Genomic DNA, 57,671 nt, shown 5'->3' with positions numbered 1-57,671 from the left:
CGTGGTCCCTTCGGCTATAGCGACATCAGCGACTATGGATACGAGGTCGTGGTGGTCTTCGAGCGGGAGCGTGGTCTATGGGCGGCGTCGTGTTTCCCAGAGCGATGGTAGGTGACGTTCCCGGCGCGCGTTGTCGTCGTCGAGCGCGCCGGGACTGCTGTCAGCGGCCTTCGATGATGGCCCTGAGGGGTTCGTAGTGTGCGTCGACGGCTGCGGCGTACGCCTCCACGTCCCCGGCCTCGCACGCGCGCAGGATCGCGGCGTGCGCCTCGGCGGTGTCCTCCATCTCCTGGCGCGAGGCACTGGCCAGTTGAGGGGTCACGCTCTGGTGGACCAGCCACATGGCAGCGACGAGCTGGTGCATGAGCGGGTTCTTCAGGTAGGCGAGCAGCCCCGAGTGGAACGCGATGTCCTGGTCCAGGTAGGTGCCACCGGCGTGCGCGTGGTCGGTCATCGTGTTGACGAGTTCCCACAGCTGCGGGTTGCTCGTGCCCTTCATGGCGCGGGTGAGCGGCAGGGCGATGCCAAGGTCGAGGGCGTGGCGGGTTTCGACGATCGAGTGCAGCGATTGCACGCCGTTGATGTCGTCAAGGGCCGCTCGTAGAATCAGGGTCTCGACCAGTGGCTGCAGGGACATGTCTCCGACGTAGGATCCCGATCCTTGGCGCACTGTGACGATGTCGAGGGCTTGCAGTTTACGCAGGGCTTCGCGCACGGAGGAGCGCGAGACTCCGAGGTCGGCGCACAGTGCTGACTCGGTGGGCAGGCGGTCTCCGGGGTGCAGGCCGTGGCGCAGAATGTAGGATTTGATAGCGTCCATCGTTACTGAGGATCGCGTATCGATTTGCGCTGGTCCAGTGCGGTTTGAGTCTGTGGATCCGGGTACTTGTGCTGTAATCTCTTGCACAGATTTGTCTGACAACATAAACTAAGTATAGCGAGCGGAACACAAAAGGTCCGCACGTTCCATTTCTCGAAGATGAGGAGCGAGAGCATGCGAATGCGTAAACACTTCGCGACCGGCGCGGCGCTGGCCGCAGCGGCTGCACTGGTCCTGACCGCGTGCGGCGGTGGCGGATCGACCGGCAGCGCTGGGGGCACAAACGATACTCTGACCGCTGGCGTTGCCTACGAGACCACCGACTACGGGCCGATCACTACCTCGGCGCTCGGCATGGGCACGAACTGGCAGGTCCTCGAGGGCCTGTACCGGTTCAATATGGCCGACTACTCCGTCAGCCCCGCACTGGCCGCCGGTGACCCCGTGAAGGTTTCCGACACCGAGTACGAGGTCAGCCTGCGTGACGGAGCGAAGTTCTCCGACGGCACCGACGTGACGGCCGCGGACTTCGTCGCCTCCTACGAACGCGCGACGTCCGAGAAGTCCATCTACCGTCAGTTCTTCACCTTCGTCGACTCCGTCGAAGCCAAGGACGATAAGACCATCACGATCACGCTGAAGCACCCCTTCACGAACCTGAAGGAGCGTTTCGTCAACGTTCGCGTTGTTCCCGCATCCATGGGTGAGGACGCGCTGAAGGCCAAGCCTGTCGGTACCGGTCCTTACAAGTATGAGAACATCACGGCGACCGAGGTCACCGCGGTTCCCAACGAGTACTACAACGGTAACGAACCTGCCAAGGCCCCGACCCTCAAGTGGCAGTCCCTCAAGGATGACTCTGCCCGTCTGGCCGCCGCCGTTGGCGGTACCGTCGACATCATGGAGGCCGTCCCCGCGTCCGCCCAGGATCAGCTCAAGGCTGCCGGCTGGAACGTCGAGTCCAAGCCCGGCTACGGCAACCCCTTCCTGATGTTCAACACGCAGAAAGCGCCCTTCGACAAGCCCGAGGTGCGCCGCGCCTTCGTGAAGGCCGTCGACAAGCAGAAGCTGATCAGCTCCGCACTGGAAGGACAGGCCGTTGAGGCGACCTCCTTCCTGCCGGAGGCCAACCCGGCGTACAAGAAGCCCGCGACCGATCTGTCCTACGACAAGGACGCCGCCACCAAGCTCCTGAGCGATGCTGGCGTCACCGACCTCGAGATCAACCTGGTGACGACGGATCACCCGTGGATCCTTGCCTTGGTTCCCCAGATCAAGTCGGACTTCGAAGCCCTCGGCGTGAAGGTCAACCACACGCAGATGGCCTCCTCCGACATGTACGCCAACGTCACCGACGTTGACGACCCATCCTACGACATCGTCCTGGCCCCCGGCGACCCCTCGGTCTTCGGCACCGACCCCGGCATCATCATCTCCTGGTGGAACGGTGACAACGTCTGGACGAAGAGGCGTGACGGCTGGCAGACCTCTGACCCCGAGTCCTTCAACCAGCTGCAGACGCTCATCTCGGAAGCTGGCGAACTCGACGGCGACGCTGCAAAGGCCAAGTGGGGCGAAGCCCAGGATCTGCTTGCCGAGAAGACCGTCATCTTCCCGCTCGTGTTCCGCAACATGATCACCGGCTCCAACCCCGCCAGGGTGGAGGGATTCCAGGCGATCTCCTCCACCGGCCTGCAGCTGCTCGGTGTGAGTGCAAAGTAAGTCCCGCTGGGACTGATGAGGAAGGAGGGGTGGAGCGCCCTCCCTGAGGCAGACGCCACAGTTGGGCGCCACCCCTCCTTTCCTATTGTCAAAATCCGTTGAAAATGGAGGTCTAGCAGTGAATAACCTTCTGCGACTCATCGGACGACGACTAGTGGCCCTGCCGATCATGGTGGTCGGCGTGTCCTTCCTCGTCTTCTTCATCATGTCGCTGTCTCCTATCGACCCGGCCTACTCGGCACTGGGTGAGACGGCGACTCCCGAAGCCCTCGAAGAGTACCGTGTTCAGCACGGTCTCAACGACCCCTTCCTCGTTCAGTACGGCCGCTACCTGTGGAATATGCTCCACGGCGACCTCGGCACCTACGGCGTGGGCACGTCTAACCACGTGACTGATCTGGTCGCGAAGGCGCTCCCGATCACCCTGCAGCTGACCTTCCTCGGTCTGCTCTTCGCCGTCCTTATCTCCTTCCCCCTCGGTGTCCTCGCCGCCCTGTACCGCGACCGTTGGCCCGACCAGGTCATTCGTATCTTCTCGGTGATCGGCATTGGCACCCCCTCCTTCTGGCTGGCAGCGCTGCTGGTCCTCGGCTTCGTCGGCAAGCTCCCCGTGTCCGGCCCTCTGCCCGCGTTCACTGTTGATCCGGGTGGCTGGTTCCTGCGCATGCTACTTCCCGCCATCGCCCTCGCCGTCCCCGTCATCGGTCAGATGACCCGCGTTGTGCGTACCTCGATGGTGGAGGAACTGGACCGCGATTACGTCCGTACCGCCATCGGCGCGGGCATCCCCAAGCGCATCGTCGTGGCCCGCAACGTCCTGCGCAACGCGCTCATCACCCCCGTGACCGTCCTCGGCCTGCGCATCGGCTACCTGATGGGTGGTGCCGTCGTCATCGAAATCATCTTCTCCGTCGATGGCATGGGTAAGGCGGTCCTGCTCAAGGGCATCCAGGAAAACTGGGTGACGCTGGTGCAGGGTGGCGCGCTTGTCGTCGCGATCGCGTTCATCGTTGTCAACATCATCGTCGACATGCTCTACCTGCTCATCAATCCGCGTATTAGGTCGGTGTGAGGCATGAATCAGAAAGAAAAGCTCAACAAGGTCACCGCGACGAGCGCGCGCTTCTCGCGCATCGGCGCGATGTCCCTGGGATCGAAGATCGCGATGGGTATCCTTGCCCTCGTCGTGCTCATGTCGGTCCTCGCGCCCTTCGTTTCCCCCTATGGCCCCGACCAGATCTTCGACAAGTGGAGTGCCCCGTCCGGCGAGCACCTGTTCGGAACTGATCACGTCGGCCGTGACATCTTCGCTCGCGTCCTGTACGGCGGTCGCTTCTCCCTGCTGATCGGCCTGTGCTCGACCCTGATCGCCCTGTTCTTCGGCGCGATCATCGGCTCGGTTGCGGCGGTTGTCCGCAAGAGCTTCTCCGAAGCCATCATGCGTCTCATGGACATCATCATGGCGGTGCCCGGTATCGCCATGGCGGCCGTCTCCGTCCTGGTCTTCGGCCGCACGCTGTCCAAGTCGGGTAACACGTGGGGCCTGGTGGTCGTCATCATCTGCTCGATCGCCTTCGTCTACATTCCGCAGCTGTCGCGCATCGTCCGCGCGAACGTCATGGCCGCCTACGGCGAGGACTACGTCCGTGCCGTGATCGTCTCGGGTGCCCGCGCCCCGTGGATCCTGGTCAAGCACGTCATGCGCAACACGGCAGCTCCGGTCCTGGTCTTCGCGACCGTCCTTGTCGCCGACGCGATCATTCTCGAGGCCTCCCTGACCTTCATCGGGTCGGGCCTCCAGGCGACCACGGTGGCCACGTGGGGCAACGTCCTGTCCGAGGCCTCGTCGAACCTGTCGGTCCTCCTGGGTAAGTGGTGGACGGCCTTCTTCCCCGGCCTGTTCATCATGATCACGGTCCTGTGCCTGAACATCCTCTCCGAGGGCATCACTGACGCCATGGTCGCCGCGCCCGCTTCTGCTGCGGTCGCCCAGGTCGATAAGGATTCCGACCGCGAGGCTGACAAGCTCCTGCTCGACCCGCGCCGCGCCTACGCCGAGCAGGCCGAGTCCCTCCAGGCTCGCCTGGACGACCTTGAGGTCGTTGAAGAAAAGCGCACCGACCGCTTCGAGGCCTCCTTCGAGGCGACGCCGCTGCTGGAAGTCAAGGACCTGTGCATCAAGTTCGAGCGCCACGGCGACGTCAACGTCGTTGACCATGTCTCCTTCAAGGTGCGCTCGGGCGAGACCATGGGCCTCGTCGGCGAGTCCGGCTGTGGCAAGTCGATCACGGCCCTGACCATCATGGGCCTCATCGATCCCAAGGCTGAGATTACGGGCGAAATCCTCTACGAGGGCGAGAACCTGCTGGAGAAGTCCGCCGAAGAGCGCCGCGCGCTCCTCGGTCACGAGATGGCGATGATCTACCAGGACGCCCTGTCGTCGCTCAACCCCGCCATGCTGATCAAGGCTCAGATGAAGCAGCTGACCAGCCGCGGTGGCACGCGCAGCGCCGAGGATCTCCTCGAGCTGGTGGGCCTGGATCCCAAGCGCACGCTTGAGTCCTACCCGCACGAACTGTCGGGCGGCCAGCGTCAGCGCGTCCTGATCGCCATGGCCCTGACGCGCGACCCGAAGCTCATCATCGCCGACGAGCCGACCACCGCCCTGGACGTCACCGTCCAGAAGCAGGTCATCGCACTGCTCAACGAGCTGCGCGAGAAGCTCGGCTTCGCCATGATTTTCGTGTCCCACGACCTGGCGCTCGTCGCCGAGGTGGCCCACCACATTACGGTCATGTACGCCGGTCAGGTCATCGAGCAGGCCCCCACGAAGGAACTGCTCACGCACCCGACCCACGAGTACACGCGCGGCCTGCTGGGCGCGGTCCTGTCCATCGAGGCCGGCTCCGGGCGACTGCACCAGGTCCCCGGAACGGTGCCCTCGCCTCGTGACTTCCCGGTCGGCGACCGCTTCGCCCCCAGGTCCTCGCACCCCGATTACGGCCTGGACATCCGCCCGGTCCTCACCGAGGTCGGTCCCGAGCACGTGTACGCGGCTTTGCCGCCCCGCGAGGAGGTTCTCGTGGCGAGCGAGATCATCATCGAAGAAGGTCAGGAGGAGCAGCGATGAGCCCCGAAACTCTGATTGTCGAAACCGAGACGATGATAGCCACATCCGAAGCTCCGATCATCGAGCTGAAGGACGTCGAGGTGACCTTCACCTCGCGTACCGGCTCCCTGTTCAAGCCCAATAAGGTCCACGCGGTGCGTGGCGTCAACATGCGCATTGAGCGCGGACAGACGCTCGGCATCGTCGGCGAGTCCGGCTGTGGCAAGTCCACGACCGCGAACGTCATGTGTGGCCTGCAGATGCCGACGAAGGGCCAGGTGTTCTTCAACGGCGAGGAAGTCACGAAGCGCGGTGCCGACGCGCGTCGCCGCATCGGACGCGTCGTCTCCGTGGTCTTCCAGGACCCGGCGACCGCCCTCAACCCCCGTATGCACGTCGCGGATCAGCTCGCTGACCCGCTGCGGGTGCACGGCATTGGGGATGAGGCCTCGCGAGCCAAGCGCGTGAAAGAGCTGATCTCGCTGGTCGGCCTGCCCTCCAGCGCCCTCGACGCGCTCCCCGGACAGCTCTCGGGCGGCCAGCGCCAGCGCGTCGCCATCGCCCGCGCCCTGTCCATTGGCCCCGACGCGATCATCGCGGACGAGCCCACTTCCGCGCTCGACGTGTCGGTGCGCGCACAGATCCTGAACCTGCTCACGGACCTCAAGAGGGACCTGGGCCTGGCGATGGTCTTCATCTCGCACGACATCCAGACCGTGCGATACGTCTCTGACCGGATCGCCGTGATGAACGGCGGCAAGGTCGTCGAAGAAGGGCCGGCAGCGCAGCTGCTCGCCGACCCCAAGGACCCCTACACCCGCAAGCTCCTGGGCGCCGCGCCCTCGCTCCTGCACCCCACCCTCGAAGGAGAAAAGTAAGTATGTCTTCGAAGATCCGTGGCGTTGTCCCGCCCCTGGCTATCCCGCTCAAGGACGGCGAGCTCGACGTCCCTTCGCTCGAGCGTCACATCAACCGCATGATCGAGGCGGGCCTCGACGGTCTGTTCGTCTCCGGCTCTACCGGTGAGGTCGCCTTCTCGACGACCGAGCGTCGTGCACAGATCCAGCGCGAAGCCGTGCGCATCGTCGACGGCCGCATCCCGCTCCTGGTCGGCGTCATCGACACCGAGACCGAGCGCGTCCTGGAAAATATCAAGGTCGTGGAAGAGATCGGCGGTGCCACCGGCGTCGTCGCAACCGCCCCGTTCTATGCCCTCGGCGGCGAAACCGAGGTCGAGAAGCACTTCCGCATCCTCAAGGAGAACACCGACCTGGAGATCTGGGCCTACGACATCCCCGTGTGCGTGCACACGAAGCTGTCGCCCGACCTGCTCATGCGCCTGGGCCGTGACGGCATCATCGACGGTGTCAAGGACTCTTCCGGAGATGACGTGTCCTTCCGCTGGCTGTGCCGCGCGAACGAGGCCGCCGGTCATCCGCTCCAGCTCCTCACCGGCCACGAGGTCGTCGTCGACGGTGCCTACATGTCTGGCGCGGACGGATCCGTGCCCGGCCTGGCCAACGTGGACCCCGAGGGCTACGTGCGTCAGTGGCAGGCCTACGAGCGCCGCGACTGGGAGGCTGTGCGCACCGAGCAGGACCGCCTCGCGGACCTCATGCGCATCGTCCAGGTGAAGGGTGTTCAGGGCTTCGGTGCCGGCGTCGGTGCCTTCAAGGCCGCCCTGTACCTGCTCGGCGTCTTCGAATCGCCCGAGATGCCGCGCCCTGTCGCCGCCATCGAGGGTGACAATATGGAGCACGTTGCGTCCGTGCTGCGCTCGGTCGATCTGCTCTCCTGATACGTCGACGAGGCCGGGGTCTTCCCTTCCGTACATGCCGCACCCTCGGGTGTGGCCCTCCCCGGCCTCGTCGATTCTTTCTACCCACTGACCGTAAGGATCCTCATGACTACGCTCCTTGCCCTCGACATCGGTGGCACCAAGGTCGGGTGGGGCATCGTCGAAGCCGGTGACACCTACGAGGTCACCGAACGCGGATCGATCCCCACTGACGCGATGCGCGGCGGAGCGGACGTGGCGGCGCGCATCTGCGAGCTCGCTTCGTCCCTGGTCGCCTCGCACCCGTCCGTGAGCGGTGTCGCCGTCGCCAGCGCCGGCGTCGTCAACCCCGCAACCGGCGACATCGTCTCCGCGACGGGCACCATGCCCGGCTGGGGAGGCACCCGCCTCGGCAGCCTCCTGGAGGCCGCGACCGGGCTGCGCGTGCGCGTCCTCAACGACGTGCACGCCCACGGTCTGGGCGAAGCCACGCTCGGTGCGGGCCAGCCGTACCGCACCGTCCTGTCCATCGCCGTGGGTACCGGCATCGGTGGTGCCCTCGTCGAAGACCGCCAGGTCTCCTTCGGGGCGCGCGGCATCGCCGGACACGTCGGCCATATCCACCACCACTTCGCCCCCGACATGACGTGCTCGTGCGGCCGTAAGGGCCACATCGAGTCCTTCTGCTCGGGATCGGGCATCACGGCCTGGTACGACTCGCTGCGCGGCGAGTCCGACCCCGAGGTGGACGGCGGGCGCGCCCTGCAAGAGTTAGCCAAATCCGGTAACACCCTCGCGGCCGACTGCTTCTCCCGCTCCGCGTACGCGCTCGGCGAGGCCACGGCCTCGTTAGTCAACTGCGTAGACCCGGCCGTCGTCATCCTCTCCGGATCCATGACCCGCTCCGGGGACATCTGGTGGGACGCCCTGCGCGAAGGCTTCGCTGCCAGCGCGATGACACCCGTCGCGGATACCCCCATCCTCGTTGGTTCCCTCGGCGGCGACGCGCCGCTGCTCGGAGCCGTTTCCTTCTTCCTGCACGCTTAGGAGTTCACATGCACCCGCTCATTGCACACCTGAAGGGCAAGCTCATCGTTTCCGTCCAGGCGTACCCGGGCGAACCCATGCGCCATCCCGAGACGATGGCACAGATCGCGCGCGCCGCCGAGATCGGCGGTGCCGCCGCTATTCGCTGCCAGGGCCTGTCCGACATCTCCGCAATCAAGGGCCGCGTCGACGTGCCCGTCATCGGTCTGTGGAAGGAAGGTCACGAGGGCGTGTACATCACGCCGTCGCTGCGCCACGCGCGCGCCTGCGTCATGGCTGGTTCCGACATCGTCGCCCTGGACGCGACGGGCCGACCGCGCCTCGACGGCCTGAGCTTCGCCGAGACCGTGAAGGCCCTGCGCGAGGACGGCACCCTCGTCATGGCCGACTGCGGTTCCTTCGAGGACGCCCAGCGTGCCGTCGACGCTGGAGTGGATATCGTGTCCACGACCCTGGCCGGATACACGGGCGACCGCGTCAAGACCGACGGACCCGACCTGGAACTGCTGCGCGAGGTCGTCGCCGCGTTCCCGGACGTCCCCGTGATCTGCGAGGGCCGCGTTCACACGCCCGAGCAGGCCGCCGCCGCCATCGAGGCGGGTGCCTTCGCCGTCATCGTCGGCACCGCCATCACGCACCCCACGTCCATCACGACGTGGTTCAAGGCGGCTGTGGAAGGCTGACCTGTTGTCGTCGCGACGCAGCGCGCGGGCGGGTGATGAACATCCGCCCGCGCGCAGTTTTATGCGCCGTGACGTGAGCGTATATTACCCAGCATGTCTGTTCCCCACGCCCGCTCTCACGCTGCCCTTCGTGCCACCGGTTTCGTCTGCGCATGCCTCGGTTTTGGCACCTCCGCCTGGCTCTCACGCCTGCCTGACGTCCGCGACGCCCTCAGCCTGACCCCTGCGATGATTGGCACGATGTTGCTCATCGCCTCGCTCGGTTCCCTCCTGACCCTGCCGTCTTCCGGTCCGCTCGTGACGGCAATCGGCGCTCGAGCCTCGGGACGCATCGGCGTGTCAATCTGGGCGCTCGGCGTCTCGTGCGCGGGTGTGGGAGCGCTTCACGCGTCGATCCCGCTGGCGACCCTCGGCCTTGTCCTGCTCGCCGCGGGCAACGGCCTGTGGGGCGCGACGATGAATATCGAGGCTGGCCTCGTTCAGGCGGCCGTGCGCCGCACGGTCGTCCCCATCATCCAGGCGATGTACGCCGTCGGCATGCTCAGTGGCGCCCTCCTCGGTGCGCTCGCCTCGCAGCTGGGCCTGCCCCTAGGCGTTCACCTCTTCGGCCTAGCCGCCCTCGAACTGATCGCCTGCGGTACCGCCGTCGGCTTCTACCTGACCAAGGAGGAAGTCGCCTCCATCGCCCCCGTGAAGGACACGGACAGCGGCGAGGGGGAGGAGGCCTCGTCGAAGAAAACGAAGGGACTCACCCGCGTCGCCTGGCGCGAAAAGCAGACCGTCCTCATTGCCCTCATGGTCATGAGCGCCGGCCTCGTGGAGGGCGCGGCGAACGACTGGCTCAACCTATCCATGGTCGACGGCTACGGCTTCTCGACGGCTGCGGCGTCCGCGGCCTTTGCATTTTTTCTCCTCATGATGACGATCATGCGCTTCGCGTCCCCGCGCCTCGAAGCGCGCCTGGGGGCACCCGCGCTGCTGCGCATCACCTTCTTCGGAGCGGTTGTCGGCCTGCTGCTCGTCGCGTTCGCCCCCCACTACACGCTGGCGGTTGCGGGCGTCGCCCTGTGGGGCATCGGGGCATCTCTCGGTTTCCCGCTGGGCATCTCCGCACTGTCCACCGACCCTGTTATGACGCCCGCGCGCGTCTCCGTCCTGTCCACCGTCAACTACGGCGCGGCCCTCATCGGCCCGCCCCTCCTGGGCATCATCGCCGACCACATCGGCTACCACAGGGCGCTCGCGTTCGTGGCTCTGCCCGTCCTCCTCGCGATCGTGCTGGCCGGGCAGGTGCCGGACCAGCGCGGCAGGACGCGTACGGATATCGCGTTGGACGACTGAGCTGCGTGCGCTTATACGAGGCCATATCACGGCCTGTCGGTGATGCGATGATCGGCGTATCCTGGATGCAGGAACGCCTGTGATGTGGCGCTCATTATTGCTGTGAGGAGAGAAGAATCATGGCGCGAATGATCGGATACCGCCATTTCGGAGGCGTCGACGTCCTTGAGGAAGGCTCAGTGTCGCTCCCCGCACCCGCTGAGGGACAGGTGCTCGTGAGCGTGCGGGCCGCCGGCATCAACCCCGTCGACTACAAGCTCTTTGGCGGATTGACGAGGCCCCTCGAAGTCATCCGCACCATCGTTCACCCCAGCCGATGGTTCGCTCGCGGCAAGGAACGCCCGTTGCGAGGCGTCGGACAGGACTTCGCCGGTGTCGTGACCGCCGTCGGCCCATCAGTGAACAACGTGTGCGTGGGCGACGAGGTTATCGGCCTCCTGCGCGCCGCTCCCTGGTCCGCTCGGGAATACGGGGCACTCGCGACGGACATACTCACCTCGGCGACGAACGTCGTCCCCAAACCCGCCTCCGTCAGCTTCGACGTCGCCGGAGGCCTAGGCGTTGCCGCGCAGACCGCGATGGGAGCCATGCGCAGCGTGAAGGCGGACGCCGACGACATCATCGTGGTCGCCGCAGCCGCCGGGGGAGTGGGAGGCCTCGTCACGCAGCTCGCGCTCGCCCGTGGCGCGACCGTCATCGGTATTGCGAGTCCCTCGAACGCCGACTACCTGCGTTCCCTCGGCGCGATCCCCGTGTCCTACGGTGAGAGCCTCGAACAGCAGATCCGGGACGCAGCCCCCTCACCCGTCACAGCCTTCATCGACTGCTTCGGTGGCTACGCGTCGCTGGCCCACCGCCTCGGCGTCCCGGGAGAGCGCGTGGGCACTCTCGTTCCAACTCCCGCGATCGCCCTGCGTCGCGCGCGCTTTACCGGCGGGCGCGACGGAAAGATCGCCGACATTGCAACAGTCGCGGGACTCATTGACCGCGGCACGGTGAACCTGACTATCGCGGGCACCTATCCGTTCGACGTGGAACAGGTGCGCGCCGCCTACACCGAGCTGATGGGCGGCCACGTGCGCGGCAAGATCGTTATCACCATTCCCTGAACTCGTCACCGTGCCCTCCGGCGAACGCCCGGAGGGAGATGAGCCTGCCACGGCCTCGCGCCTTCGCCCGCCCACCTCTGCGTGCACCGGTCCACAGGACCCGCCACGGCCTCGTGCATCAGCCCGCCCACCTCTGCGTGCACCGGTCCACAGGACCCGCCACGGCCTCGTGCCGTCGTCTGGAACCCGGCGCTCGCGGGGCCGAGGCCGGGCGGGGTTAGGCCGAACGCGCGCCGTGCGACTAGGCTTAGGGGCATGACGACCCTTGCTGATCTGACGACCCTGCGCGTGGGTGGCCCCATCGCCGAGTACGTGCGCGTTTCTACGACCGACTCCCTGCTGGAGGCCGTTCGCGCGGCCGACGCCTCGGGCGGCCCGCTGCTCGTCGTGGGCGGCGGGTCGAACCTGCTGGCCTCCGACGCGCCCTTCGAAGGCACGGTCGTGGACGTGCAGCCGTTCGGGGAGATCGCCTCCACCATTGATGAGGGTCCTTCCGGGTCGGTGCTCGTGCGCGCCGGTGCGGGCACGGTCTGGGACCAGTTCGTCTCCTGGACGCTGTCTCACGGGCTGTCCGGCGTCGAGGCGCTTTCCGGCATCCCCGGGACCGTCGGCGCATCCCCCGTGCAGAACGTGGGTGCCTACGGCCACGAGGTCGCCGAGACCATCTCCTCGGTAGAGGCCTACGACCGCCTGACGGGTAACGTCATGCGCCTGGCACCCGCGGAGCTGGGCTTCGCGTACCGGTCCTCCGCGATCAAGCGCAGCGTTGGTCAGCCTGGCTTGGGTGACCGCCCGTGGGGTCCGACCGGCCGCTGGGTGGTCCTCTCCGTGGACTTCCGCTTGGAGCGCTCGCCCCTGAGTGCCCCCGTCATGTATTCCGAGCTGGCGCGCCGCCTCGGCGTCGAGGCCGGGTCGCGTGCCGACGCCTCCCTGGTCCGCTCGACCGTCCTGGATCTGCGCCGCGGCAAGGGCATGGTCCTCGACCCGGGTGATCACGATACGTGGAGCGCCGGTTCCTTCTTCACGAACCCGATCCTGCCCGAGGCCGCTGCCGCCACCCTGCCCGAGGGCGCGCCTCGCTTTGGTGCGGGGGAGGGCCTCGTGAAGACCAGCGCTGCCTGGCTCATCGACCACGCGGGCTGTGGTAAGGGCTTCCACCTGCCCGAGGCCGGGGACCCGCCGTGCGCATCCCTGTCCACCAAGCACGTGCTGGCCCTGACGAACCGCGGGAACGCGACGGGTGCCGACATCGAGGCCCTGGCCCGCGCCGTGCGCGAGCGCGTCTTCGATGCGTTCGGCGTCACCCTGGTCCCCGAGCCGGTCACGGTCGGTATCGCCTGGTAGCGGGCGCGCCTTGCGCTGAGCGGGTGGAGGAGGCGACCGTGAAGGAGTACGTGGAGGGCCTGGAACGAGAGTTTTCGGCCATCGAGCGAGGGTTCTTGCGCGAGCAGCGGCGTGCTCGCTCCGACTACGCTTCCTTTGACCCTGAACAGGCTCGGCGCGTGGCGTTCCTTGCGTACCGCTCCGAGGCCTACCAGGTACGCATGTACGCGGTTTTCCTGCTGGGGCACCTATCGCAGGAGTCGGATGTTCTCTCTTTCCTTCGGGACGATGTTTCCGCGGATTCCAATTGGAGAGTGCAAGAGGTCCTCGCGAAGGCCTTCGATGATTTCTGTGCTGTCAGGGGCTATGAGGCGGCGCTTCCCGTCATCGACGAGTGGTTGAGCGACTCGCGCCCCAACGTGCGCAGGGCTGTCACGGAAGGCCTGAGGATCTGGACGAGTCGGCCCTACTTCCGGGACCACCCGGGCGATGCTATTGCGAGGTTGTCGAAGCTTCGTAGCGATGCAAGCGAATATGTCCGCAAGTCTGTGGGAAACGCGTTGCGGGACATCAGCAAGAAGCACCCGGAGCTGGTCGCGGCCGAGCTGAGGACCTGGAGCCTGGAGACCACAGAGGTTGCGCAGGTCTACCGCCTGGCCTCCACACTCATTTCATGCGCCACAGCTGAGCGGTGATAGCAGCTCAGCACACAGGTGCAGGCGGCGGTTGGGGACGACGGAGCGGTGGAGTGCGTGAGGGTGACGGTGTATGAGGGCAGTTGGTACCTAGAATTCATCGATGTCCCAAAGTGCAGACCATGGTGCGCATTGATGCGGTGAGTGGATCTGTGCGCGTTGCGTGGCCTGTCCTGGAGTAGCACGTGACCTCGTCGTCGCCTGTGCAGGTTCTGCTGCCTGCGCTCGCGGATAGGTTGCCACCACGCGGATAGGTTATTCGCTTACGGATAGCTTAATAACCTATCCGAGTGTTCATAACCTATCCGTGAGCGCGGTTCCTATCCGTGTGAGGCCGCGGCGCGCAGGCGCGCGATCATGTCGGGCACGTTGCGAGTGACGGCCGTCCACAGGAGCTGGTCGTCCATGCTCTGATACCCCGAATGCGCCGCTATGTTGCGAGTCGTACGCAGGGCACGCTTCTCAGAGGAGGTCAGGGCATCCATGTAAGGTGCATACTCGTCTCTCTCCAGGAACGCGGCCAGACGGATGATCACCATGCAGGCGGAGTCATACTCCGGGCAATCGGCGCTGAAGGCCTCGACGGGGACAGCAGCAACTCGCTCGACGCGGTGGGTGATGACGTTGAGTTCATGCAGGAAGTTATCGACGTCGAAGCTGGGCGCGTGCCTCCGCGCTGCTCGTGGCCGAGGAGCGAAGGGAACCGATTCGCTCATAGCGCCACGGCCTCGTCAATGGCTGCTCGCAGCGCCTCGGGCACGTGATTGTCCGCGTGTACTTCGGTCGGGAAGCCGGTGAGCTCGCTCGCGAACGAGGCAATGTCCGCCAACTCGAACAGTGACAGGTCTCGAGTGGGCGTGCCAATCAGGTCAATGTCCGACTCGAATCCGTCCGTGCCCCGGGCAACCGAGCCGAAGACGCGGAGGGAACCCAGGCCTCGTTCCTGGGCGTAGCTGCTGATCGAGGTCGCGTAGCGGGCGAGCGGCACGGAAGGGCGGTAGTCGGCGGCGCGGAGGATGCGTTCGAGCAGTTCGGCGGAGATTGCGCGCCTGCCGGACTCGATCTGCGCGAGCGTCGACTGGCTCATCCCGGTCATCGCCGCCAGCTCGGCCTGCGTGAGGGACGCGTCCTGACGTGCAGCGCGCACGAGGGACGGCGCATCGTCACGACGAAACCGGCTCATGCTATCCATGATAGTGCACGCGTGCACTATTGGTTCGCGATTAGGGCCGTCGTGTGCAGGTACGAGGCCGGGGTCAACAGTCGTCCCGAGGTGGTTGCTCCTGGCGGCCGGAAGGGGAAGAAACAACCGGGTCAAAAGGGGGCTTTTGTCATCGAAGAAATTCAGCACCTCTTTGGTTACGAGCGTTTGTGTGGCTGTCACTTATGGAGGGGTCTGGAATCTATCAATCTCGCACGTAATTCCCCGGAGGGAGTCCCGAGGGACGCTCTGAAAACCGCGGAATATCAATGTTCCGATTTCAATGTTTGAAAGAGTTGTGGGGAATTATGCGCGAGGCTGTGGGGGAACTATGGTAAGAACCTCGCGGTGTTGAGAAGAATCCGCGCGTGTTGATGTGGTGCCCGGATCTGCGTGTTGCTTGGCCCATCCTGGATTGCCATGCGGTCTTGATGTTGCCTGCGCTGGCTCTGCGGCTTGCACTCGCGGAACCGTTCCGTGGGTTGGTCGCCGCTATATGGATAGGTTGCCACCATGCGGATAGGTTATTCGCTTGCGGATAGCTTAATAACCTATCCGCGTGTTCATAACCTATCCGTGTGCGAGCCGTCGGCCGCTGAGGTGGTGTCGGTAGTCGATGCTGCGTGTGGGTGAGGATGGTCCACGTCGACAATCTGCCCAAAGTGCAGACCACCTCGGTCACAACGGCTGTTTTTCGGCGGTTTTTGTCGAGGTGGTCTGCGTTTTGAGCGCATGCTGCTGTAGACGACCGACCGCGACCGCGTTGGCGTCCTCCTGTCGATCCCGCAGATACCGCTGAGGTGCCTCCCTGTATGTCACAGGCAATTCCCTGGAGGGAGTCCCGAGGGGCACCCTGAAAACGGCAGAATATCAACGTTCTAGTTTCAAGGTTTGAATGAGTTGTGGGGAAATTGCGTGCGAGATTGTGGAGGAACTGTGTGTTTGTGGTGCCGAGGGGATCGAGGGGACGAGCTGACGTCCGCGGACACGGATCCGGTTGGTGCATCGCGTTGATGAGGATGGTCCTCATCGACAATCTGCCCAAAGTGCAGACCACCTCGGTCACAACGGCTGTTTTTCTGCGGTTTTTGTCGAGGTGGTCTGCACTTTGAGCGCTGCTGTGCATGCAGGCTGTGGGAGGTGTCCGCTCAACTACTGCGTTGGCGTCCTCCTGTCGATCCTGCAGATACCGCTGAGGTGCCTCCCTGCATGTCGCGTGCAATTCCTCGAAGCATGTTCTGGGGCGTCTCTGAAAACGGCGGAATATGAACGTTTTAGTTTCAAGGTTTGAATGAGTTGTGGGGAAATTGCATGCGAGATTGTGGAGGAACTGTGTGTTTGTGATGCCGAGGGGACGAGCTGGCGGCTGCGGACACGGATCCGGTTGGTGCATTGCGTTGATGAGGATGGTCCTCGTCGACAATCTGCCCAAAGTGCAGACCACCTCGGTCACAATGGCTGTTTTTCGGCGGTTTTTGTCGAGGTGGTCTGCGTTTTGAGCGCAGGACCCCTACGACAGCGCTACGCCGCTGGCTCCGCCGCCAACCACGCGTCGATGTCGGCCTTCCATGCCGCCTTGCGCGAGGGCGATGCCAGCGACGCGTCGATAGAGGACCGCGCCAACGATGCCAGGGCTTCGTCGGACAGACCGAACACGTAGCGGGCGACCTCGTACTGGGCGACCAGGCGCGAACGGAAGAGCAGCGGGTCGTCGGCAGCCAGGGCAATGCGAGCCCCGGCCGACAGCAGCGTCGGCAGCGGCACCTGCGAAAAATCCGTGTACACGCCCAGGTGCACGTTCGACGTGGGGCAGACCTCCAGGGCAATGCCCGCGTCCACGACGGCGCGCAGCAACGCAGGGTCCTCGCTGGTGCGCACCCCGTGCCCGAGGCGCGCGGGTGCCAACGTGGACACGACCTCGCGCACGGAGGCCGGTCCCAGGAGCTCGCCGCCGTGCGGGACACCCACGAGACCGGCGCGGCGCGCGATGCGGAACGCGGGAGCAAAAGAAGCCGTCGACCCCACGCGCTCGTCGTTCGACAGGCCAAAACCCACGACCTCGCCGGGGCCGTCGCCCGCGAATGACGCTGCTAGGCGTGCGAGAGTGCGCGCGTCCAGCGGGTGCTTCATGCGTGACGCGGCGACGATGACGCCGATATCGACGCCGGTGTCGCGCGAGGCCGAGCGGGCCTCGTCGATGATGATCTCCAAGGCCGGGGTGATGCCGCCAACGTAGGGCGCGTAGCTGGTCGGGTCGGCCTGGATTTCCATGCGCACGGATCCTTCGGCGGCGTCGTCCTCGGCGGCCTCGCGAATGAGGCGGCGCATTGCGGCTTCGGAGCGCACGAGGTGGCGCGCGGAGTCGTAGGCTCGCTGGAAACGGAACCACCCGCGCCCGTCGGCTGGCATAGATGCGGCATCGATGTGCAGCAGGTGCGGGGGCAGGCGCACGCCCTGGGCACGCGCCATGTCGACCATGGTGGCGGGGCGCATGGCTCCCGTGAAGTGCAGGTGCAGGTGAGCTTTGGGCAGGGTCGTGAGATTTCGCCTGCCCGCAGGCGTGGGGCGCGGTGCCGTCAGGTTGGGGACAGCGGGTGCGTCCACGGCCTAGTGCTCCCCGAGCCAGATGATGATGTCGCGGATCAGGCCCGGACCTTCGGGTTCGTTGAGCAGCTCGTGGTATGCGCCGTCCACGATGCGCAGATGCACGTCCGCGTCGGGGTGGGCACCGCGCGCGGCCCGCACGAAGTCGCGTGATCCGCGCAGGTCTGCCAGGAGGTCGCCGGAGCCGTGCATGACCAGGGTTGGCGTGGTGAGGCGGTCGGCGCGCCGCAGTACTTCGTCGCCCTGCAGGATCATGGTTGCGCCCGTCAGGATCGGCACGCCGCCCTTGTATGTGAGCGGATCCGCGTCGAAGTCGCGCTGGACCTGCGGGTCGCGTGACAGGGGAGAGACCTTCATCTCGGAGGCTCCCTTTGTCACGACGAGGCCGGGGCTGATTCGCGCGACCGGCAGGAGTTTGCGGGCGCGGGAGGGGGAGACGTGGGGGAGGGGACGCAGCGCTGGCGCGGAGAGGACGGTGCCGCGCAGCAGCGTCGGGTCCAGGATCGTCGACGCGGCTGCGATGATGCCGCCCATTGAGTGTCCGAACAGGAACAGGTCGGGGGTGCGTGCGTGGGCGAGGGTCGCCCGGCGCGCATCACCAAAGTCGCGGATGAGGGCACCCACGTCCACGCGGGCGCGGGGACCCTCGGAGGTCCCGTGGCCCGCGTGGTCGTAGAATGCGACGTCGTATCCGGCGCGGGTGAGAGCGGAACGCAGGTGGACGTAGCGCCCGGAGTGCTCCGCGTACCCGTGAGAGAGGAGGACGGTCCCGAGGGGCGTCTCCTCATCTGTCCGTTCGAACGAGATATGCATCAGGCGAAGAGCTCCTGTACGCGGGTGATACCTTCGACGAGGTCGTCGTCGGACAGGGCGTAGGAGAAGCGCAGGAAGCCGGAGGGGCCGAAGGCCTCGCCGGGAACCGCCGCGACCTCGACCTCGTCGAGGATCAGGTCGGCAAGTTCGCCCGACGTGTTAGCGACGCGTCCGCGGATCTCGCGACCCAGTAGGCGCTCGACGGAGGGGTAAACGTAGAACGCGCCCTTGGGCGTGGGAACGTCGAAGCCGTCGATCTGGCGCAGCATGTCGACAATCGTGCGGCGGCGGCGATCGAAGGCGACGCGCATCTCGTTCACCGCATCCAGGGAACCCGACACGGCGGCGCGCGCGGCCTCCTGGGCGATGTTGTTGACGTTGGAGGTCAGGTGCGACTGGAAGGACAGGGCGGCCTTGATGACGTCGGAGGGGCCGATCATCCAGCCCACTCGCCAGCCGGTCATTGCGTAGGTCTTCGCCACGCCGTTGAGGATGACGGCCTGATTCGCGAGTTCGGGCACCAGCTTGACGATGTGCGCGCTCTGCGCGTTCTCATACAGCAGGTGCTCGTAGATTTCGTCGGAAATGACCCAGATGCCGTGCTCGAGCGCCCACTGGCCGATGGCGGTCAGCTCCTCGGGCGTGTAGACGCTGCCCGTCGGGTTCGACGGCGAGCACATGAGCAGCACCTTCGTGCGAGGGGTGCGCGCGGCCTCGAGCTGCTCGACGGTCACCTTGTAGTCCTGGTCGGCGCCCGCGAATACCTCGACGGGGGTCGCGCCGGCGAGCTTGACGACCTCGGGGTAGGTGGTCCAGTAGGGGGTCGGCAGGATGGCTTCGTCGCCGGGACCCAGCAGTGCGGCGAAGGCCTGGAACACGGCCTGCTTGCCGCCGTTGGTGACGACGATGTCGGCGGGGGAGACCTCGTAACCGGAGTCACGCAGAGTCTTGGCGGCGATGGCTTCGCGCAGCGCGGGCAGACCTGCTGCCGGCGTGTAGCGGTGCATCGCGGGGTTGCGCGCGGCCTTGACGGCCGCCTCGACAATGTAGTCGGGCGTGGCGAAATCGGGTTCGCCGGCGCCGAAGCCGATCACCGGGCGGCCGGCGGCCTTGAGGGCCTTGGCCTTCGCGTCCACGGCCAGGGTCGCGGACGGCGTGATGGCGTTGAAACGATCAGAGACACGGGTGCGAGGTGTATTGGTCACCCCTCCATGGTCCCACGTCATGCGCCTGAGCGGGTTGACACCCCTGTAAAGCGCGCGTGGGCTACCTCTCATTTACGAGGCCTGGGGCGGAATTTCGGGGATTGTGCGGACTGTGGGTGAAACTCGGTTGGACAAAGTCGCATCACATCCACTAATGTTTCTCAGGCAGGTTTTCCTGCGTAGGGCAGTGGCGCAATTGGTAGCGCACCGGTCTCCAAAACCGGCGGTTGTGGGTTCGAGTCCCGCCTGCCCTGCGGATAAGGCTTTCATTTTCGCAGGAGGATTCCCATGGCCACAGAAAAAGCCTCGGACGTCGAATCCTTGCGCCGAGACCGTACGAAGACGAGCGCCACTCGCAAGCGCGATGCCGCCGTTAGGGATAAGGCTAAGAAACCCGGTTTCTTCGCGGGCATCTTCCTTTTCTTCAAGCAAGTCATCGACGAAATGAAGAAGGTGACCTACCCGACCGGATCGGAAACCTGGACATACTTCGTTGTTGTCGTTGTGTTTGTCGCCGCAATCATGCTTTTCGCTGGTCTCCTTGACTTCGGATTCGGTAAGCTAAGTGCATTGATCTTCGGCTGAGACCGACGAACCCGCCCGCAGAAACCTGCAGGCGGGTTTCTTTCACGGTCCGGCCCCATTCGCAGGAGGAGAAGTCGTGAGCGACGAACAGTACAGCGAGGACCGGGTCCTCGTGGAAGCCCAGGAAAAGGTCGAGCGGGAGACCGCCGAAGCCCTGGCCGACGGAGCTGCTCAGGAAGTCGTCGACGAGGTGATCGAGGAGGTTGCCTCCGAGGAAGTCGCGTCCGAGGAAGTGGAAGAGGACGAGGCTGCACCGGCCTCGCCCGAAGAGGAAGCGATCGCCAAGCTGCGCCGCAAGCTCTACATGTCCCCCGGTGACTGGTACGTCATTCACACGTACTCCGGCCACGAGCGCAAGGTGAAGGCGAACCTCGAGCAGCGCATCACCACGCAGAACATGGAAGACTACATCTTCGCCGTCGAGGTCCCGGATGAGTACGTCATGGAATACCGTGGCACCACGAAGAAGCGCGTGCGCCACGTGCGCATCCCCGGCTACGCGATCGTCTGCATGGACTTCAACGAGGCCTCGTACCGTGTCGTCAAGGAAACCCCCGCCGTCACCGGCTTCGTGGGCGACCAGCACAACCCCGTGCCGCTCTCGATTGACGAGGTTGTCATGCTCCTGACGCCCAATGTCCTCGAGGAAGCCGCCGAGGCCGCCAAGGACCAGCCCGCGCCCGTGCAGGCCGTCCAGACCCAGTTCGAGGTCGGCGAGATCGTCACCGTCACCGACGGCCCCTTCGAGACTATGTCGGCCACGATCTCCGAGATCATGCCCGAAACCCAGAAGCTCAAGGTGCTCGTCACCATCTTCGAGCGCGAAACCCCGCTCGAGCTCGGCTTCGACCAGGTGGAGAAGCTCGAGCAGTGATGTCACCCACCCGGACTTGGGGACAGGCCCGGGTTGGAGTTATCATGCATATTTGTGTGCGTTGGGTGCACTGTGCCCACTGAGACCCAGTAGGCCCGCCTCTGACGCGCCGCCCTGGTCGGCACCCGTCGGCCAGAACTTCAGTAGAAAGACCCGCATTCATGGCAAAGAAGAAGAAGGTCACCGGCCTGATCAAGCTTCAGATCGCAGCCGGTGCAGCCACCCCCGCACCTCCCGTCGGCCCCGCACTGGGCCAGCACGGCGTGAACATCATCGAGTTTACCAAGGCGTACAACGCGGCCACCGAATCGCAGCGCGGAAGCATCATCCCCGTTGAGATCACCGTCTACGAGGACCGTACCTTCACGTTCGTCCTCAAGACCCCGCCCGCCGCTGAGCTCATCAAGAAGGCTGCTGGCGTCCAGAAGGGTTCCGGCACCCCGAACACCGCCAAGGTTGGTTCGATCACCATGGCTCAGGCTCGTGAGATCGGCGAGGCCAAGATGGCCGACCTGAACGCCAACGACGCTGATGCCGCCGCCAAGATCATCGCCGGTACCGCCCGCTCCATGGGCATCACCGTCGAGGACTGACACCAACCAACCCCCGTGGTAGGGCAGGCGCTGCCCGACACCCACGACTGCAAGGAGAAGAAGCAGAATGACCAAGCGCTCCAAGAGCTACCGCGCAGCGGCCGAGAAGGTCCACGCGGACGTGCTGTACACCCCCTTCGAGGCCATGAAGCTGGCCAAGGAGACCACCGTCACCAAGTTCGATTCGACCGTTGAGGTCGTCTTCCGACTCGGTGTCGACCCCCGCAAGGCGGACCAGATGGTCCGTGGCACCGTTTCCCTGCCGCACGGCACCGGCAAGACCGCCCGGGTCTTGGTCTTCGCCGTTGGTCCGCGCGCTCAGGAAGCGATCGACGCAGGTGCCGACGAGGTCGGTGGCGACGAGCTCATCGAGAAGGTTGCCAAGGGCTACACCGACTTCGATGTCGCCGTTGCGACCCCCGACCTCATGGGCAAGGTTGGCCGCCTCGGCCGCGTCCTCGGCCCCCGTGGCCTCATGCCGAACCCCAAGACGGGCACCGTGACCATGGATGTCGCGAAGGCCATCAAGGAGATCAAGGGCGGTCGTATCGAGTTCCGCGTCGACAAGCACGCCAACCTGGCGTTCATCGTCGGCAAGGCCTCCTTCACTGCCGAGCAGCTGACCGAGAACTACGCCGCCGTCCTGGATGAGGTGCTGCGTCTCAAGCCGACCTCCGCCAAGGGCCGCTACCTGATCAAGGGTTCCGTCGCGACGACGATGGGTCCCGGCATCCCGCTGGATGTCACCAAGGTCAAGGACCTGCTCGAGAAGTGAGCCTCGCTCGCTGATTAAGCGTCCGGGTCCCCGCGCAGCACACGCTGCGCGGGGACCCGCTTTTTGTGGCGGGGGCTGGCGTTCGGTGCGCTGGCACATGCATGCGCAGATTAAGGGACGTAGGTCACATAGTGTAAGTGAAAAGTAGGGTACCCTTAATTCGCTTCTATAAACCTACATTCGTAAAGGGTTACAAAATGCCTCAGGCTGCAGGGTCGGGCGTCACAAAAGCACGCTCGGCCGTCACGATCGGTGCTTTTACCGCCGTCTACTTCGTCCTCATGTGGTGCTCGGGGATGCTGGGCTTCTTCGGGCCGGCGTTCATGTTCGCCGGTTGGATCGTCGGACTGCTGCTCAACGGATCGGTCGTCATGCTGATGCTGGTGCGTTCGCGTATGTTCGGCACGCTCACGATCATGGGAGGCATCGTCGCTTTCCTGATGGTGGTGACCGGGCACGCGTGGGTGACCATTCCGGTTACCCTGATCCTCGGTTTCCTGGGTGATCTCATCGCCCGGGGTGGCGGTTACGTCAGTGCCCCTCGAAACATCGCCGCATACATGCTGTTCTCCTTGTGGATGATCGTTCCGCTTGCCCCCATTTTCTTCGCTCCGGATCCCTATTACGAGGACGTTGCGTCCCAGATGGGCCAGGACTACGCGGATGCTATGCGTGCGCTCTTTAGCCCCGCCGTTATCGGCGGTTGGGTTGTCGTCGCAATGATCGTCGCGTGCATCGGTGGACTCATCGGACGCTTCCTGCTGCGCAAGCACTTCGCGAAGGCCGGCGTTGCCTGAGATCTCGCTCGCCGAGGCCGCCCCAGACGAGGCGACGAGCAAGCTTGATCCGCGCACGAAGCTCCTCGCGCTCCTCGTCCTCAACGCACTCGTCATGCGCGCGAGCCCCACGTCCACGCTGCTGGCTGTGCAGCTGCTCGCGGTGGTCGCCCTCGCGTGGGAGGCTGGCGGTCGGGCGGCGGTACGTACCGGGCTCGGGTGCCTCGTCTGCGACGCGTTGAGCCTCGGCTCGCCCCTCCTCGTCGCGTGGCTCGAGGGCATGGGGTTGCCGCGAGGCGTGGTCCTTGTGATTGGCACGTGCAGTGCGATCGCATTCTGGTTCGCGCGGTTCTTCGCGGGATTCGGCATCGCCCTCTACGTGTACCGCACGACGAGAATTGGCCAGATGAAGGCAGCCCTGTGTGCCGTTCACTTGCCGCGTGTTTTCGTCGATGCCCTCGTTGTCGCGTTTCGTGTCCTCCCGACGGTGGGTGCCGAGGCGGTCGCCATCCGCGAGGCGATGGAGATGCGTGGCGTTGACCTCGGGATTCGCGGCATCATACGGCACCCCCTCGTGATCGCCGAGCGTTTCCTGGTCCCGCTGCTGTCGTCTATCGCGCGCGTGGCCGACGACCTGGCTGCCTCGAGCGTTGTCCGAGGCCTGGGTGGCCCCACACGCCCCACCTCGCTCGTGCGGCTGCGCGCCAGCGCCTGGGATGCGGTCGCCCTTGCGTGCGTGGCCGGCGTCATCGTTATCGAGATCTGTGCGCACCTGGGAGTCCTGCCGTGATTGATGTTGAATCCCTGTCGTTCTCCTACGTCAGTGAGCTGACGGGAGATCGCGTCGAGGCCCTACGCGGGGTCGATGTATCCGCCCAGCCGGGCAGCCTCACCCTCGTATGCGGGTCCTCCGGCTGTGGGAAGTCGACGCTCATGCGGGCGCTGACCGGCCTCGTGCCCCAGATGACGCCGGGGGAGATCGAGGGGGCGGTGCGGATTGATGGTCGCGACCTCGCCGAGGTCCCCCTGACCGAGATCGGTCACCTGTGCTCATCTGTCTTCCAGAATCCGCGCACCCAATTCTTCTGCGACACCGTCGCCGAGGAGCTGGCCTTTTGCGGGGAAAACTACGGTCGCGACCGAGAAACCCTGATCGAGAGCAGTGAGCGCGCCGCCGAACTCATGGGCATCACCCATCTCATGGACCGCAAGCTGTCGACTTTATCGGGCGGGCAGCTCCAGAAGGTGGCGCTCGCTTGTGCACTGTCATCGGGTGCCCCGGTCCTCCTCGCCGACGAACCGACCTCGAACCTGGACCCCGACGCCATCGCAGAGGTGCGACGCGCCCTTGCGCTCCTAAAAGAACAGGGAATGACGATCATCGTCGTCGAGCACCGCCTTCACTTCCTGCGAGGACTCGCCGACCAGGTCCTCCTCATGGAAGACGGATCGGTCACGCGTCGGTGGAGCGGCGAGGAGTTCTACTCGATGAGCGAGGCGGAACGCAGGTCGCTTGGCTTGCGCACGCTCGTTGACCCTGGTTCGCCCGAGGCCTGGGTGTGCTCACGGGACTCCCAGGACGAGGCCTCGGCCCGTGGGAGCGTGGGCCTGTCCTGTCGGGATCTGAGCTTCTCCTACGGGAACACTCCCGTGTTTGAGAGTTTCGACGCAGACTTCCCGGGCGGGCAGATCACGTGTATTGCGGGAGAGAACGGCGTCGGGAAGACGACCCTCGTGCGCGTTTTGTGCGGGCTGGCCGCTCCCAGTTCCGGAACGATCACCCTGGACGGACAGACGACGAGCCGACGGCAGCGGCGGGCCGCGTGCGCGCTCGTCATGCAGGACACCGGGCGACAGCTGTTCTCCGACACGCTAGCGGGCGAGCTGACGATCGGGGCGTCGCAGGCCAGCGGCGAGGCCGGGGAGAAGCTTTTGGCTGACTTCGACCTCGCTCACCTGGGGGACCGCCATCCCCTCAGCCTGTCGGGAGGACAGAAGCAACGCCTCGTCATCGCAGCTGCGCGAGCCACTGGGCGCCGAATCGTCATCCTCGACGAACCCACGTCGGGAATCGATGCCCGGCACCTTGACTCAATTACCGCGACCCTGCGCCGCATTGCGAACGAAGGAGCGGCCGTCATCGTCGTCACCCACGATGGCGAGTTCGCTTCTGCCTGCGCGGACCAACTCATCACACTGATGCCGACGGGCACCAAGCGTGCTCGCGAAGGAGAACCCCAATGACCGACACCGACGAGCGCGAGGACGCCACGGCCTCGGCCCCGAGTGCCCCACTCACTGACGACAATCGAGCTGACGACCCGCGTGCCGCTCACCTGGCGGGCCAACGCGCCTTCAAGGAGCTGACCGCCCCCATCCGTGGGTCCATGATGGTTGCCCGAGTGCTCGGGTTCCTTTACGGTGCGCTCGCGGTTGCCCCCTACGTCGTCCTCGTCCAGCTCGGTGAGGTGCTGCTGGCTGCGGCTCGCTCGGGTGTCCTGCCCGACCGAGGGGAGGTGATGACCCTGCTCATGTGGCTCACCGGAGCGTTCGGCGTGCGCTATGGGATCTACTTTGTTGCGCTCGCCGTCACCCACTTCGCGGACGTGCGCTTTGGGCACATCGTGCGCTCTCGCATGGTGAAGGTTCTGGCCGGTGCGCCCCTCGCCTGGTTTACCTCCACGAACTCGGGGGCCGTGCGCAAGGCTATCCAGGACGATACGCACGACGTACACACAGTCATCGCACACGCGCCCGTCGAATCCGCAGCCGCCGTCAGCGCACCGGTGTCCCTGCTCATCTACTCCTTTGTCGTCGACTGGCGGCTCGGGCTCCTCTCGATTGCCACGCTGCCCATCTATGGGTTCCTCAACGCGTGGATGATGCGAGACATGGGGGAGAAGACCGCGCAGATGGACCGGCACCTGACGCGCGTCTCGTCCACGATGGTCGAGTTTGTCTCCGGCATCAGCGTCGTCAAGGCGTTCGGAACCGTCGGGCGCTCACACCAGCGTTTTACCCAGGCTGCCGAGGACTTCTCGCGCTTCTATCGCGATTGGTGTGGTCCGCTGCTGAAAGGCTCCGCGCTCGGGCAGGCCAGCGTGTCTCCCTCGTTGATCCTGCTCATCTCGACCGCGGGAGGCGCAGCGTTCGCGGCCGCCGGGATCGTGAGCCCGGTCCAGGTCATCACCTGCGCGCTCATTGCCCTCGTCATCCCGGCTGCCATCGAGGTGCTGGGGACGACGGCCTGGTCCTACCAGATCGCGGGGGCGGCCGCGCTGCGGATCGTCGATCTGCTCTCCGTCGATCCCCTGCCCGCCGAGGGGCATTCCGTGCCAGAAGGATCGGATATTGAGATTGACGGTGTGTCCTTCTCCTACGGGACGACCCTCGCGCTTGACGATGTGAGCCTGACGATCCCCGAGGGCACGGTGACCGCACTCGTTGGTTCCTCCGGCTCGGGTAAGTCGACGCTCGCGACGCTGGTCGCTCGTTTCGCCGACCCGGACCGTGGGGCTGTCCGCATCGGAGGGGTCGACGTGCGCGATATCGCCCCCGACGTCCTCTACCGGCACGTCTCCTTCGTCCTCCAAGATCCGCAGCTCCTCGATATTTCCGTGAGAGATAACATCGCGCTCGGAGTCCTGGGCGCCAGCGACGAAGCGGTGTGGGCTGCCGCTGGGGCCGCTCGTATCGACGACTACCTGCGTTCCCTGCCCCGAGGCCTCGACAGCGTCATCGGGGAGGATGCGCATCCCTCGGGTGGCCAGGCGCAGCGCATCGCGATTGCGCGCGCCCTCCTCGTCGATGCACCCATCCTCGTCCTCGACGAGGCCACCGCCTTCACCGACCCGGAAGCCGAGGCCGATATTCAGGCGGCGCTCACCCGCCTCGTGCAGGGAAAGACGGTCCTGGTGATCGCACACCGCGCCGCGTCGATCACGGGTGTCGACCAGATCGCCATCCTTGACGCGGGACGCCTCATCGCCCTGGGCACGCCCGACCAGCTCGCCGATCACCCGTACATGCGTCGCTTGACCGCGCCCGCGAAAGGATACTGATTATGTTCGGCCTCATCTTCCGTCTGCGCGAACCCCTCTCCGAGCAGGGGCGAGCCGACTTCGCCCGGGCGACCGTCCTGTCCTGCATCGTCGGTGTCGTGCGCGGAATCTCGCTCATCGCGTTCATTCCGGCCGCGCTCGCCCTGACCTCGGGTCACAGCGCCTGGGGGATGCCTCTGAGCGCGTGGCTCGTGGTGCTGGCTGGGTGCGCGCTCACCTCATTTGTCGTCGAGTATCTCCTCGCTATGCGTTCATACTCGGTGGCCTTTGACTTCCTGTCGAACATGCACCGCGCGATCGGCGACAAGGTGGCGTCCCTGCCGCTCGGATCGTTCCGCGCAGACACCGCCGGAAAGACGTCGCGCCTCGTCTCGCGTGAGCTCATGGTTCTGGGTGAGATCTTCGCGCACATGTACTCGCCCCTCATTGCCGCCATCGTCACCTCGGCGACGATGCTCGTCGGCATCACCGTGTTTTCGCCGGTCCTCGGGCTGGTGTGCGTGGTCGCGATCCCGGTCGTCGGCGGGGGAGTGTGGGTGGCGCGCCGGTGCCTGCAGTCCGGGGCCGCCCTGAAAGAGCCTCCCGCCCGCGAGCTGTCACACCGCATTGTCGAATACGCGACCAAGCAGGGCGCGCTGCGGGCCTGCGGGCGCTCCGCCTCCTACGAGCCTCTCCTGCGAGCCGAGGACGCGTACGGGGTGGCGGCGCGGCGTTCTCTCATGCGTGAAACCGTCGGCCAGATCGTCAACGGCATGGCTGCCCAGGTCGTCGTCGTGACGCTCATCTGCGCGATCGGGTGGCTCGCGGTCGGGGAACAGGTCGGCCCCGTGGCTGCGATCGTTGCGATCGGCCTGCTTCTGCGTTTCACGCAGATCCTCGTCGACATCGGGACGCTCGCCTCCGCCTTCGAGACGCGTCGCCCGGTCCTCGACCTCAGCCACGAGATCCTCTCCGCCTCAGAACTGCCCGCCCCCAAGGGCGTGCGACGCGCGGACGAGGCCCCGGCCTCGTCAGGCGCATCCGTGACCCTCGAGGACGTGTCCTTCTCCTACGAGGCCGACCACCCGGTCCTGCAAGGCCTATCCTTCCGCGTCGAACCCGGAACCATGACGGCGATCGTCGGTCCCTCGGGCTGTGGTAAAACCACCATCGCGCGCCTCGTCGCACGCTTCTACGACGTGGACGCGGGAAGCATTCGAGTGGGTGACGCAGACGTACGCGACTGGGATACCACCGACCTCATGGCGCAGCTCTCCCTCGTCTTCCAAGACGTCTACCTCTTCGACGACACACTTGAGGCCAACGTGCGCATCGGAAACCCCGACGCAAGCCGCGCCGACATCGAGGAAGCGGCTCGCCTGAGCGGAGTCGACGAGATCATCGAACGCCTGCCGCACGGCTGGGACACCCCCGTCGGCGAGGGCGGGCGCGCGCTCTCGGGAGGCGAGCGCCAGCGCGTCTCCATCGCACGCGCGCTCCTCAAGGCCGCGCCCATCGTCCTCTTCGACGAGGCCACGAGCGCCCTCGACCCCGAAAACGAATCGCGCATCACCGACGCCATGGCCGCCCTGCGGCGCGACGCGACCCTCATCGTCATCGCCCACAAGCTCGACACAATCACGGCAGCCGACCAGATCATCGTCCTCGACGAGGGCGGCCGCGTCGCCCAGATCGGCACGCACGCTGAACTCTACTCGCAGGCGGACGGCCAATACCGGGCCTTCTGGGACGCGCGCTCGCGGGCAGCGGGGTGGAGGCTCGTCTGACGGCTATCACGTCACGAGGCCGGGACCCAATGCGCATCACCGGACACCGAACACCGCTTCGCGTGTCGGATACCAGGCGCTCCACCCTGAGCCAAGCCGCACACATCCTTCCCGGATACCCCGCACACCAGCCCCGGCCTCGCGCATCCTCTGACGCACCCATCGCAGGTGTGCGCGCGACCGACCCCGGCCTCGTCTGTGAAACGCGCCGCCATGCTTGCACGCAGGTAACCACCCTGTTAAGCTGATCCGTGCCGAAGACCGTTGGTGTCCACACTAGTGGAGAAAAATCCAACGCAGGTGAGTGAGCCGCCCCGCGCGGCATTCGAGCATGCGCCCGACACGAACCTGCGTGTCGGGTTTTTTCTTACCTGCGGTCACGTATCTGGAAGGAGGACCATGGCGAAGTCCGACAAGGTGGCAGCAGTTGCCGAGCTCGTGGAGCGCTTCCGCGCAGCCGACGCTGTCCTGCTGACCGAGTACCGCGGCCTGACCGTCGGCCAGCTGAAGCAGCTGCGTCGCGGCCTGGGCGAGAACGCGACCTACGCCGTGGCAAAGAACACGCTGGCGCGCCTGGCAGCCACGGAGGTCGGCCTCGACTTCCTGGCTGAGGACCTCAAGGGTCCCACGGCCATCGCTTTCGTCTCCGGCGAGCCCGTTGAGGCCGCCAAGACCCTGCGTGATTTTGCTAAGGAAAACCCCGCCCTCGTGCTGAAGTCCGGCGCGATGGACGGCGCTCCCCTGAGCGCCGAGGGTGTCAAGAAGCTCGCCGATCTCGAGTCCCGCGAGGTCCTGCTGGCCAAGGCCGCAGGCGTCCTCAAGGCGAAGATCGGTCAGGCGGCGTTCGCATTCAACGCTCTGCCCGTCAAGGCAGTGCGCACCATCGATGCTCTGCGCGAAAAGCAGCAGGGCGAGGCGGCCTGACGAGACAGGCCATGTTTCACACCGCCACCCGGGCTGCGTGAAACACCCCAACAATCTGCACTCGTGCAGGCCAATTAGGAAGGATGCCACTCATGGCTAAGCTCTCCAATGACGAGCTCATCGCAGCTTTCAAGGAAATGACCCTCATCGAGCTCTCCGACTTCGTGAAGCTCTTCGAGGAGACCTTCGACGTTGAGGCCGCTGCCCCCGCAGCCGTCGCCGTTGCCGCCCCGGCCGCCGACGCCCCCGCCGAGGAAGAGAAGGACGAGTTCGAGGTCGTCCTCGAGTCCGCCGGTGAGAAGAAGATCGCCGTCGTCAAGGTCGTCAAGAACCTGGCCGGCCTGGGCCTCAAGGAAGCCAAGGACCTGGTTGACTCCGCGCCCTCCACCATCTTCCCCTCCGCGAAGAAGGAAGACGCCGAGAAGGCCAAGGCTGAGATCGAAGAGGCCGGCGGCAAGGTCACCCTTAAGTGACTTTCCCCGTCTGACTCGTTCAGACTTTTCCACCCGACTGGGTGGGCTGACCCCGTCCCGCATCTGCGGGGCGGGGTTTCCGCGTGTCTGGCGCTCGTTGCTTGTGGCGCCGCTGGTGTTCTGGGCGCCGTCGGGTCCGGCCGCCCGCGTGGTGTGCCTTGCTAGGCCGGGCTGCTTGGTGTGCCCGTGGGCGGCGGCCCGCCCGCGAGCCGTCCGCGCTGCGAGCTTCGCTCGGCGCGTCGTCTCGAAGCCCGGCCAGGCCCCGCCGCCGCCCACGGGCTCCGCAGCCGTGCCTTCCGGACCCTCCGGCGCCCTCCGCACCGGCGGCGCTTGTGTCGCTGTGTGTGGTGGAGCTTCCCCTCGAAGCCCGGCCAAGCCCTGCCGCCGCCCATGGGTGCCGCAGCTAGGTTATCCGGACCCTCCGGCACCCTCCATGCCGGCGGTGCTGCCGGGATTTGCAATTGATCGCATCGCTCGCGGGTATTGCACTGGATAGGTGGGTATCGCACTATGTGGGGTGGCATTGCACTGCTCAGCTGCTAGTGCATCGCATGCGGAACTAGTGCAACGGTTTCCTCGCATAGTGTCTACGCGGATAGGTTGTTGCTTCATGGATAGGTTATGAGCATACGGATAGCTTATTTACCTATCCGTGTGGCGATAACCTATCCGTATCGTCATAACCTATCCGCATAGGTAATCGCCAGGCCACTCCGTCGCTTACGAGCGCAGCAGCCTGGCCCTCATGTTTCGCTGCATCGCTAAATTTTCGGACACCGTTGTGACGTGCACGCGGGCCTCCTATCCGTGGCTTGTGCTTCTCTTCCGCACGTGGGCCTCCTACCTAGAGCCTGGGACCTCTCTTCCGCACGTTAACCCGCTGATCGGAGCCTTGGCGAGGCTGCCCACGTGCGGAACAGCGGGTTTACGTGCGGAACAGCGGGTTTGCGTGCGGATCAGCGATGCTAGCGTGCACGCCAGACCGTAGGGATGCTAGGGCTACTTGAGGTTGCGCAGCGCTGCTGGTTGAGCCAATACCGGGAGTGTTTCGAGTCGGCCAACAAAGCGTGACGCGGTGCATATTGTAGGTCGGGCTTTCTGGCTTGCCAGTTTCGAAGGTGCCCTGCTAATATCTTCTCTTGTCGCAATCCTGCGTAGCTCAACGGCAGAGCATCCGACTGTTAATCGGACGGTTACTGGTTCGAATCCAGTCGCAGGAGCAGACGCCCCGGGTCCTTGAGGACTCGGGGCTTTTTGTTCATATGCGGGCGCATGCGGGGATGGGGGTTGGTGACCGTGCCAGAATCGTGGAATGCTGTCGTCGTGGTTCTGTTGATCACCGCGTGCATCTTCGCCTACGGCGTCCACGTCCTGGTTCACCCGGATGCGGGAACGAACCCGAGCGCGAAGCCTCGCGGCATTCAACCTCCGGACGCGGAGCGAACGGCTGCCTTGCGGGAGCGCTACAGTGAGCTCGCCGACGCGTGGCAGCGCTGGCAGGAGACGCCGCGCGGCCCGGGCGACCGGGATCGTCTGGTGACGGTGGAGGATGTGTGGGGCGGCCCCGACCCCGGCGAATCTTTCCCGCCGCGTTACACGGCGAGCCATCTCGGTAAGGTCACGCTTGAGCGGCGTCGCTACCTCAGCCTCGAAGAGGAGATGAAAAACGGCCCGGAGGTCGTCTGGGCGGCGTCCCCGCGCGCGTGGGCATCGCGCCGCCTCGACGTGTGGGCGGTTCATTCGCGCGGCTGGAGACGGCCTCGGCTCATGCGCGTCTGGTTCAATCGCGAGCGTGCTCTCGTGGAGATTCACACCAACCGTTCCGTCAAGGTTGATGAGATCCTTCCGAGTGAGATCGTTGGCTTTGTTCGCGGCTACACGCGCCTGGGGCCGCGCACGGGTGTTATTGACGGGCTGCGCTGGCTTCCAGAGGACGCGATGCTGATGGGGCACCGACCTTTGACGCGCACTTTCCGTACGCTCACGGATCTGTCGGTCGTCTCCCCGGTCGGCTCACCGGTGGGGGATGCGCTGCGTGCGGGTGATTTCCACGCGCTGACGTTCTCGTGTTCACGTGAGAGTGCCGGCTGGGACAGCGTGGACAGTGAGCTGCGCGTCCTCGACGTCGCGGGCGTGACCTATCAGGTCGGCAACGCGCTCGGGGTGCCTACGGTGGGGGAGCCTGCCGCTCCCCGGGACGAGGCCGTGGCCGACTTCTCGGGATCTGATTCCTCGGCCGAGGGGTCGGACGCTGGCTTTGATCGGATTGAGCCCACGGACCTGGCGGTTGTGCCGGTGGATCCGAAGGCTGTCCTGCGGGCGGTGGCGAAGATGATTGAACTGCCGGACGATCCGCGCGCCTGATCGCCCGACCCGGGTGCGCCTCGGCAATGAGGCGAGATGGCGCGCACCTGTCAGGACGCAATCGGCATCAGGCTGGGACCTGACAAACGACTCGTGCCTATAATTCACTGTCGTTTCCAGGTGCGTTGATGCTCCGGCGGTCCGGGTGTTCGCTTCGGTCAAGGCCGTGCGAGCCGCTAGCTGGGACCGGCCTGGCAGATGCGCCAACAATTTGAAAGGCAAGCACGCATGGCACACGAATCAGTCAGCGACGTCACGATGGGGACTGAGACGGCGGTGGATCAGGAGGTGGACGCCCTCGGCCCGCACTATGTCAAAAGGCTCCTGGCCGGTCGCCCGTTCTACATTGCCCACAGAATGGGTGGGACGGAGTTTCCCGAGTTCACGCGCCAGGGGCTGGATGCGTCGTTGCGCGCGGGTTTCAAGGCGTTGGAGGTCTCGGTGCGCCGCTGCGCCTCCGGCGAGTTCGTGGCGATCCACGATTGGAAGACGACACGCAACGTGCCGGGGACGGATTATCAGATTTGGAACACTCCGTGGTCGACGCTCAGTAAGCTGCGTCAGGCCTCGGGCCCGTTCCTGCGCCTGAGCGACATCGTCGAGCGAATTCCCTCCAACGTGGTGCTCGCGATCGACCATAAGACGACGTCGTCCCAGGATCAGAAGAACAAGGGGGACTTGGCCGCGGAGGCCGAGCTCTTCGAGTACCTGCACCGGGCGTTCGGCGGTCACCCTGAGCGTCGCGTCCTGTGGAAGACGTTCGCGAAGGGTACGAGTTCGGCTCGCGCGAAGGCCCGCGGGTATATGACGATGGCGATGCTCTACCCCAACGAGCTGGCGTCGGTGAAGCTCTCGCAGTGGGATGTGCTGGGGATGGAGTGGAACGCGCGCCCGGAGGCATGGAGCGCGCTCAAGGCGGCCAAGCGCCCGACGATCGCGCACATCATCACGAACCCTGGGCAGGCCAAGCAGGCGCTCGCGGCCGGTGCGACCGGCCTGATGGTGTCCTCGCCGTCGAAGGTTCACCCCTAGGTGCGTGCTCCGGGCGCGCCTGCCGTGGGTGCGCCCGGCCCTGGGGGACGAGGCTGTGGTTGCGTTGTCGGGATCGGCGAGAGAGGAGAGGGGCTGTGCGCGAGGAACTGGTTGAGGCGGTGTTGCGCGTTGTGGAGGAGATTCCGCCGGGGCGGGTGGCGACCTACGGGATGATCGCGCGCGCGGTGGGGACCGGTCCGCGCGTTGTTGGGCGGATCATGCATGATTGGGGTGGTGGTGTCCCGTGGTGGCGCGTCGTGAACGTTCACGGAACTTTTCCGACAACCGTACGAGGTCGGGGCGTGTTTGAGTGGGAGAGGGAGGGGATTCCTCACGATCCGACACGCGGGAAGGTGTTGCTCGGGCAGTGTCTTGTCGATCAGGAGTGGCTCGATGGTGTCGCACGAACCGTCCGCGACAATGTGCTAGAAAGCCCGGAATTGTAAGGTTTATCGACTTTCGATTAAATTTCAATTCGGTTACGCGCGAGCTAATTTAACTCGCGCGCGCTCGTCTGATGACTTACTCTTGGGGGGACGCCAAAGAGGGCGTTCCTTCGGATACGTTTCCGTTAGCGTTAACGAAAACGAGGGAGCAAACTCCAGAAACAGAGAAGTTACTGGTACCCAAGGGGTGAGAAGTGACGAACTTACTAGAGCTAAAGGGGATCTCGAAGACGTTCCCCGGCGTGAAGGCGCTGTCCGACGTGGACCTCGACCTTCGCCCCGGTGAAGTCTTGGGTCTCTGCGGTGAGAACGGAGCGGGTAAGTCCACGCTCATGAAGGTGCTCACCGGTATTCACAAGGCCGACCCGGGCGGAGAAATCTGGCTGCAGGGCGAGCAGGTTGACATTCAGTCGCCTGAGCACGCCCGTGACCTCGGCCTGTCAATCATCCACCAGGAACTCAACATTGTTCCTGACCTGACTGTTGCCCAGAACCTGTACCTCGGTCGTCCGGGTTCCTCGAAGTGGTCCTACATTGATGATCGCAAGATGGTGCGCGACGCCTACGAGCTGTTCGAGCGCCTCAATATGAAGATCGATCCGACCGCCTACTGTCGCGACCTGCCGGTCGCCCGTCTGCAGATGGTGGAGATTGCTCGTGCACTGTCCTTCGACTCAAAGATCCTCGTCATGGACGAGCCCACGGCTCCTCTGACGACGACCGAGACCGAGTCGCTGTTTGAACTCGTGCGCGATTTTGTCTGCCCGACGACCGGTCTGATCTTCATTACGCACCGCATGCCCGAGCTTACCGAGCTGACCAACCGCATCTCCGTGCTGCGCGACGGCAAGTACGTCGGCACGGTTGAGACGGCTACCACGCCCATGCGTGAGGTTGTCAAGATGATGGTCGGTCGCGAGGTGCCCGCCGACGCGCGCCCCACCACCAAGCCGATCTCCGACGAGGTCGTCCTGCGCGTCGAGAACCTGTCGACAGTCAAGGTTGTCCACGACGTCTCCTTCGAGGTCAAGAAGGGCGAAATCTTCGGCTTTGCGGGACTGGTTGGTGCCGGTCGCACCGAGGTAGCCCGCGCTCTGTTCGGAGCTGATCCCCACACCGAGGGCAGCATCTACGTCCACGGCAAGAAGGTGTCGATCAAGAGCGCCTCGGATGCCGTCAAGCATGGCATCGGCTACCTGTCCGAGGACCGCAAGCAGTTCGGCCTGCTCCTGGACAAGGACATTTCCTTCAACACGGGCATGGCTGCCATGGACCACTTCACCAAGGCGTCGGTCGTCGCGACGGAGAAGCTGCGCAAGGTCGCCCAGGAGTACGTGGGGAAGCTGCGCACGCGCACCCCCAGCGTTGACGTCGAGGTCCGTTCTCTGTCGGGCGGTAACCAGCAGAAGGTTGTCGTGGCCAAGTGGCTGGAGCGTGACTCTGAGGTCCTTATCTTCGACGAACCCACGCGCGGCATTGACGTGGGTGCGAAGGACGAAATCTACACGCTGCTTGAAAACCTAGCGAAGCAGGGTAAGGCGATCATCGTCATCTCCTCGGAACTGCCCGAGGTCCTGCGCCTGGCGAACCGCATCGCCGTCATGGCCCACGGCCGCATTATTGGCACCCTCGACAACGAGGAAGCCACCCAAGAAAACATCATGGAACTGGCCACCGTCGGCCAGGAAGAAGCGAACGGAGTAAACGCGTGAGCACCGTCGTCGACAACAAGGGCCTCGAGGCGCCGTCGCCTGTCGCGGCCTTCCTGAAGAGGAACATGCAGCTGCTGCTCGTCACAGTTGCGTTGTTCGTGGTCCTGGCATTCTTCAGCGTTGCTGTGCCGAACTTTACTTTTGCGACCATGAACGTGTACCTGGACATCGTCCTGCAGTCGGCCTTCACGGGCGTCATGGCGCTGGGTGCTACCTTCGTCATCGCGACCTCCGGCATTGACCTGTCTGTCGGTACGGGTATGAGCCTCGTGGCCGTCATGGCCGGTATTTTCCTGGCAGGCGACAAGATGAACCTGCCTCTCGGCCTCGGCCTGCTCCTGACCCTGCTGGTCGGCATGGCGATTGGCCTCATCAACGGCCTCAACGTTTCGATCCTGGGCCTGCCTCCCTTCATCGCGACGCTGGCGATGATGATGGTCGCCCGAGGCCTGGCGCTCATCATTTCGAACAAGTCCTCCATCGTGATCGCGAACACCGGCTACAAGGCCATCGCCGCCGGCAAGGTGATCCCGGGCGTGGCCAACGCCATCGTGATCTTCCTGGTCCTCACGGTCCTGGCGACCTTCCTCATGAACAAGACGCTCCTGGGCCGCTACGCCCTGGCGATCGGCTCCAACGAGGAGGCCACCCGCCTCTCCGGCGTCAACGTGCGCCTGTGGAAGATCATCATCTACGTCGTCGCGGGTGCCTTCATGGCCGTCGGTGCCGTCCTCTATTCCGCGCGTGGCGGCCTCGTCCAGCCCGCTGAGGGCGTGGGCATGGAACTCAACGTCATCGCCGCGGCCGTCATCGGCGGCACCTCCCTGTCGGGTGGTCGCGCCTCGATCCCCGGCGCGCTGGTTGGCGCGATCCTCATGGAGACCCTCAAGAAGGGCCTGACCATGATGAGTATCGCCGCCGAATGGCAGTTCGTCGTCACCGGTATCGTCCTGCTCCTCGCGGTCGTTATCGACAACCTGCGTCGCATCCGCGAAAACGCAGCCTGAGTCTTATTCCATCTCAATTACAACCCGTGAACCGATGTCGGTTCACTCCCCAGATAGGCGGGGCCATCCCGCCACCCCACGAAAGGAACACCAATGCGCCCCATCGGACGTATCGTCGCCGCCGCTGCCGTCGGCACCTTGGCCCTGGGCATGGCTGCATGCTCGACCTCGACGGATGCCACCGGAGGCTCCACCAAGACCGAATCGTCGGGTGCCTCGAAGGTGGACACCTCCGGCGAGCAGCAGGACTGGGAGAAGGAGGCTGTCAAGGGTGATGGCTCCCAGACCATTTACCTGGTCTCCAAGGGCTTCCAGCACCGCTTCTGGCAGGCCGTGAAGGAAGGTGCCGAGCAGGCTGGCGAGGAGCTGGGCTACAAGGTCAGCTTTGTCGGCCCGCAGGATGAGACCAAGGTGACGGAGCAGACCGACCAGCTGAAGTCCGCTCTGGACTCCGGCCCGGCCGCCATCGGTTTCGCCGCCCTGGACTCGAATGCCGCCGCTGACCTGCTCAGCGAGATCAAGTCCAAGAACATCCCGGTTGTCGCCTTCGACTCCGGCGTTGAGTCCGACATCCCGGTCACCACGGTTCAGACGAACAACACCAAGGCCGCCGAGGAAGCCGCGCAGCACATGATCGAGCTGCTCAAGGGCAAGTCGGGTTCGGTTGGCATGGTCTGCCACGACTCGACCTCCACCACGGGCAAGCAGCGTTGCGAGGGCTTCAAGGAGTACTTCAAGGCCAACGCCCCCGCCGACCTGAAGCTCCTCGACGAGCAGATCGCCGGTGAGGTCACCAAGGCCGCCGACACCTCCAAGTCGATCATTCAGGCCAACTCCGACATCGTCGGCATGTACGGCTCGAACGAGGCCGCGGCCTCGGGCATCGTCCAGGGTGTTGCTGAGACCGGCAAGGACGTCACCGTCGTGGGCTTCGACTCGGGTAAGACCCAGATCGACGCCATCAAGGCTGGCAAGGAGGCTGGTGCCGTGACCCAGTCGCCGGTCAAGATCGGCTACTACACGGTCAAGGCCGCGGTCGCCGCGATCAACGGCGCCAAGCTGCCCACGGTCATCGACTCCGGCTTCGCCTGGTACGACAAGAACAACATCGACGACGCCGGCATCAAGGCCAACCTGTACGAGTGAGACGCTAGCTCAATTGGGCACGAGGCCGGGGCCGGGTAGGCGCATGCCGTACCGGCGGCCCGTCGCGGGTTCCGCTCCGAATGACTGGGGCGGAACCTGCGAACCCGGCACCTAAAGAAACAGAAGGATCCGAGGGGGCGAGCGCCCCCGCGCTCCGACATCGACGTCACCATGAGGGATGAAGGAAGAATGACAAACCACCCCCGCATCGGAATCCGCCCCACTATTGATGGTCGCCGCAAGGGCGTTCGCGAGGCTCTTGAAGAGCAGACCATGAACATGGCGAAGTCCGTCGCCGAACTCTTTACGTCTACCCTGCGCTACCCGGACGGTGCCCCTGTCGAGGTCGTCATCGCTGACACCACGATCGGCCGCGTCCACGAGGCCCAGGCTTGCGCCACTAAGTTCCGTGCGAACAACGTTGGCCTGACCGTGACGGTCACCCCTTGCTGGTGCTATGGCACCGAGACGACCGACATGGACCCCGCGATGCCGCACGCCATCTGGGGTTTCAACGGCACCGAGCGCCCCGGTGCCGTGTACCTCGCCGCCGCCCTGGCTGGCCACGCCCAGATCGGCATTCCCGCCTTCGGCATCTACGGCGAGCACGTTCAGGACGCTGACGACACCTCGATCCCCGAGGACGTGCGTACCCGCCTCCTCGATTACGCGACCGCCGGCCTGGCCGTCGCGCAGATGAAGGGCGAGGCCTACCTGTCCATGGGCTCCGTCTCCATGGGTATCGCCGGTTCCGTCGTCAACCCCGACTTCTTCGGCTCCTACCTGGGCATGCGCAACGAGTACATCGACATGAGCGAGTTCACGCGTCGCATCGAAGAAGGCATCTACGATCCCGAGGAGTACGAGAAGGCGTACCGGTGGATCCGCGAGAACTTCAAGCAGGGCAAGGACTGGAACCCGCCGGAGTGGCAGTACCCCGAAAAGCACGAGGATTGGTGGAAGTTCGTCACGAAGATGACGCTCATCGCCCGCGACCTCATGCACGGCAACCCGCGCCTGGCCGAGCTGGGATTCGAGGAGGAAGCGGGCGGCCACGGTGCCATCGCCGCCGGCTTCCAGGGACAGCGCCAGTGGACGGACCACTTCCCGAACGGCGACGTCCTGGAGACCATCCTCAACACGAACTTCGACTGGACCGGTATCCGTCAGCCCTCCGTCGTGGCCACCGAGAACGACTCGCTCAACGGTGCCTCGATGCTGTTCGGCTACCTGCTGACCAACACGCCGCAGATCTTCTCCGATGTGCGCACCTACTGGAGTCCCGAGTCCATCGAGAAGGCCACCGGCTGGAAGCCCGAGGGACGCGCGGCCGCCGGCCTGCTCGACCTGCGTAACTCCGGCTCGACCACGCTGGATGGTGCCGGTAAGGCAGTGCGCGACTGCAAGAACGTCATTAAGCCCTGGTACGAGCTCACCGAGGAGGACCGTGAGGCCACACTTGAGGCCACGACCTTCCACCCGGCCTCGACCGGCTACTTCCGTGGTGGCGGCTTCTCGACGCACTTCCGCACCTCGGGCGAGATGCCCGTGACGATGTGCCGCCTGAACCTGGTGCGTGGCCTCGGACCGGTTCTGCAGATCGCCGAGGGCTACACGGTCGAGCTGCCCGACGAGGTCGCTTTCACCATCGAAGAGCGCACCAACATCGAGTGGCCCACCACCTGGTTTGTCCCGAACCTGACGGGTGAGGGCGCGTTCAAGAGCGTCTACGACGTCATGAACAACTGGGGGGCGAACCACGGTGCGATCTCCTACGGCCACATCGGTGGCCAGCTGATCACGCTGGCGTCGATGCTGCGCATCCCGGTCAACATGCACAACGTTCCCGAGGAGCGGATCTTCCGCCCCAAGGCGTGGTCGCTGTTCGGCACCGAATCTCTCGAGGGCGCTGACTTCCGCGCCTGCGAGACCTTCGGCCCGATGTACCGCTGATGCACGTCCCGTTCGGGCCCGGGTTCCTCTCTCCCCGAGCCCGAACGGGACACCTTCCCGGGTAAGCCCGGTCCCGGGACGCGGCCCCGGCCTCGCCGATGAGGAAAGCCGTATTACTATCCCAATGACGGGACACGCTGAGCGAGGGCGTTTTGAGCAGGAGACTTCAATGACCACCGTACTTGCTGTTGACCTTGGATCCGCGTCCGGACGAGTCCTCGCCGGAACGCTCACCGACGGACGCCTGGACGTCACGGACATTCACCGCTTCAAGCACGAGGCCCGCCGCCGCCAGGATGGCACGCTGACGTGGGATGTAGCGACGATGGAGGCTGAGACGATCATCGGCCTGAAGAAGGCTCTGGAGCAGTTCCCGGATGCCCGCTCCGTCTCAATTGACACGTGGGGAGTGGACTGGGCTCCCCTTGACGAGAACGGCGACCTCGTCGGCGACGTTATCGCCTACCGTGACGAGCGCACCTCCCGCACCCTGGACGCCTTCCGTGAGCGCATCGGCGACCGCGAATTCTTCGATCTGACGGGAAACCAACCGGCGACCATCAACACGGCGAACCAGCTGTTCGCCTACCTGCAGGAAAATCCCGCCGACGCTCAGCGCGTCGCGGGGGTACTGTTCCTGCCCGACTACTTCGTGTACCGACTGACGGGTGCCGTCGGCTGGTCTCGCACCATCGCCTCGACGTCCGGCCTGCTCACCCCCGGCGGCGGTGACTTCAACGACGAGGTCTTTGCCCGACTCGGCATCCCGCGCGGCTGGTTCGGCGAGCTGTCTGCCGACCGAACCGTCGTCGGCCCATGCACGGTCCCCGGCCTCGAAACCCTGACCGTCGTGCGCGGCGGTGCCCACGACTCTGCCTGCGCGGTCCACGGCCTGCCCATCGAGGAAGGCAAGCGCGCCTACTTCCTGTCCTGCGGCTCCTGGTCCGTCCTGGGTGCCATCGAGGATCGGCCCCTCATGAGCGAGATCGCTTTCAACATGGGCATCACCAACGAGGGCCGCACCGACGGGGGAGTGCGTCCCCTCTTCAACATCACCGGCATGTGGATCCTGCAGGAGATCCAGCGCCAGTGGGAGCGCGAGGGCACGCCCACCGACACCGACGAGCTGGTCGCCCAGGCGCGCGAGCTGCCCCCGGCCTCCGGCGTTTTCGACCCCGATGGCGAGGCCTTCGCCACCCCCGGAGACATGCAGCGCAAGATCGACGAGGCCCTCGACGCCCAGGGGGCCGCCCGCCCCGACTCGATGGCCGGCTACGTGCGCGTCATCATCGAGTCTTTCGCCCGCCGCTACGCCCGCGCAATCGGCGAACTCACGGAGGCCACCGGGAAGGCCCCCGACCAGCTCAACCTCGTGGGCGGCGGCGCGCGCAACCGGCTCCTGTGCGACCTGACCGCCCAGATCGCGGGCGTCACCGTCGTGCGTGGCCCCATCGAGGCCTCGACCTTCGGCTCTCTCCTTGCCCAGCTCGAAACAATCGGTGCTCTGGCGCAGGGCGAGCGAGCATCCGTTATCGCTGCGAGCGCATCGACCCATGTCCACGCACCGACGAACGCCTAAGAAAGTCTCGCTGGCCGACATCGCACGGCGCGCGGGTGTCTCAACGAACACCGTCTCGCGCGTCGTGCGCGGCGACCCCGAAGTCTCCGAAAAGACGCGCGCGAGGATCTCCAAGCTTGTCGAGGAGCTGGGCTACGTGCCCAACTACGCGGCGCGCGCGCTCGCGGCCAAGCGCACCAACGTGCTGCAGGTCGTGCTGGCTGCGCCCATGTACCACGGGCACGGCACCGTGCTGCTGTCGATCCTCAACGCCTCCGCGCAGGCCGGGTACCACGTGTCCCTGTCCTACGCGTACGGGCCGGACGGGCAGCTGCGTTCCGACTTCGCGCCCTTCGACGTGGACGGCGTCATCATCCTGGGTGGTCAAGATCCAACAATCGACGTCGCGATCGAGGCGGGCAAGCGTTTCCCGACGGTTCTCATCCTGACGAGCGAGCAGGGACTCGACGGCATTTCGACCGTCGCGGTGGACAACGTGCGCGGCGCGCGCCTGGCCGCCGAGCACCTGCTCGCCCAGGGACTCACCGACGTTATCCACATTGCGGGTCCCTCCGGCTGGTCGGATGCTCAGATGCGCCGACTCGGCTATGAGCAGGCGTGCAAGGCCTACGACATCGAACCCGTCGTCCTTCAGCCCGACTCCTGGGACTCGCGCGACGGCTACGACGTCATGCGCGCGGCGGGCCGATTGCCGCAGGGGATTCAGGCGGCGAACGACCAGCTGGCTCTCGGCGCGATGCGTTACATCTACGAGCGTGGGGGAGTGGTTCCGCGCGACGTGCGGGTCGTCGGCTTTGATGACATCGACGGCGCTGACTCCTACGCGCCTCCGCTCACGACGATCCACCAGCCCTTTGACCGACTGGGGCGCACTGCGGTGCGCCTCGTGCGTTCGCTCATGGACGGTGGCTCCTCCCAGGATATTGTTCTCGACCCTGAGCTGGTCATCCGGGCCAGTTCACACCTGTAAGAAAGGTACGTTCATGCTCTACGGTCCCATGACTCACCCCCAGTTCCTGCGTGCTTTGGCCGCCGCTGGCCACGGCTCGAAGATCCTGCTGGCGGATGCGAACTACCCGCACACGACGGGCGTGAACCCGCGCTGCGAGCTGATTTCGCTGAACCTTGCCCCGGGTCTGTTGGACGTCAGCCAGGTTCTCGATGTCCTGAAGCGCACGATCCCGATCGAGCGCGCCGAGATCATGACCCCCGCGCCCGACGCCGAGCCGGTGGAGATCCCGATTCACGACGAGTTCCGCGCGGCGCTGCCGGGTGTCGAGTTCGGCGAGATTTCCCGCTGGGACTTCTACGATGCCGCACGCGATGAGAACGTGGGCATCATCGTTGCGACGGGTGAGCAGCGCCTGTACGGCAACCTGCTGCTCACCGTCGGCGTGCGTGCGCCGGGGGAGTAAAACACTTCTCATGTCCGAGGTATGGGCTCATTGAGGCGGCGACGTGCGCTTTCGTTTCATTTTCGTTTGATTGTGTGAGCCAAGTGCCAAGCTGTTGGGCATTTGATGGCGGGCGGGCGGTCCCTGCGGGGCCGCCCGCCCGCACGTTTATCCGCATTTTGTCAAGGCAATGTGGCTTTGATTCGACGAGTGTATGAACATGTGTGCCGCTGTGGTGCACGGCTGGGCGACTCATCAATGTGATGTTGCATGCTTTCGTTTAAATGACTATTCTGTCCTTAACGAAAGTGAAAGCGACAGAAGGTTGTCGCGAATGCATTGAGAGGTGAAGACATGGGACGTGCAGAAGAACGCACGAACTACATCCTGGATCGCCTCGCCCGCGAGGGTGAGGTGAGTGTCGCCCAGCTCGCCTCCGACCTGGGGGTTTCGCCCGTCACCGTGCGTGCCTCGCTGAAGGTCCTCGATGAGCAGGGTTACCTCGTGCGCACCCACGGAGGGGCACGCCCCACCACCTTCCGCAACATCCACCTGCGCCAGAATGATCGCGTCGATCAGAAGGAGCGCATCGCCCGGGCCGCCGCGGACATGATCTACGACGACGACCGGATCATGATCGAGGCCGGCACCACCTGCGCCCTCATCGTCAAGTACCTCACCGGCAAGCGCGGAGTTCAGGTTCTGACCAACTCCGTCCTTGTTTTCGCAAACGCCCGGTCCAACCCGAACCTGAACATCACACTGACGGGCGGGCACTTCCGCGCCGAGTCCGAGTCCCTCGTGGGGCCGGTCGCCGAGCGCGCTATCAATGACTTCAACGCGCGCGTTGCGTTCCTCGGAACGGACGGCTTCAGCGTTGATCGCGGCCTGACCACCCAACTCGTTGAGGGTGGGCAGGTTGGTTCCATCATGCGCACACGCGCACAAGAGACGTGGCTGCTCGCAGACTCCTCCAAGTACGGGGAAGCCGGCTTCGTCACCTTCATGGGGATCGACCAGGTCACCGGAATCATCACCGACGATGAGATCCCCGAAGAATCCATCAAGGAATTGGCCGAGCGCACGAAGCTGCGCATCGTCTAGGAGGAATTACATGGCCACCATCGTGGTGATGCCCCAGCTGGGCAACTCTGTTGAGTCATGCATCATCGTCGAGTGGATGATCGCCGAAGGCGACAGCGTCGCCGTCGACCAGACCCTCGCGTCCATCGAGACGGACAAGTCGACGATGGAGGTCCCCTCCACCGCCGAGGGCACCGTCCTGAAGCTCCTGTGGGAGGAAGGCGACGAGGTCCCCGTCAAGGATCCGCTCATCATCGTCGGTGAACCCGGAGAAGACATCTCCGGCCTCGTTCCCGGCGGTGACGCCGCACCCGTCGAGGACGCACCCGACAAGGCAACCGCCGCACCCGAGCAGGCTGCCCCCGCCTTTGCCACCGAGCGAGCCACCGGCGCGGTCTCCCCACGTGCCCGCGCCCTGGCCGCCTCGGCGGGCCTGGATGCCTCGACCATTACCGAGGGTTCCGGTCCCCACGGCCGCGTCATCGAGCGCGACGTCGCCGCCGCGATCGCTGCGGGTCCCGTCCTGACCTCCGCCGCGCGCGCCGCCGGTGTCCAGGCCACCGAAGGCACCGGCATTGGTGGCCGCGTGAGCGTCGCCGACGCCGGCCGAACGCCCGAGGCCGCCCCGGCCTCGTGCCCCGTTGCCTCCGCCCCTGCGGGTGCCGATTACCCCGGTGCCTCGACCTCCACCCCGCTCAAGGGCGTGCGCAAGGTCGTCGCCAAGCGCATGATGGAGTCCCTGACGACCACCGCGCAGCTGACCCTCAACACCACCGCGAACGCCGCCGGCATCCTCGCGATGCGCAAGAAGGTCAAGAACGCCGACCCGGCTCTGGGCCTGGGCAAGATCACGCTCAACGACCTGGTCTGCTTCGCCGTGTCGCGCACCCTGCCCAAGTACCCCGTGTTCAACGCCCACCTTGAGGACGGCGTGCTCACCCAGTTCGAGCAGGTCCACCTCGGCTTCGCGTGCGACACCCCGCGCGGCCTCCTCGTCCCCGTCATCCGCTCCGCGCAGGCCCTGGGCCTCAAGGCGTTCTCCGACGAAGCCAAGCGCCTGGCCGGCGGTGCCATCGACGGCACCATCGCCCCCGACTTCCTGAGCGGCGGCACCTTCACGGTCTCCAACATCGGCTCCTTCGGTATCGAGACCTTCACCCCCGTCATCAACCTGCCCCAGACAGCCATCCTTGGCGTTGGCGCAATCACCCCGCGCCCGGTCGTGGCAGCCGACGGCACAATCGGCGTGGAGCAGCGCCTCAACCTGTCGCTGACGATCGACCACCAGGTCATCGACGGCGCGGACGGCGCCCGGTTCCTGCGCGACCTGGTTGCCGCCATCGACAACATCGACGTGACGGTCCTGGCCTGAGGAAAGAGAAATACTCATGAGTGACACGCATTTTGACGTCATCGTCCTCGGCGCGGGTCCCGGCGGCTACCTGGCTGCCGAGCGCCTCGGGCACGCCGGTAAGAAGGTCGCCCTCGTCGAGGAACAGTACCTGGGCGGCACCTGCCTGAACGTGGGCTGCATTCCCACCAAGACCCTGCTCAACGGCGCGAAGAACTACCTGCACGCCAAGGAAGCCAGCCAGTTCGGCGTGGACGCCAGCGGCGTTGCCGTCAACTGGACAAAGATGCAGGCCTGGAAAGATCAGGTCGTTAAGGGCCTCGTCGCGGGCGTTGCAGCCACCGAGCGTAAGGCGGGCGTCACCGTCATCAACGGACGAGGCCACCTCGACGCCCCCGGTCGTGTGACCGTCGAGGGCACGACCTACACGTCGGACCACGTCATCATCGCCACGGGTTCCGTGCCGGCCATGCCGCCGCTTCCCGGCACCCAGGACAATCCGGCGCTGGTGGACTCCACGGGCATCCTGTCCCTGCCCGAGGTCCCCTCCCGCCTCGCGATCATCGGCGGCGGCGTCATCGGTGTCGAGTTCGCCTCCCTGTACTCCACCCTGGGTTCGCAGGTGACCGTCATCGAGATGGCTCCCGAGATCCTGCCGTTCATGGACGACGACCTGGCCGCCAAGGCCCGCGCCGCCATGAAGGACGTGACCTTCGAGCTGGGCTGCCGCGTCGAGTCCCTTGACGGAGGCACCGTCCACTACTCCAAGGGCGAGAACAAGTTGAGCGTCGAGGCCGACGTTGTCCTCATGGCCGTTGGCCGCCGTCCCGCGACGGCGGGCTGGGGCGCGCAGGAGGCTGGCCTCGAGATCAACCGCGGCATCGTCGTCGACGACACGATGCGCACCAATTTGCCCAACGTGTGGGCTATCGGCGACGTCACCGGACGCTCCCTCCTGGCGCACGCCGCCTACCGCATGGCGGAGATCGCCTCGGCGAACATCCTCGATCCGACCGCGAAGAAGCGCGGCGAGGTCATGCGCTGGCACACCGTCCCGTGGGCCGTCTTCTCGATCCCCGAGGCCGCGGGCGTCGGTCTGACCGAGTCCGCCGCTCAGCGAGAGGGCCGTGAGGTCCTCGTCGCCAAGGTTCCCGCCCTCATGTCGGGCCGCTTCATCGCCGAGAACGGTTTTAAGGCCCCCGGTGAGGCGAAGATCCTGGTGGACCCCACGACCCACCAGGTGCTGGGCATCCACGTGCTGGGCGCGTACGCCGCCGAGATGATCTGGGGCGCGCAGGCCGTCCTCGAGATGGAACTGACCGTTGAGGACCTGCGCCAGGTTGTCTTCCCGCACCCCACTGTTTCCGAGGTCATCCGCGAAGCCGCGTGGGCCGTCAAGCTCTAACGAACAACTACATCAAGGAAGAGTAGAACAATGACTCAGTCTCTTATCATCGACCCCAATGAGGTGCGTCGCCCGGGATACGTGAAGTTCCCCGAGGTCCCCGTCAACCAGTACACCTTCGACCGTGAGACCGAACTCGCCCGCTACGGCGAAAAAGGCATGGTCCAGATGCTCCACGACATGATCGTCGTGCGCACCTTCGAGTCGATGCTCGACTCCATCAAGAAGACCGGCGCCTGGCAGGGCATCGAGTACAACCACCGCGGCCCCGCCCACCTCGGCATTGGCCAGGAGAGCGCCTACGTCGGCCAGAGCTTCGTTCTGTCGCCGGAAGACTTCATCTTCGGCTCCCACCGCTCGCACGGTGAGATTCTCGCCAAGTGCTACTCGGCCATGCACCAGATGGACGAGGGCCAGCTTGAGAGCATCATGAAGGGCTTCCTCGGCGGCGAGACCCTGTCCTACGCCGAAAAGATCGGCTACAAGGACACGAAGGACCTCACCGAAAACTTCATCCTCTTCGGTGCCCTCGCGGAGATCTTCGCCCGCAAGTCCGGCTTCAACCGCGGCCTGGGCGGCTCGATGCACACCTTCTTCCTGCCCTTTGGCTCCTACCCGAACAACGCGATCGTCGGCGGCTCCGCCCCGATCGCGAACGGCGCGGCCCTGTTCAAGCGCATCAACCGCAAGCCCGGCATCGTCGTCTCCAACGTCGGTGACGCCGCCCTGGCCTGTGGCCCCGTGTGGGAGGCCCTGAACTTCGCGTCGATGGATCAGTTCCGCTCCCTGTGGCGCGAGGAGGACGGTGGCAACCCGCCGATCCTGTTTAACTTCTTCAACAACTTCTACGGCATGGGAGGTCAGACCTTCGGCGAGACCATGGGATATGAGATTCTCGCCCGCGTGGGCGCGGCTCTCAACCCCGAGGCCATGCACGCCGAGCGCGTCGACGGCCTCAATCCGCTGGCCGTTGCGGACGCGACCACCCGCAAAAAGAAGATCCTCGAGGAGGGCCGCGGCCCCGTCCTCATGGACACCATCACCTACCGCTTCTCCGGCCACTCGCCGTCGGACGCTTCCTCGTACCGTACGAAGGAAGAGGTCGAGCTGTGGGAGCAGGTTGACTGCATCAAGGAATACTCGAACCTGCTCATCTCGAACGGCCTGACCACGCAGGACGAGATCGACGGTTACGCGGCCTCGCTGACCGACAAGCTGGTCAAGGTCCTCAAACTGGCCATCGACGACGACGCCACCCCGCGCGTCGCGGACGGCTACATCGACACGGTCATGTTCTCCAACGAGAAGGTCGAGGCCTTTGACGACGCGACCCCCGAGATCGACCTTGAGGACAACCCGCGCGTCAAGGCGCTGGCTAAGAAGGTGCGCTCCTCCGTCGATGAGAACGGCAAACCCGTCTCCAAGATGCGCATGTACCAGTTCCGTGACGGCCTGTTCGAGGCGATGCTGCACCGCTTCAAGACCGATCCGACGATGGCCGCATGGGGCGAGGAAAACCGTGACTGGGGCGGTGCCTTTGCCGTCTACCGTGGCCTGACCGAGGCCCTGCCGTACCGTCGCCTCTTCAACTCGCCCATCGCCGAGGCCTCGATCATCGGTGCTGGCGTCGGCTACGCGATGGCCGGTGGCCGCGCGGTCGTTGAACTCATGTACTGCGACTTCCTGGGCCGCGCCGGCGACGAAGTCTTCAACCAGATGGCCAAGTGGCAGTCGATGAGCGCTGGCCTGCTCAAGATGCCCCTCGTCCTGCGCGTGTCCGTGGGTGCCAAGTACGGCGCGCAGCACTCCCAGGACTGGAGTGCGCTCGTCGCCCACATCCCGGGCCTGAAGGTTTACTTCCCGACCACCCCGACCGACGCGAAGGGCATGCTCAACCTGGCGCTTGCCGGAACCGATCCGGTCGTGTTCCTGGAGAGCCAGAAGCTCTACGACAAGGGCGAGGACTTCGAGCCCGGCGGCGTGCCCGAGGGCTACTACGAGACCGAAGAAGGCAAGCCGGCGATCCGCCGCGAGGGCAGCGACATCACGATTGCTGCCTACGGCGCGACCGTGTACAAGGCCCTCGAAGCCGCCGACGTCCTGGCCGAGAAGTACGGCCTGAGCGCTGAGGTCATCGACCTGCGCTTCGTCGCCCCGCTGAACTACGACAAGCTCATCGCGTCCGTGAAGAAGACCGGTCGCCTCGTCCTCACCTCGGACGCGGTCGAGCGTGGATCCTTCCTCAACACGGTTGCCGCCAACGTGCAGACCCTCGCCTTCGACGCGCTCGACGCGCCGATCGCCGTCGTCGGCTCGCGCAACGGCATCACGCCCGGACCCGAGCTGGAGTCGTTCTTCTTCCCGCAGGTCTCCTGGATCCTCGACGCGATTCACGAGCGCATCCTGCCCCTGCCCGGCCACGTGCCCACCACGAAGCACGCGACCGAGGCTGAGATCGCTCGCCTGAACCGCGAGGGCCTCTAACAAGCACTGGGGACGGGCTGCTCCCCTTTCCGGCCCGCCCCCGTCCGAGGCTCGCATTCCCTGACGCGAGCCACGCGAGGCCGGGGCAACCTCCTCCTCACCTGAGCCCCGGCCTCGCGCCCCTTCCTTTCTCCACATTTTTCTCCACCCAACGAAGAGATGGCAGAACCCATGGACATCACCAACGACCCGGCCGCCACCCCGGCCCAGCGCATCGAGGCGCTGCGCGTCGTCGCAGCCGACGAGCACGTCCCGAGCTGGGTGCCCGAGTCGAACAACCACATCCACACGTGCTTCTCCTTCAGCCCCTACACGCCGACGCACGCCGCGCTGCTCGCGCGCCGGGCAGGCCTGCGCGTCGTCGGCTCGGTGGACCATGACTCCATTGGCGCGGCGGCTGAAATGAGCGAGGCCACGTCCGTCCTCGGCATGGGTTCCGTCACGGGCTTCGAAATCCGTGCCCGATTCGGTGAGGGCACGCCGCTAGCTCAGCGTAAGCTCAACAACCCCGATTCCGTGGGCGTGGCCTACATGACTGTCCAGGGCGTGCCCGCACCGGCACGCGAGAAGGTCGCCGAGTGGCTTGCTCCGGGGCGCGCTGCCCGCCTGGAGCGCACGCTCGCCATGGCCGAGCGCGCCAACCAGATCCTCACGGACCTGGGGCTGGAGCCCTTCGACCCGCAGGCCGACATGGTCGGCATCTCGCAGTACGCAAACGGCGGCGGTATCACCGAGCGTCACCTGCTGGCTGCCATGGCCTCGGCCCTGATCCGCGGATTCGGACGCGGCCCGGCGCTGACCGAGGGCTTGGCGCAGATGGGCGTCGAGATTCCCGCGTCCCTGGCCGCCGTCCTGTCCGACGCGGACAACCCGCACCTCATGTACGACCTGCTGGGCGTCCTGAAGGCCAACTACCTGGATCGCATCTACATCCAGCCGACCGACGAACTGCCCAGCGCGGCCGAGGTCGTCGCTTTCGCCGACTCAGTCGGCGCAATCGCCACCTACGCCTACCTGGGCGACGTGTCCGCCTCGCCGACGGGCGACAAGAAGGCCGAGAAGTTCGAGGACGACTTCCTCGACGAGCTCTTCGAGCACATGGAGTCCATCGGCCTGCGCGCCGTCACCTACATGCCCCCGCGCAACACCCCCGAGCAGCTGGCGCGCATCCACGCGCTCGCGGCAGCCCACGGCATGCTCGAGATTTCGGGAGTGGACATCAACCAGCCCCGCCAGCGCTTCACCTGCGAGGAGCTGCGCCGCCCCGAATTCGCCGACCTCAACGAGGCCACGTGGGCGCTCGTCGCGCACGAGGCCCTGTCCTCCGTGGACCCCTCCCTGCACCTGCTGGGCCGCACGGGCCGCCTGACCCCCGAGGCCCTGGCGGAGCGCATCAGCGAGTACGCGCCCCTGGGCCGCGCGATTGCCGACGGTGAGGACGCCGTCGCTCTCGCCGCCCGAGCAACATCGATCAACTGACGAACGCGTCGAGAAAAGAGAACCATCATGAGTAACGCTCCCGAGGTACGCGGCCTGTTCCTCAAGGCCCTCGGTCGCCCGGTCATCGTGGCCCCCAGCGAGGCCGAGCCCACCGTCACCTTCGACGGCCCCCTCGCCGAGGTGTGCCCCTGCTCCCTGAAGGAGACGGAGCTTCCCGTCGTCGTGCGGGCGGGGGAGGAGACCTACGAGGTCCGCCCGACCCGCACCGGCGAGCGCACCATCAACGGCCGCGTCGCCCTCGTCACGGGCGGTGCCCAGGGCTTCGGTGCTGAGATTGCCCGAGGCTTGGTGGACGCCGGCTGTTTCGTGTACGTCGCTGACCTGAACGGTGAGGGCGCGGTCGCGAAGGCAGCCGAGCTGGGCGGCGAAGGCGTCGCCCACCCGATCACGGTCAATGTCGCCGACGAGGAGTCCGTCGCCGCGATGGCCGCCGAGATCGAGCGCGTCACGGGCGGCCTTGACCTGGTCGTGTCCAACGCGGGCATCGTGCGCGCCGGCTCCGTCCTCGAGCAGGATGCCTCGGCATTCCGCCTGTCGACGGACATTAACTACGTGGCCTTCTTCCTGGTCACCAAGCACCTGGGTCAGCTGCTGGCCCGCCAGCACTCCACCGCACCCGAGTGGCTGACCGACATCATCCAGATCAACTCCAAGTCCGGCCTGGTTGGTTCGAACAAGAACGCCGCGTACGCGGGTTCCAAGTTCGGCGGTATCGGACTGGTCCAGTCCTTCGCCCTCGAGATGGTCGCCCACGGCGTCAAGGTCAACGCGATCTGCCCCGGCAACTTCTACGACGGGCCGCTCTGGTCCGACCCGGACCGCGGCCTCTTCGTCCAGTACTTGAACTCCGGGAAGGTCCCCGGTGCCAAGACGGTCGCCGACGTCAAGGAGTTCTACGAGGCGAAGGTCCCCATGCGCCGCGGTGCCCAGGGCATCGACGTCCTGCGCGCGATCTTCTACATCGTCGAACAAGAGTACGAGACCGGCCAGGCCGTGCCCGTCACGGGCGGCCAGGTCATGCTCTCCTGACACCGTCTCGAGGCCGGGGACCCAGGGTAGTCACGGTCCCCTCCTCGGGTACCCCGGCCTCGTCCCTCTCGTTCCCACCATCGTTTTCCCAGTGAAGGAGTCAGTCATGACCCAGGTTCCCTCCACCCAGTACGCCATCCAAATTGTCGGCAAGGAGGAGTTCGTCGTTAACCCGGCGAAGCCCGTCGACCCCGTCGGCCCGACGCAGATCCTGCTCGAGGTTGAAGCCTGCGGCATCTGCTTCTCCGATACGAAGCTGCTTCACCAGTTCGATAGCCACCCGCGCAAGTCCGACGTCGTGGCGGGCATCGATCTGGATGCGCTGAAGGACATTCCGTCGTACCACCCGAATCAGGAGGCGGTGACTCCCGGCCACGAGCCCGTCGTCCGCGTCGTGCAGGTCGGCGAGGCCGTGACGCACTTCAAGGTTGGCGACCGTCTGCTGGTCCAGGCGGACTGGAAGCACCTGCGCACCGCGAAGTCCAACGGTGCCTTCGGGTACAACTTCGATGGTGCCCTCGAGGAATACGTCGTCGTCGACGAGCGCTGCGTCGTGTCCCCGGACGGGGAAGAGTACCTGATCCACGTGTCGGAGGGGCCGTCGGCCGCCGCCGTTGGCCTCATCGAACCGTGGGCGACCGTCGAGGGTTCCTACGCGTGGGCGGAGCGCGATCACGTCGCCGACGGTGGCCGCCTGCTGGTCGTCGGCGAGGGCGACATCGACGCTCTGACCGCCGAGCATAAGCCCGCCGAGGTTGTGCGCGTTGCCGCTGAGGAGCTTGAGGGCGTCGAGGGAGAGTTCGACGACGTCGTGTTCTTCGGCTCGGACGCCGATGCCATCGAGAAGGCCGCTCTGCTGATCGGTACCCGCGGCACCATGTGCGTCGTCCTGGGTGGCGCCGCGATCTCTCGTAAGGTGTCCCTGGACATCGGACGCGTCCACTACGACTTCATCCGCTTCTGCGGCACAACGGGTTCGGATCCTCGCGAGGGCTATGCCTGGATCCCCGCCAACGGCGATCTGCGAGAGAACGACCGTTGCGTTTTCGTCGGTGCTGCCGGCCCGATGGGCGTTATGCACACGATGCGCGCCGTCACCTCGGGCGTTCCCGGCATCTCCGTCGTCGGCACTGACCTGTCGGACGAGCGACTGGCCAACCTGACGAAGGTCGTCGGCCCCACCGCCGACAAGAACGGCGTGCCGCTGGATATCATCAACACCGCCTCGACGCCCCTCGAGCACGGCTACACCTACGCGACGTGCCTCGTGCCCGTCCCGGCGTTGGTCTCCCAGGCCGTTGATTTGCTGGCCGAGGGCGGCATCCTGAATGCCTTCGCGGGCATTCCGGCGGGCACGTTCGGCGATTTTGACCTGCAGGGCATCATCGAACGCCAGATCTTCATGCTGGGCACCTCCGGCTCTGATGTGTCCGATATGCGCACGGTGCTGCGCAAGATCGAGGACGGCGTCATCGACACCACGATCTCCCTGTGGGCAGTTACCGGCATGGCGGGCTTCGGCGACGCCATCAACGCGGTGATGAACCGTACCTCGGGCGGCAAGATCATGGTCTTCCCGTCCCTGCACGACCTGGGCCTCACGCCGCTGAGCGAGCTGCCCGAGAAGTTCCCGCAGGTCGCCGCCGCCATGAAGGATGGCCTGTGGACCAAGGAGTCCGAGGAGGCGCTGCTCGCCACCCGCTGAGCGCTGCGCCTCGACCTTCGCCCCGGCCTCGTCTGTCACCGGACGAGGCCGGGGCATCTTTGTGCCTCGTGCGCCGGGTGCCGGTGGGTGCGTTCGCGGGCGGAGGAGGTGATCGCGGTGCTGGCGGAGCCGCCGCGGTCTTGGTGGTGGCGGCGTCGGCGGTCGCTCCGCCCGATTGGCAGAACGTCGCCGGTGGCCGCTCCGCCCGATTGGCAGAACGTCGCCGGTGGCCGCTCCGCCCGTTGTGCAGGAAGTTTCTCGCGAAAAGCGCCCGCGGCGGTCGACTTTCTGTCATCATGGGTGTCACAAGCGTTGCGCGGCGGAACAAGGAGGTTACCGTGAGATTCGACGATTGTGTGACAAATGAGCGCTACGTGGCGTTGCAGGCGTGGCTGGTCGGCCAGCTGGACCCGCGCACGCCGCACGCGGCGGACCTCTTTGCGCAGGACAGGGAGTGCCTCTACGATGCCTTCCTGTCCGTGCTCGTTGGCACGGGGCTGGGATTCGTCGCCTTCGACGACGACCGCACCCATCATGGGCTCTACGCTTTCGACTTTTTCGTGGGCGACAGCAAGGTGCCGCCGCGAGATAAGGGCGTTGATGGACAGAGGGCGCCCGGCATGGCGGGGGAGTCTGCCACGGACGCCGCCGGCCGCGCGATGTGCCACGCCCTCGTCGACACGTGGCTCGGTGACGTGGGCAGGCACATCCCCTTCGTGGCCTCTGTGATTGCCTCCGTGGCCACCCTCGAACTAGTCGCCGATGTGAGCGTCGCCGAGTGCGTCTTCGAGTGTGACCTGCCGCCGGGCTACGCGCGCTTCACCGCGAACAAACCGTGGGAAGATGGGAGCCTACCAATTGGCGCGCTCGATTCATCTCTGGTGGTCCCCGGTCCTCTCATCCACCTCGAGGCGCGCCCGCGCTACAAGGGACAGGCCCTGTCCCCCTCGGGCTTTACCGAGGCCCTGGCATCGGCCGTGCAGATGGGGCTCGCCGTGGAGTCGTCCTCTGCGTTCGCCTTCGGGGCCGCCGCCACTCTGCGCGCCCCGCACGGGGGCCCTGAGATGCTCGGGTGGGCCGCCGATGCAGTGGCTCGAGCCCTGTCCGCGTGCGGGCACACCGGGGGAGTGCAGATCCGAGCGCGCTTCGTACGTGTGCCGGCGTAGTATCCGACCGACGCGCCGTTGGGCATTACGAAGCCCCGGCCTCGTTCATGTTCCTGGGACGAGGCCGGGACATCTTTGTGCGCGTCGCTCTCGTTTGCGCTGGTTGGGGAAGACGACGTCCCTCTGCGGCCGGGGCCGCCGCCGCGCGGTCTCGCTGGTACTCGGATTTGCTCGCGAAAGCGGCCCCCGCGCGCCATCGTTTCTGTCATAGTGGTGTCAGGCGTGCGCTCGTCGGAACGAGGAGGTTGCCGTGAGATTCAACGATTGCACGACAAACGAGGGCTACGTGGCGCTGCAGGCGTGGCTGGGCGGGCAGATGACCCCGCGCGCACCCCACGCGACGCAGCTGTTTGCCGAGGACCAGGAATGCCTGTACGACGTGTTCCTCTCCATGCTGGTCGGAACCGGAATGGGGTTCGACGATTTCGACGACAACCGCGCCCACCACGGGCTCTACGCCTTTGATTTCCTTGTCGGAGACGTGGAGATGCCCTCCGCCTTGCCGTTGTCCGCGGCGGATGTTGACGGCCAGGTGGACGAGGCCGGGGGAGGCTCGGCGCTGTGTCACGCGCTCGTCGACACTTGGCGGGGGAGCGTGGGGCTGCGCGTTCCCTTCGTCTCTGTCGTGTTGGCTGCCGCATCCACGCTGGAACTCGTCGCCGAGCTGCGCGTCGACAGCTGCGTGTTCGTGTTCGACTTGCCTCCCGGCTACGCGGCTGATACGGCTCCCATGCCCTGGGAGCATGGTGGGTTACCCATCGGTTCCGTTGATTCCTCGCTGCTTGTTCCAGGCCCGACCATCCGCGTCGAGGCGCACGACCCCTCCTCGCGCTCTCCTCTGACGTCGACAGACTTTGCGGCGGCGCTGGGCAAGAGCGTCGAAATGGGCCTCGTCGTTGGCACTGCCCAAGCCTCCGATAGCGGCGTGTCCGCGCTCCTGCGGGCTCCGCACACCCGCCCCGAAATGCTCGGCTGGGCCGCTGACGCGGTGGCTCGCGCCCTGTCCGAGTGCGGGCATGTCGGTGCTCTCCAGATCCGCGCGTGGCTGGGCGGTTCCCCGGCCTAGGACCCGACCTCTGCGCGTTTATCGCGTGAAACAACCCCGGCCTCGTCACGATGGACGAGGCCGGGGCAAAGCCAGTCGGGGAGCGCGAACTCAGGCGCTCACCGTCGCGCCGGACTGATCGGAGGCCGGAGCCTTCTTGTCCTGCCAGTAGTCCAGCTCGGAGGGATCCAGACCAATCGAGGAAGCGATAAACTTCGGGTCCAGGCCCGCCTTGCGCTGCGCCGTGTAGTCGTTCGCGCAACGGACGGCGACGCGACCGAGGATGACAATCACCGGCAGGTTGATGAGTGCCATGAGGCCCATGAGGATGTCACCCAAGCTCCACGCGACCTCGAACTTCAGCAGCGCACCGCAGAAGACCAGGGCAGCTGCCACGAGGCGGAACGCCGTCAGCATCCACTGCTCCATCGTGATGTTGCGCAGCAGGAAGCGGAAGTTGACTTCGGCGTAGTAGAAGTTGCCCACCAGCGTCGTGAACGCGAAGAGGAATAGGGCCAACGAAATGAAGACCTGCGCGATCGGCTGGCCGAGCACCGTGGCCATCGCGTCCTTCACGAGGGGAGCGCCGGTGACGCCGCCGTCGTCACCGACACCCGAGGAGAGGACCACGAACGCGGTGAAGGTACAAATGATCATCGTGTCGATGAAGACCGAGAGCATCTGAACGAGGCCCTGCTTGGCAGGGTGCGACACGGAGGCGGAGGCTGCGGCGTTCGGCGCGGAACCCACACCGGCCTCGTTCGAGTAGAGGCCACGCTTGATGCCGAGCATCATCGCAGAGCCTGCGAAACCACCGAAAATCGCCTTGAAGTCGAAGGCTCCCGAGAAGATCGCGGAGAACATCGCGGGGATATTGTGGTAGTTGAAGACAATGACAACCGCGCCCACACCCAGGTAAATGATCGCCATGATCGGGACGAGGAAGCCGGTCACGTCGGTCAGGCGTCGAGTGCCGCCCAGGATTGAGCCGGCCATCAGGACCGCAAGGACGCCGCCGACGACCCAGGGAGTCCACTCGTTCGCCCAGGAGTACTGCGTGAACGTGTCGGCCACGTTGAAAGAAGCGAGCAGATTGAAGCCGCCCATGTAGGTCAGAATGAGCATGACAGCGAAGAGATAGGCCAGCCAGTTCTGCTTGAGTGCTGTCTGGATGTAGTAGGCCGGGCCACCGTAGGAGTGGTGGGGTCCGCGCTTCTTGTAGATCTGCGCGAGCGTCGACTCGATGAAGGCGGACGCGCCTCCAATCGTCGCGATGACCCACATCCAGAAAACAGCACCGGGGCCGCCCGTCGTCACTGCCGTCGCGACGCCAGCGATGTTACCGACACCCACGCGCGAGGCCGTGGAGACCATCAGCGCACGGAAGGACGAGACGCCGCCTTCTTTTTTCGGAGGCTCCATGACGACACGGAGTGCCTCTCCGAACATGCGGAGGGGGAGCGCGCGGGTGAAGACGAAGAAGTACAGGCCCACGCCGATCAGCAGTGCGACCAGTACGTAGGTGTACATGAAGTCGGAAATGGAGCCGAGAACGGATGCAATCATGGAAGTTCCTAGCATTGACGGATGCGGCGATGCCGCTCGGATAATGCGAGTATAGCCCCTAGGTCAACGCTTGGTAAAGTTTCAGGCAACAAATGAGATGGTCTTGGTATAAGCCCTGATCGGCATGCTGGATCGTCTTGCGAGATTGCGCGGCCTGGCACACATTTTATTTGATATTCTGTGTTCTGTGACATGAAAAGTGCTGAATTTTGGGCGTTTTGCGGGCAAAAATCTGCCGTAAGGCCCGGGATTCCGCGGAAAAGCTTCTGGGAGGCGAGCGGACCGTTATGATTTGACGGTCCGCTCGGACGTGCGTATTGTTTTCCTTGTTGCGCCGAACGGCAGCGAACGAAGCGAGAAGCTCGGGTCGCGGAAACATGGCGCGAATCGCCTATTGAGTGTGCGTGGCTTGTGCTGTGTGCGCTTGA

Annotated in this window: 49 protein-coding genes and 2 tRNA genes (1 of these 51 running past the window's edge); 44 read left to right on the top strand and 7 right to left on the bottom strand. The window is 65.3% G+C overall.

The annotated features are described in order from the left end of the window. Positions 1 to 111: the 3' end of an exo-alpha-sialidase gene (locus O3932_RS05980; protein WP_371536940.1), read on the top strand. Its footprint begins 933 nt before the window's first position; only the last 111 of its 1,044 coding nucleotides appear in the window; its start codon lies beyond the left edge, outside the window; the stop codon is at positions 109 to 111. 49 nt (positions 112 to 160) lie between these two features. Here O3932_RS05980 and O3932_RS05975 read toward each other — a convergent pair whose 3' ends face one another. Further along, the gene (locus O3932_RS05975; RefSeq protein ID WP_371536939.1) at positions 161 to 820 is read right to left on the bottom strand and encodes a FadR/GntR family transcriptional regulator; all 660 of its coding nucleotides are present in this window, start codon (positions 818 to 820) and stop codon (positions 161 to 163) included. A gap of 174 nt (positions 821 to 994) precedes the next feature. On the opposite strand from O3932_RS05975, the gene O3932_RS05970 reads away from it, so the two are divergent. The 11 genes from O3932_RS05970 to O3932_RS05920 all read left to right on the top strand — a co-directional run bounded on the left by O3932_RS05970 (position 995) and on the right by O3932_RS05920 (position 13,626). Beyond that, positions 995 to 2,542, top strand: coding sequence for an ABC transporter substrate-binding protein (locus tag O3932_RS05970; RefSeq protein WP_371536937.1), 1,548 nt, complete (start codon positions 995 to 997; stop codon positions 2,540 to 2,542). A 118-nt stretch (positions 2,543 to 2,660) separates the two neighbouring features. Continuing rightward, positions 2,661 to 3,614 carry an ABC transporter permease gene (locus O3932_RS05965; protein WP_009649241.1) on the top strand — a complete coding sequence of 318 codons (954 nt, stop codon included), beginning with the start codon at positions 2,661 to 2,663 and terminating at the stop codon, positions 3,612 to 3,614. Positions 3,615 to 3,617: 3 nt separating this feature from the next. After that, on the top strand, positions 3,618 to 5,672 hold the full coding sequence (locus O3932_RS05960; protein WP_371536935.1) for a dipeptide/oligopeptide/nickel ABC transporter permease/ATP-binding protein: 2,055 nt from the start codon (positions 3,618 to 3,620) through the stop codon (positions 5,670 to 5,672). Continuing rightward, the gene (locus O3932_RS05955; RefSeq protein WP_009649240.1) at positions 5,669 to 6,529 is read left to right on the top strand and encodes an ABC transporter ATP-binding protein; all 861 of its coding nucleotides are present in this window, start codon (positions 5,669 to 5,671) and stop codon (positions 6,527 to 6,529) included. Before O3932_RS05960 ends, O3932_RS05955 begins: the two co-directional genes overlap by 4 nt. A 2-nt stretch (positions 6,530 to 6,531) precedes the next feature. Continuing rightward, the gene (locus tag O3932_RS05950; RefSeq protein WP_314569445.1) at positions 6,532 to 7,449 is read left to right on the top strand and encodes a dihydrodipicolinate synthase family protein; all 918 of its coding nucleotides are present in this window, start codon (positions 6,532 to 6,534) and stop codon (positions 7,447 to 7,449) included. Between the two features lie 105 nt (positions 7,450 to 7,554). Next, complete coding sequence (locus tag O3932_RS05945) at positions 7,555 to 8,475, top strand: ROK family protein (protein ID WP_371536932.1); 921 nt, start codon at positions 7,555 to 7,557, stop codon at positions 8,473 to 8,475. Between the two features lie 8 nt (positions 8,476 to 8,483). Then, positions 8,484 to 9,158, top strand: coding sequence for an N-acetylmannosamine-6-phosphate 2-epimerase (locus tag O3932_RS05940; protein ID WP_291449912.1), 675 nt, complete (start codon positions 8,484 to 8,486; stop codon positions 9,156 to 9,158). A gap of 93 nt (positions 9,159 to 9,251) precedes the next feature. Continuing rightward, positions 9,252 to 10,499, top strand: coding sequence for an MFS transporter (locus O3932_RS05935; RefSeq protein WP_371536929.1), 1,248 nt, complete (start codon positions 9,252 to 9,254; stop codon positions 10,497 to 10,499). Between the two features lie 119 nt (positions 10,500 to 10,618). Continuing rightward, the gene (locus O3932_RS05930; protein ID WP_314569456.1) at positions 10,619 to 11,608 is read left to right on the top strand and encodes an NADP-dependent oxidoreductase; all 990 of its coding nucleotides are present in this window, start codon (positions 10,619 to 10,621) and stop codon (positions 11,606 to 11,608) included. Positions 11,609 to 11,863: 255 nt separating this feature from the next. Next, a complete protein-coding gene (locus tag O3932_RS05925) occupies positions 11,864 to 12,952 on the top strand; it encodes a UDP-N-acetylmuramate dehydrogenase (RefSeq protein WP_371536926.1) in 1,089 nt (362 codons plus the stop codon). Between the two features lie 38 nt (positions 12,953 to 12,990). After that, the gene (locus O3932_RS05920; RefSeq protein ID WP_314736128.1) at positions 12,991 to 13,626 is read left to right on the top strand and encodes a HEAT repeat domain-containing protein; all 636 of its coding nucleotides are present in this window, start codon (positions 12,991 to 12,993) and stop codon (positions 13,624 to 13,626) included. Positions 13,627 to 13,946: 320 nt separating this feature from the next. On the opposite strand, the gene O3932_RS05915 is transcribed toward O3932_RS05920, so the two are convergent. From O3932_RS05915 to O3932_RS05895, 5 genes are all read right to left on the bottom strand, one after another. After that, on the bottom strand, positions 13,947 to 14,342 hold the full coding sequence (locus O3932_RS05915; protein WP_296503311.1) for an antitoxin: 396 nt from the start codon (positions 14,340 to 14,342) through the stop codon (positions 13,947 to 13,949). Continuing rightward, positions 14,339 to 14,809 (bottom strand): helix-turn-helix domain-containing protein, encoded by a 471-nt coding sequence (locus O3932_RS05910; RefSeq protein WP_371536923.1) that lies wholly within the window; start codon positions 14,807 to 14,809, stop codon positions 14,339 to 14,341. The genes O3932_RS05915 and O3932_RS05910 overlap by 4 nt, the downstream gene beginning before the upstream one ends. Before the next feature lie 1,539 nt (positions 14,810 to 16,348). Continuing rightward, positions 16,349 to 17,431, bottom strand: a complete 1,083-nt coding sequence (locus tag O3932_RS05905; protein WP_371536921.1) for an adenosine deaminase — start codon at positions 17,429 to 17,431, stop codon at positions 16,349 to 16,351. Positions 17,432 to 17,434: 3 nt separating this feature from the next. Beyond that, positions 17,435 to 18,244, bottom strand: a complete 810-nt coding sequence (locus O3932_RS05900) for a lysophospholipase (RefSeq protein ID WP_371536918.1) — start codon at positions 18,242 to 18,244, stop codon at positions 17,435 to 17,437. Then, a complete protein-coding gene (locus O3932_RS05895) occupies positions 18,244 to 19,449 on the bottom strand; it encodes a pyridoxal phosphate-dependent aminotransferase (RefSeq protein WP_371536915.1) in 1,206 nt (401 codons plus the stop codon). The genes O3932_RS05900 and O3932_RS05895 overlap by 1 nt, the downstream gene beginning before the upstream one ends. A gap of 181 nt (positions 19,450 to 19,630) precedes the next feature. Between O3932_RS05895 and O3932_RS05890 the strand changes: the two genes are divergently transcribed. The 32 genes from O3932_RS05890 (at position 19,631) to O3932_RS05735 (ending at position 55,698) form a co-directional block, all read left to right on the top strand. Further along, a tRNA-Trp gene (locus O3932_RS05890) sits at positions 19,631 to 19,703 on the top strand. A gap of 34 nt (positions 19,704 to 19,737) precedes the next feature. After that, positions 19,738 to 20,034: a preprotein translocase subunit SecE gene (secE, locus tag O3932_RS05885; RefSeq protein WP_314570180.1), complete on the top strand. Its 297-nt coding sequence runs from the start codon at positions 19,738 to 19,740 to the stop codon at positions 20,032 to 20,034. A 76-nt stretch (positions 20,035 to 20,110) separates the two neighbouring features. After that, positions 20,111 to 20,908 carry a transcription termination/antitermination protein NusG gene (gene nusG / locus O3932_RS05880; RefSeq protein ID WP_371536913.1) on the top strand — a complete coding sequence of 266 codons (798 nt, stop codon included), beginning with the start codon at positions 20,111 to 20,113 and terminating at the stop codon, positions 20,906 to 20,908. A gap of 161 nt (positions 20,909 to 21,069) precedes the next feature. Further along, positions 21,070 to 21,501, top strand: coding sequence for a 50S ribosomal protein L11 (gene rplK, locus O3932_RS05875; protein ID WP_291449899.1), 432 nt, complete (start codon positions 21,070 to 21,072; stop codon positions 21,499 to 21,501). Between the two features lie 67 nt (positions 21,502 to 21,568). Next, positions 21,569 to 22,276, top strand: coding sequence for a 50S ribosomal protein L1 (rplA, locus tag O3932_RS05870; RefSeq protein WP_009648753.1), 708 nt, complete (start codon positions 21,569 to 21,571; stop codon positions 22,274 to 22,276). A 197-nt stretch (positions 22,277 to 22,473) separates the two neighbouring features. Further along, on the top strand, positions 22,474 to 23,073 hold the full coding sequence (locus tag O3932_RS05865) for an MptD family putative ECF transporter S component (protein ID WP_371536909.1): 600 nt from the start codon (positions 22,474 to 22,476) through the stop codon (positions 23,071 to 23,073). Next, entirely contained in the window at positions 23,066 to 23,842 is a 777-nt protein-coding gene (locus O3932_RS05860; RefSeq protein WP_371536907.1) for an energy-coupling factor transporter transmembrane component T, read from the top strand. Before O3932_RS05865 ends, O3932_RS05860 begins: the two co-directional genes overlap by 8 nt. Beyond that, complete coding sequence (locus O3932_RS05855) at positions 23,839 to 25,296, top strand: ABC transporter ATP-binding protein (protein WP_371536904.1); 1,458 nt, start codon at positions 23,839 to 23,841, stop codon at positions 25,294 to 25,296. Before O3932_RS05860 ends, O3932_RS05855 begins: the two co-directional genes overlap by 4 nt. Continuing rightward, the gene (locus O3932_RS05850) at positions 25,293 to 27,113 is read left to right on the top strand and encodes an ABC transporter ATP-binding protein (protein WP_371536901.1); all 1,821 of its coding nucleotides are present in this window, start codon (positions 25,293 to 25,295) and stop codon (positions 27,111 to 27,113) included. The genes O3932_RS05855 and O3932_RS05850 overlap by 4 nt, the downstream gene beginning before the upstream one ends. 2 nt (positions 27,114 to 27,115) lie before the next feature. Beyond that, positions 27,116 to 28,879, top strand: a complete 1,764-nt coding sequence (locus O3932_RS05845; RefSeq protein ID WP_371536898.1) for an ABC transporter ATP-binding protein — start codon at positions 27,116 to 27,118, stop codon at positions 28,877 to 28,879. Between the two features lie 399 nt (positions 28,880 to 29,278). Beyond that, positions 29,279 to 29,803 carry a 50S ribosomal protein L10 gene (gene rplJ, locus O3932_RS05840; RefSeq protein WP_009648087.1) on the top strand — a complete coding sequence of 175 codons (525 nt, stop codon included), beginning with the start codon at positions 29,279 to 29,281 and terminating at the stop codon, positions 29,801 to 29,803. A 92-nt stretch (positions 29,804 to 29,895) separates the two neighbouring features. Next, positions 29,896 to 30,276: a 50S ribosomal protein L7/L12 gene (rplL, locus tag O3932_RS05835; RefSeq protein WP_009648085.1), complete on the top strand. Its 381-nt coding sequence runs from the start codon at positions 29,896 to 29,898 to the stop codon at positions 30,274 to 30,276. 1,148 nt (positions 30,277 to 31,424) lie between these two features. Next, positions 31,425 to 31,496 (top strand) — tRNA-Asn (locus O3932_RS05830). Positions 31,497 to 31,599: 103 nt separating this feature from the next. Beyond that, a complete protein-coding gene (locus tag O3932_RS05825) occupies positions 31,600 to 32,640 on the top strand; it encodes a hypothetical protein (RefSeq protein WP_371536894.1) in 1,041 nt (346 codons plus the stop codon). Positions 32,641 to 32,868: 228 nt separating this feature from the next. After that, the gene (locus O3932_RS05820) at positions 32,869 to 33,672 is read left to right on the top strand and encodes a glycerophosphodiester phosphodiesterase (RefSeq protein WP_371536891.1); all 804 of its coding nucleotides are present in this window, start codon (positions 32,869 to 32,871) and stop codon (positions 33,670 to 33,672) included. Positions 33,673 to 33,767: 95 nt separating this feature from the next. Then, a complete protein-coding gene (locus tag O3932_RS05815) occupies positions 33,768 to 34,118 on the top strand; it encodes an MGMT family protein (RefSeq protein ID WP_296503355.1) in 351 nt (116 codons plus the stop codon). 194 nt (positions 34,119 to 34,312) lie between these two features. Beyond that, on the top strand, positions 34,313 to 35,830 hold the full coding sequence (locus O3932_RS05810) for a sugar ABC transporter ATP-binding protein (RefSeq protein ID WP_034505206.1): 1,518 nt from the start codon (positions 34,313 to 34,315) through the stop codon (positions 35,828 to 35,830). After that, a complete protein-coding gene (locus O3932_RS05805; protein ID WP_009648520.1) occupies positions 35,827 to 36,837 on the top strand; it encodes an ABC transporter permease in 1,011 nt (336 codons plus the stop codon). Before O3932_RS05810 ends, O3932_RS05805 begins: the two co-directional genes overlap by 4 nt. A 93-nt stretch (positions 36,838 to 36,930) precedes the next feature. Next, on the top strand, positions 36,931 to 37,983 hold the full coding sequence (locus O3932_RS05800; protein ID WP_009648521.1) for an ABC transporter substrate-binding protein: 1,053 nt from the start codon (positions 36,931 to 36,933) through the stop codon (positions 37,981 to 37,983). A 189-nt stretch (positions 37,984 to 38,172) separates the two neighbouring features. Continuing rightward, positions 38,173 to 39,936, top strand: coding sequence for an L-fucose isomerase (locus tag O3932_RS05795; RefSeq protein WP_371536886.1), 1,764 nt, complete (start codon positions 38,173 to 38,175; stop codon positions 39,934 to 39,936). 169 nt (positions 39,937 to 40,105) lie between these two features. After that, a complete protein-coding gene (locus tag O3932_RS05790) occupies positions 40,106 to 41,515 on the top strand; it encodes a rhamnulokinase family protein (RefSeq protein WP_314569713.1) in 1,410 nt (469 codons plus the stop codon). Beyond that, a complete protein-coding gene (locus tag O3932_RS05785) occupies positions 41,490 to 42,485 on the top strand; it encodes a LacI family DNA-binding transcriptional regulator (RefSeq protein ID WP_009648525.1) in 996 nt (331 codons plus the stop codon). Before O3932_RS05790 ends, O3932_RS05785 begins: the two co-directional genes overlap by 26 nt. Positions 42,486 to 42,498: 13 nt before the next feature. Further along, positions 42,499 to 42,930: an RbsD/FucU family protein gene (locus O3932_RS05780; protein ID WP_009648529.1), complete on the top strand. Its 432-nt coding sequence runs from the start codon at positions 42,499 to 42,501 to the stop codon at positions 42,928 to 42,930. Positions 42,931 to 43,263: 333 nt separating this feature from the next. Further along, complete coding sequence (locus tag O3932_RS05775; protein ID WP_009647975.1) at positions 43,264 to 44,013, top strand: DeoR/GlpR family DNA-binding transcription regulator; 750 nt, start codon at positions 43,264 to 43,266, stop codon at positions 44,011 to 44,013. A 10-nt stretch (positions 44,014 to 44,023) separates the two neighbouring features. After that, the gene (locus O3932_RS05770; RefSeq protein WP_371536882.1) at positions 44,024 to 45,364 is read left to right on the top strand and encodes a dihydrolipoamide acetyltransferase family protein; all 1,341 of its coding nucleotides are present in this window, start codon (positions 44,024 to 44,026) and stop codon (positions 45,362 to 45,364) included. A gap of 16 nt (positions 45,365 to 45,380) precedes the next feature. Continuing rightward, on the top strand, positions 45,381 to 46,748 hold the full coding sequence (gene lpdA / locus O3932_RS05765) for a dihydrolipoyl dehydrogenase (protein ID WP_009647974.1): 1,368 nt from the start codon (positions 45,381 to 45,383) through the stop codon (positions 46,746 to 46,748). A 30-nt stretch (positions 46,749 to 46,778) separates the two neighbouring features. After that, entirely contained in the window at positions 46,779 to 49,232 is a 2,454-nt protein-coding gene (locus tag O3932_RS05760) for a thiamine pyrophosphate-dependent enzyme (RefSeq protein ID WP_371536878.1), read from the top strand. A 159-nt stretch (positions 49,233 to 49,391) separates the two neighbouring features. Beyond that, positions 49,392 to 50,711, top strand: coding sequence for a PHP domain-containing protein (locus O3932_RS05755; protein ID WP_371536875.1), 1,320 nt, complete (start codon positions 49,392 to 49,394; stop codon positions 50,709 to 50,711). 27 nt (positions 50,712 to 50,738) lie between these two features. After that, positions 50,739 to 51,761: an SDR family NAD(P)-dependent oxidoreductase gene (locus tag O3932_RS05750; RefSeq protein WP_296503394.1), complete on the top strand. Its 1,023-nt coding sequence runs from the start codon at positions 50,739 to 50,741 to the stop codon at positions 51,759 to 51,761. Between the two features lie 106 nt (positions 51,762 to 51,867). Further along, a complete protein-coding gene (locus O3932_RS05745; RefSeq protein WP_371536872.1) occupies positions 51,868 to 53,466 on the top strand; it encodes an alcohol dehydrogenase catalytic domain-containing protein in 1,599 nt (532 codons plus the stop codon). 338 nt (positions 53,467 to 53,804) lie between these two features. Beyond that, positions 53,805 to 54,632: a hypothetical protein gene (locus tag O3932_RS05740; RefSeq protein ID WP_371536870.1), complete on the top strand. Its 828-nt coding sequence runs from the start codon at positions 53,805 to 53,807 to the stop codon at positions 54,630 to 54,632. A 250-nt stretch (positions 54,633 to 54,882) separates the two neighbouring features. Continuing rightward, the gene (locus O3932_RS05735; RefSeq protein WP_009647973.1) at positions 54,883 to 55,698 is read left to right on the top strand and encodes a hypothetical protein; all 816 of its coding nucleotides are present in this window, start codon (positions 54,883 to 54,885) and stop codon (positions 55,696 to 55,698) included. 90 nt (positions 55,699 to 55,788) lie between these two features. Here the strand turns inward: O3932_RS05735 and O3932_RS05730 are convergent, their stop codons facing one another. After that, a complete protein-coding gene (locus O3932_RS05730; protein WP_296503403.1) occupies positions 55,789 to 57,243 on the bottom strand; it encodes a sodium:alanine symporter family protein in 1,455 nt (484 codons plus the stop codon). Between the last annotated feature and the right edge of the window lie 428 nt (positions 57,244 to 57,671).

This window comes from Pauljensenia sp. 20925_1_25 (assembly GCF_041433955.1).
In the GTDB taxonomy this organism is placed as follows: domain Bacteria; phylum Actinomycetota; class Actinomycetes; order Actinomycetales; family Actinomycetaceae; genus Pauljensenia.
The sequence above is the reverse complement of the archived record's forward strand: the minus strand, read 5'-3'. Positions and strand labels throughout refer to the sequence as shown.

What these genes read in the sequence shown, in the direction of transcription:
- O3932_RS05975 (WP_371536939.1), bottom strand. Translation starts at nt 820, where the DNA reads ATGGACGCTATCAAATCCTACATTCTGCGCCACGGCCTGCACCCCGGA.
- O3932_RS05970 (WP_371536937.1), top strand. Translation starts at nt 995, where the DNA reads ATGCGAATGCGTAAACACTTCGCGACCGGCGCGGCGCTGGCCGCAGCG.
- O3932_RS05960 (WP_371536935.1), top strand. Translation starts at nt 3,618, where the DNA reads ATGAATCAGAAAGAAAAGCTCAACAAGGTCACCGCGACGAGCGCGCGC.
- O3932_RS05955 (WP_009649240.1), top strand. Translation starts at nt 5,669, where the DNA reads ATGAGCCCCGAAACTCTGATTGTCGAAACCGAGACGATGATAGCCACA.
- O3932_RS05950 (WP_314569445.1), top strand. Translation starts at nt 6,532, where the DNA reads ATGTCTTCGAAGATCCGTGGCGTTGTCCCGCCCCTGGCTATCCCGCTC.
- O3932_RS05945 (WP_371536932.1), top strand. Translation starts at nt 7,555, where the DNA reads ATGACTACGCTCCTTGCCCTCGACATCGGTGGCACCAAGGTCGGGTGG.
- O3932_RS05940 (WP_291449912.1), top strand. Translation starts at nt 8,484, where the DNA reads ATGCACCCGCTCATTGCACACCTGAAGGGCAAGCTCATCGTTTCCGTC.
- O3932_RS05935 (WP_371536929.1), top strand. Translation starts at nt 9,252, where the DNA reads ATGTCTGTTCCCCACGCCCGCTCTCACGCTGCCCTTCGTGCCACCGGT.
- O3932_RS05930 (WP_314569456.1), top strand. Translation starts at nt 10,619, where the DNA reads ATGGCGCGAATGATCGGATACCGCCATTTCGGAGGCGTCGACGTCCTT.
- O3932_RS05925 (WP_371536926.1), top strand. Translation starts at nt 11,864, where the DNA reads ATGACGACCCTTGCTGATCTGACGACCCTGCGCGTGGGTGGCCCCATC.
- O3932_RS05915 (WP_296503311.1), bottom strand. Translation starts at nt 14,342, where the DNA reads ATGAGCGAATCGGTTCCCTTCGCTCCTCGGCCACGAGCAGCGCGGAGG.
- O3932_RS05910 (WP_371536923.1), bottom strand. Translation starts at nt 14,809, where the DNA reads ATGAGCCGGTTTCGTCGTGACGATGCGCCGTCCCTCGTGCGCGCTGCA.
- O3932_RS05900 (WP_371536918.1), bottom strand. Translation starts at nt 18,244, where the DNA reads ATGCATATCTCGTTCGAACGGACAGATGAGGAGACGCCCCTCGGGACC.
- secE (WP_314570180.1), top strand. Translation starts at nt 19,738, where the DNA reads ATGGCCACAGAAAAAGCCTCGGACGTCGAATCCTTGCGCCGAGACCGT.
- rplK (WP_291449899.1), top strand. Translation starts at nt 21,070, where the DNA reads ATGGCAAAGAAGAAGAAGGTCACCGGCCTGATCAAGCTTCAGATCGCA.
- rplA (WP_009648753.1), top strand. Translation starts at nt 21,569, where the DNA reads ATGACCAAGCGCTCCAAGAGCTACCGCGCAGCGGCCGAGAAGGTCCAC.
- O3932_RS05865 (WP_371536909.1), top strand. Translation starts at nt 22,474, where the DNA reads ATGCCTCAGGCTGCAGGGTCGGGCGTCACAAAAGCACGCTCGGCCGTC.
- O3932_RS05850 (WP_371536901.1), top strand. Translation starts at nt 25,293, where the DNA reads ATGACCGACACCGACGAGCGCGAGGACGCCACGGCCTCGGCCCCGAGT.
- O3932_RS05845 (WP_371536898.1), top strand. Translation starts at nt 27,116, where the DNA reads ATGTTCGGCCTCATCTTCCGTCTGCGCGAACCCCTCTCCGAGCAGGGG.
- rplJ (WP_009648087.1), top strand. Translation starts at nt 29,279, where the DNA reads ATGGCGAAGTCCGACAAGGTGGCAGCAGTTGCCGAGCTCGTGGAGCGC.
- rplL (WP_009648085.1), top strand. Translation starts at nt 29,896, where the DNA reads ATGGCTAAGCTCTCCAATGACGAGCTCATCGCAGCTTTCAAGGAAATG.
- O3932_RS05820 (WP_371536891.1), top strand. Translation starts at nt 32,869, where the DNA reads ATGGCACACGAATCAGTCAGCGACGTCACGATGGGGACTGAGACGGCG.
- O3932_RS05800 (WP_009648521.1), top strand. Translation starts at nt 36,931, where the DNA reads ATGCGCCCCATCGGACGTATCGTCGCCGCCGCTGCCGTCGGCACCTTG.
- O3932_RS05795 (WP_371536886.1), top strand. Translation starts at nt 38,173, where the DNA reads ATGACAAACCACCCCCGCATCGGAATCCGCCCCACTATTGATGGTCGC.
- O3932_RS05790 (WP_314569713.1), top strand. Translation starts at nt 40,106, where the DNA reads ATGACCACCGTACTTGCTGTTGACCTTGGATCCGCGTCCGGACGAGTC.
- O3932_RS05785 (WP_009648525.1), top strand. Translation starts at nt 41,490, where the DNA reads ATGTCCACGCACCGACGAACGCCTAAGAAAGTCTCGCTGGCCGACATC.
- O3932_RS05780 (WP_009648529.1), top strand. Translation starts at nt 42,499, where the DNA reads ATGCTCTACGGTCCCATGACTCACCCCCAGTTCCTGCGTGCTTTGGCC.
- O3932_RS05775 (WP_009647975.1), top strand. Translation starts at nt 43,264, where the DNA reads ATGGGACGTGCAGAAGAACGCACGAACTACATCCTGGATCGCCTCGCC.
- O3932_RS05770 (WP_371536882.1), top strand. Translation starts at nt 44,024, where the DNA reads ATGGCCACCATCGTGGTGATGCCCCAGCTGGGCAACTCTGTTGAGTCA.
- lpdA (WP_009647974.1), top strand. Translation starts at nt 45,381, where the DNA reads ATGAGTGACACGCATTTTGACGTCATCGTCCTCGGCGCGGGTCCCGGC.
- O3932_RS05760 (WP_371536878.1), top strand. Translation starts at nt 46,779, where the DNA reads ATGACTCAGTCTCTTATCATCGACCCCAATGAGGTGCGTCGCCCGGGA.
- O3932_RS05755 (WP_371536875.1), top strand. Translation starts at nt 49,392, where the DNA reads ATGGCAGAACCCATGGACATCACCAACGACCCGGCCGCCACCCCGGCC.
- O3932_RS05750 (WP_296503394.1), top strand. Translation starts at nt 50,739, where the DNA reads ATGAGTAACGCTCCCGAGGTACGCGGCCTGTTCCTCAAGGCCCTCGGT.
- O3932_RS05745 (WP_371536872.1), top strand. Translation starts at nt 51,868, where the DNA reads ATGACCCAGGTTCCCTCCACCCAGTACGCCATCCAAATTGTCGGCAAG.
- O3932_RS05730 (WP_296503403.1), bottom strand. Translation starts at nt 57,243, where the DNA reads ATGATTGCATCCGTTCTCGGCTCCATTTCCGACTTCATGTACACCTAC.